Raw genomic sequence first — 57,671 nt, 5'->3', positions numbered from 1 at the left:
TGGGAAGAACTTGAATCTGCGCTGGCTGGCGCGTGGCGAACCCCGGCGACAACGGTGATTGAGCTGGTGGTAAACGATACGGACGGCGCGCAGACGCTGCAGCAACTTTTGGCTCAGGTAAGCCATCTATGATGTTGCACGCGCAGCACATGCCCGGACAGCCTGGGGCGCCCTCGCTGGTTTTCCTGCACGGTTTTTCTGGCGATTGCCGTGAATGGCAGCCGGTTGGCGAACAGTTTCACGGCTGTTCGCGGCTTTATATTGACTTACCGGGACATGGCGGATCTACGGCTATTCCGGTCGACGGATTTGCCGATGTCATCAGATTACTGCGCGCTACGTTAATTAGTTACAACATACTAAAGTTTTGGTTGGTGGGATACTCTCTTGGCGGCCGGGTGGCGATGATGGCAGCCTGCCAGGGAATACCAGGCCTGTGCGGCCTGGTGGTCGAAGGCGGTCATCCGGGGCTGCAAAATGAACAGGCGCGCGCTGAAAGACGGTTGTCCGACGGGCGCTGGGCAGAGCGTTTTCGTCGTGAACCCCTGACTGAGGTTTTTCACGACTGGTATCAGCAGCCGGTGTTCGCCTCGCTGACGGCGCAGCAAAGGCAGGCGCTGACGGCGCTGCGTAGCCAGAATAACGGCGAAACGCTGGCTGCGATGCTGGAGGCGACATCGCTTGCCGCCCAGCCGGATTTACGCGAGGCGCTCAACGCGCTGGCATTTCCGTTTTATTATTTATGTGGCGAACGCGACAGCAAATTCCGCGCCCTGGCGCAGGAAGTGGCGGCGACATGCCATGTTATTCGTAACGCCGGACACAACGCGCATCGGGAAAACCCCGCTGGCGTGGTAGACAGTCTGGCTCAGATTCTGCGTCTCTGACTAAAGGACACACTATGATCTATCCTGATGAAACAATGCTTTACGCACCGGTAGAATGGCACGACTGCTCGGAGGGTTACACCGACATTCGTTATGAAAAATCCACCGACGGTATTGCAAAAATCACCATTAATCGTCCGCAGGTGCGCAATGCATTTCGTCCGTTGACCGTCAAAGAGATGATTCAGGCGCTGGCGGATGCCCGTTACGACGACAGCGTGGGCGTGATTATTCTGACCGGCGAAGGCGATAAAGCGTTTTGCGCGGGCGGCGACCAGAAGGTGCGCGGCGATTACGGCGGTTATCAGGATGACTCCGGCGTGCATCACCTGAACGTGCTGGATTTCCAGCGCCAGATTCGCACCTGTCCAAAACCGGTTGTCGCGATGGTCGCGGGATATTCCATCGGCGGTGGTCATGTGCTGCACATGATGTGTGACCTGACCATCGCGGCGGAAAACGCCATCTTCGGCCAGACTGGTCCGAAAGTTGGCTCCTTTGACGGCGGCTGGGGCGCTTCGTATATGGCGCGTATCGTTGGTCAGAAGAAAGCGCGTGAAATCTGGTTCCTGTGCCGCCAGTACGATGCGCAACAGGCGCTGGATATGGGGCTGGTTAACACCGTCGTTCCGCTGGCGGATCTGGAAAAAGAGACCGTGCGCTGGTGCCGCGAAATGTTGCAAAACAGTCCGATGGCGCTGCGTTGCCTGAAAGCGGCGCTGAATGCCGATTGTGACGGTCAGGCCGGGCTGCAGGAGCTGGCGGGCAACGCTACCATGCTGTTCTACATGACCGAAGAAGGGCAGGAAGGCCGTAACGCCTTTAACCAGAAGCGTCAGCCTGACTTCAGCAAATTCAAACGGAACCCATAATGCGTAGCGCGCAGGTATACCGCTGGCAGATCCCCATGGACGCGGGGGTGGTTCTGCGCGACAGGCGGTTAAAAACTCGCGACGGGCTGTATGTTTGTCTGCGTGACGGCGAGCGTGAGGGATGGGGAGAGATCTCTCCGCTGCCGGGCTTCAGTCAGGAAACGTGGGAGGAGGCGCAGACGGCGTTACTAACATGGGTGAACGACTGGCTTCAGGGGAGCGAGGGATTACCCGAGATGCCTTCGGTCGCGTTTGGCGCAAGCTGCGCGCTGGCGGAACTGACAGGCGTATTGCCGGAGGCGGCGGACTATCGCGCCGCGCCGTTATGCACTGGCGATCCTGACGATTTGGTGCTGCGGCTTGCCGATATGCCCGGCGAGAAAATCGCTAAGGTCAAAGTGGGTCTCTATGAAGCGGTACGCGACGGCATGGTGGTTAATTTGCTGCTGGAGGCGATCCCGGATCTGCATCTGCGTCTGGATGCGAATCGCGCCTGGACGCCGCTAAAAGCCCAACAGTTCGCAAAGTATGTTAATCCAGACTACCGCGCTCGTATCGCCTTTCTCGAAGAACCATGTAAGACGCGGGATGATTCCCGCGCCTTTGCCCGTGAAACCGGCATCGCGATTGCCTGGGACGAAAGTCTGCGCGAAGCGGATTTCACCTTTGAAGCCGAAGAGGGCGTCAAGGCTGTGGTTATCAAACCTACGCTGACCGGATCGCTTGATAAAGTGCATGAGCAAGTCGCTGCCGCCCATGCGTTGGGACTGACGGCGGTCATCAGCTCTTCAATCGAGTCCAGCCTCGGCCTGACGCAACTGGCGCGGATTGCCGCCTGGTTGACGCCGGGAACGCTGCCCGGACTGGATACCTTGCATCTGATGCAGGCGCAACAGATTCGTCCCTGGCCCGGTAGCGCGTTGCCTTGTCTGAAGCGTGATGAGCTGGAACGACTGTTATGACATTCACGGACTGGCCGTGGCGCCACTGGCGTCAGGTTCGCAGCCAGGCGCCCGCTCTGCGCCTGAACGATGAAGTGCTAAGCTGGCACGCCCTCTGTGAGCGTATTGATGCGCTGGCGGGCGGGTTTGCCGCGCAGGGCGTACGCGAGGGCGACGGTGTCCTGCTGCGCGCCGGGAATCAGCCGCGCACTCTGTTGGCATGGCTTGCGCTGATGCAGTGCGGCGCGCGGGTTCTGCCCGTCAATCCGCAGTTGCCCCAGACGTTGCTGGAGGCGCTGGTGCCGAAGTTAACGCTGCGTTTTGCGCTGACACTGGAAGGCGAAAACGTATTTTCCGGGTTAACCGCGTTGCAGATACAAAAGAGCACAGCGGCGTATGCCGTGGCCTGGCAACCGCAGCGTCTGGTTTCCATGACGCTGACATCGGGTTCCACAGGATTGCCAAAAGCGGCCGTACATACGTGCCAGGCGCATCTTGCCAGCGCGCAGGGGGTGCTTTCGCTAATGCCGTTTGGCTCGCAGGATGACTGGCTGCTATCGCTGCCGCTGTTTCATGTATCCGGGCAGGGTATTATGTGGCGTTGGCTCTTCGCCGGGGCGCGCATGACGGTACGCGATAAGCAACCGCTGGAGCAGATGCTGGCAGGGTGTACTCATGCTTCGCTGGTGCCGACGCAGCTATGGCGGCTGCTGGCGAATCGGGCGGCGGTGACGCTGAAAGCCGTTTTGCTCGGCGGCGCGGTGATTCCGGTTGAACTCACCGACCAGGCCAGCAAACAAGGAATTCGCTGCTGGTGCGGGTATGGGCTCACGGAGTTCGCGTCTACGGTATGCGCCAAAGAGGCCGATGGTTCGGATGATGTGGGCGCGCCGCTTCCCGGCAGAGAGATCAGAATCGTCGATAATGAAGTCTGGCTGCGCGCCGCCAGTATGGCGGAAGGTTACTGGCGTGATGGCAAACTGATCCCGCTGGTTAATGACGAGGGTTGGTTTGCCACGCGCGATCGCGGCGAGCTGAACCACGGCAGGCTAACCATCGCCGGGCGGCTGGACAACCTGTTCTTTAGCGGCGGCGAAGGCATTCAGCCGGAGGAAGTCGAACGCGTTATTAACGCGCATCCGCTGGTGCAACAAGCCTTCGTCGTGCCGGTAGAAGATAAAGAGTTTGGCCATCGTCCCGTTGCGGTTGTGGAGTATGCATCGCAGGCCGGAGACGTGAACCTCGCTGAATGGGTCCGCGATAAGTTGGCGCGTTTTCAGCAGCCGGTTCGCTGGTTGACGCTGCCGTCAGAACTGAAAAACGGAGGGATTAAAATATCTCGCCGTGCGCTCCAGCAGTGGGTGTGTGAGAACTGTAAAAATTAATGTTAGGTTAATATACAACCATTCCATCGCTATTGCCGTTTTGTTTATCCGTTGATGTGTAACGTGTTATGAACAATAAGCGTGAAACGGGGGCGCTATGGAATGGTTGGTTAAGAAATCGCATTATGTCAAAAAGAGGGCGTGCCATGTTCTGGTGCTGTGCGATAGCGGCGGTTCGCTAAAAATGATCGCCGAGGCGAATTCCATGATATTACTGAGTCCTGGCGATATCCTGTCGCCTTTACAGGATGCGCAGTATTGTATTAATCGGGAAAAACACCAGACCTTAAAAATCGTTGATGCACGCTGTTATTCCTGCGACGAATGGCAGAGGTTGACGCGCAAGCCTTCATGATCTGGCGGGCAGAAAAATCAGCATTACCCCCGCCATAATACACAATACGCCGAGCATCGCTTTTAGGCTGAAAGCGCCTTGCAAACCGGGTAACAGCATTGAGGCTACCCAGACAAGCACATAGCTGAGACTCAGCAGCGCATAGGCTTTGCTGAGCGCGAGCGTGTGTAATGTTTTATGCCAGCAGAAGACGGAAACCAGATACCCCGCCAAACCGGCGAATAGCGCCAGGGTCGCGGCATTAAATGCGCCCAGTCCGGAAATAAACGCCAGCGGATGCGCTATCGATGGCAGCCGCATCATGGCGAATCCTAAACTCAACTGGGCGAGGGAGGCAATCGCAACGCTTATCAGTCCCCACATTACGCCCATTATGCCGCACTCCCCAGAATGATAATGCCGCTGATAATCAATGCGACGCCCAACCAGTGGCGGGGCGGAACCTGTTCATGCCAGATTTTCCATGCCGCCAACGTGACCCAGACAAAATTCAGACTCAACATCGGGTAAGCAATTCCCACCGGCAGGGTTTGTAGCACCAGCAGCCACAGCACCATCGCTGCGCCCATGCATATTAGTGCCAGGCCCAGCCACAGCATCAGGTGACGGCGGCGTCCGCCCGCCGTCAATGGCCGTGTCGCTTGCTTCTGGCAGAGCTGACCGCCAACGCTGAGCAGACTGGCAAGCACCAGAACGACGCCGATCATTTAGGCCGATACTGAATTAACACCAGACGCCCCTGATAATCAATATTGTCCGCAGGGGGAAGGGAAAGAGCGCTGATGTCTTCATCTTTGGCTATTGAAAGTACTAGCGTAATAATGCCCTCCTGACGATGCTGGTTGAGCCAGGCGTTAAAATCGTCGGCTTTAACGAATTTATCCTGTACATCAGGATAGCTAAGACCATACCTGAGTTCGCCCGCGTGCCCGTAGAGCATAATATCGTCTCGTTTCAGACTCCAGGCCAGACCGGCGGCGACGCCCACGCTGTCGGCAAGAATATAGCGGCTTGATGCCAAAGGCGCCTGGGTCATTTCGACAAAAAACTGTGGCTGTTTGGACTCCATCACCCTGTCGGGGACGGAAAAGCCGAACAGCAGCGCCAGTCCCAGCGGACAAAACGCGGGTAATAGGTATTTTGGGCTATGACAGAGGCTATACCAGCCCACAAACGCCCAAACAGTAAAGACGCCCCAGACGCAAAACACTTTATAGGTTTCGATATGCGTCCACACCGGCGATTTCAGCGGGCCCCATGAGGAGACGACAAACGCCGCGACGATCCCGACTAACCCGAACACCAGGTTGATCCCGCCGTTGACACGTAGCGCGGCGACGCCTTCTTTTACGTTATGCAGGACGAAGCGCGCCATGAGTATCGCTATCGGTGCGAAACAGGAAAGAACATAGGTGGGCAGTTTCCCTTTCGCAATACTGAAAAAGAGAAGCGGCATGATCGTCCATCCGAGCAAATAGAATGCGCCGTTTCGCTCGCGCCAGCCCAGTTTAAGCGCGCCAGGCAGTAACCCCAGCCACGGTAAACTTCCCGCGAGCAGTACCGGCAGATAGTACCAGAAAGGGGCTTTATGCTGGGCATCGCTCATGGCGAATCGCTGGATATGCTCCACCCAGAAAAAGTAATGCCAGAAATCGGCTTCGCGTCGCGCAATGGCGATCGCCCAGGGAAGGACAACCACAAAGCAGCTCAAGACCGCCAGCCAGCCGTAAAGCAAAAAGTCCTTCCAGCGTTTCTGGACAATAACCCACGGCAGCACGCTCACCACCGGTACGGCCAGGGCGAGGAAGCCTTTAGTTAATACACCCAGACCGCAGGTTGCGCCCAGTAGCAAAAACATCCCAATCTTGCCCGTTCGGGTCGTGGCCTGCATCCCCTGCCAGAAACAACACATCCCGGCCGTAAGCCAAAGGGCGATCATCGGGTCGAGTACCGCATACGTCCCGATACTGTAAACGGCAAAGAGGGAGAGAAAGATAACGGAGGCGAGCAACGCGGTACGTTTATCCCGCCATAAGCGGAACGTCAGCCATGCTACCAGCGCTGCGGCCAGCAATGTCGTTAAAATAGCGCCAGCCCGCACGCCAAAATTGGTAGCGCCAAAAAGCCACTGACCCAGACTGTTTATCCAGTAACCGGCTATCGGTTTTTCAAAATAACGTAATCCCAGAAAATGCGGCACGATCCAGTCGCCAGACGCCAGCATCTCCCGACTTATTTCGGCATAGCGCGTTTCATCCGGCTGCCAGAGCAGGCGGCTATTGACAGGAATAACATAGTAGAGCGCGATAAATGCGGCGAAAGCCAGATAATAGCGTATCGATTTCATCATGAGGCGCTCGCGGCCTGTTGGCACCCCAGCCAACCTTCACGGCCAGGGATGTGTCCACGTACAATTTGCCCCAACGGCAGAGACTCAGGCGATGCCGGCAGCAGTTCGCCCAGAGGGCAAAAGGTGATCCCCGCGTCGCGTGCACGAACGAGCAAATCTTCAAACAGCGGCTGATGGACAATACCTTCGACTTCCGCATGGATGGTATATACCGGCGTGCCTTTGTCCTGCAACATACGGGAGATAATCCAGGTATTGAACGACTGCGCCTGAACGGCGGGGCCGATAACCTCATCCCACGTGGGTAAGGTGACCGGGATTTGTGGCGTCCCGGTCTGGCCCGGCATCAGTAGCGGACGGAATAAGGTGGTTCCACGGCAATCGCTGTTATACCGCAGGTTGAACGACTCTTTCGCACGAACAACGCGCCCATCCGCTCGCCAGCCGGCCGCGGCTGAGCAGGTGACGGGTTTTCCGATAATGGCCTCAAGCGCCGTTATGCCGCGCGCGATACCTTCTTCAAGCTGGCGGATACTCCAGTGGCCGCTGTGAGTCTGCCACGCATGGTGATCCCAGGCATGTAGTCCCGTCTCATGGTATGTTGCCGTTTCACGAATAATCCCGGCATTGGCGTTGCCGATATTTTTTCCCGGCCAGGCGGTACCGGCCAGCAGGATATCCCAGCCGTAGAGCGAGGCGGCGTTTGAACGTAGCATTTTCCATAAAAATCGCGGTTTTATCAGACGCCAAAGATGACGTCCCATATTGTCCGGCCCGACGCTGAAGAAAAAGCTGGCCTGAACGCCGTGGCGATGCAATGACGCCAGCAGCCGGGGAACACCTTCACGCGTTCCTCGCAAGGTATCAACATCAATGCGTAAACCGACTTTCGTCATGATGCGCGTTCCGCGACATCTACGCTGCGCAGGAAGAAGTCCAGCGTTTCTTCAACCGTATCACGCATCGCAATAGACGGTTCCCAGCCCAGACAGCGCCTGGCATTGTCGATACTGGGTTTCCGGTGTGCGACATCCTGATAACCCTTGCCGTAATAACTACGGCTTTCGACGACCTGGAAACCGGCAAACGGTGGGAAATGGCAGCGCAGCGGATGCTTATCAAAACTGTCGAGCAACAGCGTCGCCAGTTCCTGAATACTGGCTTCGTTGTCAGGATTGCCGATATTAATGATTTTGCCATCGCATCGATCGCCATCATTCACAATAATGCGGAATAATGCTTCGATCCCGTCACGAATATCGGTGAAACAGCGCTTCTGCTGACCACCGTCGATAAGCTTGATCGGCGTCCCTTCTACCAGGTTCAGAATCAACTGCGTTATCGCGCGTGAACTGCCGATACGCGCCGCGTTCAGGCTATCCAGCCGCGGCCCCATCCAGTTAAAGGGACGGAAAAGCGTGAAGCGCAATCCCTCTTTTTCGCCATAAGCCCAAATCACCCGGTCGAGAAGCTGTTTGGAAACGGAGTAAATCCAGCGCGGCTTATTCACCGGCCCGACGATCAGATTCGATTTGTCTTCGTCAAAAGAGGCGTCCGTACACATGCCGTACACTTCAGAGGTAGACGGGAAAACCACGCGTTTACGGTATTTCACGCAATAACGGATAATCCGCAGATTTTCTTCAAAATCAAGTTCAAAGACGCGCAGCGGGTTGCGGGTGTATTCAATCGGGGTAGCAATTGCTACCAGCGGCAGTACGACATCGCATTTTTTGACATGATATTCGATCCATTCTGAGTGGATGCTGATATCTCCCTCCACGAAATGAAATCGAGGGTGGAGCAGGAATCGGCTAATGGCGTTGCTGCCGATATCCATACCGTAGACCTCGTAATTCTCTTCATTCAGTAACCGTTCGGTCAAATGATTGCCGATAAAACCGTTGACGCCGAGGATGAGAACGCGAATGCGACGTTTACCGCTGGTCGCTGGTGGACGGTTCAAACGCGCGCCCGCCACCAGACCAAGCGTCTGTGCAAGCTGCGAGCCTTGTACAGTAATACCGTCTCCGGCCTGGCCGGTAATAATCTCCAGCGCGCCATCGGCGCAGGCGATCCGCAGCGGAGAGACCGAAATTACCGAGCCGGGAAGCGCGCCCTGCGCATCCGGACAAATTCGGGAAGACCAGATAGTGAATTTTTGCGAGCCGTTATAGCTGAACGCGCCGGGCCAGGGGGCGGCTACCGCCCGCACCAGGTTATGCACCGTGGAAACCGGTTTGTGCCAGTCGATAAGGCCATCTTCCGGCCTGCGGCGACCATAATATGTAGCGTCAGACTCACGCTGGGGAACAGAAGGTATATCGCCGCATTTCATGGTGGGCAGGATGCTATTAAGCAACTGGCGCGCGGCCTGACATAGCTTATGATGCAGGGTAAGCGCAACATCGTCCTGCGCAATAGCAACGCGTTGACTGGCGACAATCTCTCCGGCGTCGGCACGTTTGACCATACGATGCAGCGTTACGCCCGTTTCGCTTTCGCCGTTAACCAGAACCCAGTTTAGCGGCGCACGGCCACGATAGGCAGGCAATAGAGAACCGTGCAGATTGAACGCGCCAGCCGGGGCGAGGTGCAGAATTTCTTCGCTTAACAGGTTGCGGTAATAGAACGAAAAAATAATATCCGGCGCAAGCTCAGCGATGCGGTCGACCCAGATAGGATGGTTTACGTTATCCGGCGCATAAACCGGAATCCCTAATTCTGCCGCCAGCCGGGAGACGGAGCCAAAAAAGGTGTTTTCCGCAGGATTGTCGGCATGAGTAAAAATCGCGGCAATCTCATACCCGGCATCCAGTACGGCCTGCACGCCCTGACATCCCATATCGTGATAGGCAAAAATAACGGCTTTCATTGGTGACTTTCCTCAGTAAACGGCGTGCTTTCCGGGTAGATAACTTGTTGAACAAAATAGCGGGGGCGGGCGCGGACATCGTTATAAATGCGACCGATGTATTCGCCCAGCAGTCCCATACCGATGAATTGCGCGCCGATGAAGGTAAACAGGACGGCAAAGAGCATAAATACGCCTTCCGCCGCCCACTGCGGCCCCAGCGCCAGGCGAAGTACAATAAGCAATACCGACAGGCTAAACCCGCCGATGGCGATAACGCTGCCCAGCAGACTCAACAGGCGCAGCGGCGTCGTCGTCAGGCAGGTCACCAGGTCATACATCAGGTTAATGAGACGCATAAAACTGTATTTAGAGTCGCCAAATTCACGTTCAGCGTGATGCACCGGGATCTCGGTAGCCCGACGAGCGAAAATGTTGGCCAGAATAGGGATAAAGGTGCTGCGTTCATGGCAGCGCAACATAGTATCGATAATAGGGCGGCGATAGGCGCGTAACATGCAGCCGTAATCGCCCATCGCTTTGCCCGTTGTGCGCTGGATCAGCAGATTAATGATTTTTGACGCCGATTTGCGAAACAGGCTGTCCTGTCGGTTCTGGCGCACGGTGCCTACCACATCGAACCCTTCATCGGCTTTCGCCACCAGGCGCGGGATCTCTTCCGGCGGGTTTTGCAGATCGGCATCCAGCGTAATGATAAGATCGCCGCTTACATGGCTAAACCCCGCCATAATCGCTGCATGTTGACCGTAGTTACGGTTGAGTAAAATAGAGATGATATGGCTATCGGCCTCCTGGGACGCCTTAACCATCAGCTCCGCCGAGCTATCGCTGCTACCATCATCTATCAATAAAATCTCCCACGCTTTGCCCAGGCTCTCGCAGGCGGTGGTGGTGCGTCTTATCAATTCCGGCAGGCTTTCCTGTTCGTTATAGACAGGAATAACCACCGAGACTTTTTTTATGGGGGCGGCGTCAAACATGCTTATTGTCCTGCTATCTGATGAAGGGCGGTAATGACTCGATCAAAGTCACTCTCGGTCATGTCCGGGAAGAGCGGCAGTGAGCAGATCCGCTCGCTGTTCCACTCGGTGTCAGGCAGCGTGAGCGTTGGGAAACGTTCGCGATAATATTTTTGCGTATGCGCGGCGCGGAAATGCAGTCCTGTGCCGATGCCTTTCGTTTTCAGCGATGCCATCAGAGCATCCCGGGTAATACCGCAGCGGGCTTCATCGACCCGGATAATGAATAAATGCCAGGCGTGAATATGTTCCCACGACGGAAGGCTCAGAGGCTGAAAAGGCAGGTCTGCCATTGCCTGGTGGTACTGCGCTGCGATGGCGGCGCGGCGAGCGTTAAGCGCATCCAGTTTCTGTAACTGAGCAAGCGCGATAGCGGCGTTGAGGTCGGGCAAATTATATTTGTAGCCCGGCGCCAGGACTTCCGCTTGTGGCGCGCGTCCTCCGCTCTGTCGATCCCAGGCATCAACGCCAAGCCCGTGAAACTTGAGACTGCGCAGTTTATCGGCGAATTGCGGGTTATCCGTGACGACGATACCGCCTTCAGCGCAGGTAATGTTCTTAATGGCGTGGAAGGAGAAAATCGCGGTGCCCCGGGCGCCAATGTGGCGACCTTTGTAGCTGGTTCCTGTCGCGTGCGCCGCGTCTTCAATCACTGGAATGCCATAACGCTCGCCAAGAGCGTAAATAGCGTCCAGATCGGCGGGCGCGCCAGCGTAGTGGACGGGAATAATTGCTTTGGTTTGTGGCGTAATCGCGGCTTCGATATGTTCAGGCGTGACCATCAGCGTATCGCGATCGACATCGACCATGACGGGGTTCGCGCCGAGTAAAACGATCATATTTAGCGTAGAAACCCACGTCATTGACGGTGTAATGACCTCGTCGCCTTCACCAATGCCCAGCGCCATCAACGCGATGTGCATACCGGCAGTGGCTGAACTGACGGCAACGGCATATTGATTGCCTGTTAGCCGACAAAACGCCGCTTCCAGTTCCTGATTTTTCGGGCCAGTTGTTATCCAACCTGAGTCCAGTACGGTCTTAACGGCAGCAAGCTCTTCCGCGCCCATCGCCGGACGGGAGAAAGGCAAAAAGTCCGACATCATTTTTCCTTCAGCCATTGAAAGCCGCTTTTCAAATATTTCGGCAATAGAAAAGGGCTTATTTTTTAACGCATTTAGCTGAACCCTACTGGATGAATATTAAATTAACATTAAGAAATTAAGGTGAAGTAAAAAGATAATTTTTAACGGGATTATGCTTTGCTTTCGCCGAAAGTTTAAGGCATTTTATGCATGCCCAAAAGCTGTTTTTATGTTTCTGGCCTGGTCTTCCGTTGCGGAATTTCATTTTAATCGTATTGCTATTAAGTTAGCTGCACTGTCTGCCTGAGAGGTTAATGTGCTGGCATTTACCCTACGCTTTATTAAAAACAAACGCTATCTCGCGACTCTGGCGGGGGCGTTGGTTATTATCGCCGGGTTGACCTCACAACATGCCTGGAGTGGTAACGGTCTACCGCAGATTAACGGTAAAGCGCTGGCGGCGCTGGCGAAGCAGCATCCGGTAGTCGTGTTATTCCGCCATGCCGAGCGGTGCGATCGTTCCGATAATACCTGCCTGTCAGACAGCACGGGGATTACGGTCAACGGTGCGCAAGATGCCAGAGCGCTGGGTAAAGCCTTCAGTGCCGATATACAAAATTACAATCTCTATTCCAGTAATACGGTGCGCACCATCCAGTCGGCAACCTGGTTTTCTGCGGGCAGGTCGCTTACGGTGGATAAAAAAATGATGGATTGCGGCAGCGGTATTTATGCTTCAATCAATACGTTACTGAAAAAGTCGCAGAATAAAAATATAGTCATTTTTACCCATAATCATTGTTTGACGTATATTGCAAAAAATAAGCGCGGCGTAAAGTTTGATCCGGACTATCTTAATGCGCTCGTTATGCATGCGGAAAACGGAAAACTCTTTTTAGATGGTGAATTTGTTCCCGGCTAGCCGCATGTTAAAAGCGTAAAGACAGCCTGAAGCGGCTGTCGTCATTATAATAACCCTTTCAATGCTAATGTGTGGCGTGTCGCTACATTCAAATCATACAGCGCCAGTTCTTCTGGCTTGACCCAGGCGTAGTCCTGAAATTCGTCGTTAATACATATATCGCGATTAGCGGAAACACAGTCGAAGATGAGATAAATCATATAAATCTCTTTTTGTCTGCCATCAGCGTAGGTTTTAACGCGGATATCGTCGCGGAAGGTCCACGGCGTAATATCGCTCAGAATTAGTTGTTCGCCGAGTTCCTCCCGAATCTCCCGACGCAGCGCCTCTTCAATGCGTTCGCCCGGCTCGACCCCGCCGCCCGACAGCGCCCACTGACCGGGAAAGACGCCGCGGTTGTCGGCCATTTTGCACAGCAGATAACAGCCATCATTTTGAATTAATGGGCAAACTATAGTTCGTTGACGCATAAGTCGCTTCCTTAAACCACCAGGTCGTCAGCTTAACAAATCATTCTGCGAAATTCTTTGTGAAAAATGGAAGCGATAACGCAGACTGCGTTTTTTGTTAATTTTGTTGATGCAGGCGTCGCCATGTGATGGCGCAATGATGCGGCATGGCGAAAGTAGTATTTCGTTACAATATGTTTTTGGAATGGTTTTTTAGTGCATTGATTCCTCAGCGTCTGGCAGTACAATTCTGCCGTTTTGGGGAGTTTTTCTTTATGTGCTTGCTGGAAAGGGTAAAAATGAAAAAAAGCATATTATTAGGTTTTGCCGGAATGCTGTTCGTTTCTGCATCGGCGCAGGCCATCAGTATTAGCGGCCAGGCGGGCGAAGATTACACCAACATTGGCGTGGGTTTTGGTACGGAATCGACGGGACTGGCGCTAAGCGGCAACTGGATGCACAACGATGATGATGGCGACGCTGCGGGCGTGGGTCTGGGGCTGAACATTCCGGTGGGACCGCTGCTGGCGACGGTCGGCGGTAAAGGTATTTATACCAATCCGAAAGACAGCGATGAAGGCTATGCGGCGGCTGTCGGCGGTGGGCTACAATGGAAAATCGGCAACAGCTTCCGTCTGTTCGGCGAGTATTATTATTCACCAGATTCGCTGTCCAGCGGTATCGACAGTTATGAAGAAGCGAATGCAGGCGCGCGTTTCACCATTATGCGCCCGCTGAGCATTGAAGCCGGTTATCGTTACCTGAACCTGGCGGGTAAAGACGGCAACCGCGATAATGCGATTGCTGACGGCCCTTATGTTGGCGTAAACGCCAGCTTTTGATGCTAACGGCGCGGCAATCGTCGCGCCATATTCCCCCTTTTCCCGTCATTCTTCTTTCCACGTCCTATTCCTCTTTGCGTTATAGTGTTTTCATCATAAGAGCAGGAGAACACAATGCTAAATGTGGAAATGCTATCCACCGGGGATGAGGTGTTGCACGGACAAATCGTTGACACCAATGCCGCCTGGCTGGCTGATTTTTTCTTTCATCAGGGCGTTCCGTTATCACGGCGAAATACGGTAGGCGATAATCTGGACAGTCTGGTCGCTATCTTGCGTGAACGCAGTCAACATGCTGATGTTTTGATTGTTAATGGCGGGTTAGGGCCGACCAGCGATGATTTAAGCGCGCTCGCCGCGGCAACGGCAAAAGGCGAAGGATTAGTACTGCACCAGGCGTGGCTGACCGAAATGGAACGTTACTTTCAGCAGCGTGGTCGCGTGATGGCGCCGAGCAACCGTAAACAGGCGGAACTGCCTGCCAGCGCGGAGTTTATTAATAATCCGGTCGGCACTGCCTGTGGATTTGCGCTCCAGCTCAACCGCTGCCTGATGTTTTTCACCCCCGGCGTACCGTCGGAATTTAAGGTTATGGTGGAGAAGGAAATCTTACCGCGGTTACGCGCGCGTTTTTCGCTGCCGGAGCCGCCGCTTTGCCTGCGGTTAACGACTTTTGGACGTTCAGAAAGTGACCTCGCGCAGCGTCTCGATTCACTGCTGTTGCCGCCCGGCGTGACGATGGGGTATCGCTCATCAATGCCGATCATTGAACTGAAATTGACCGGCCCGGCGACGCAACGGGAGGCGATGCTGGCGTTATGGCCAGAGGTCAAACGGGTCGCCGGACAGAACCTGATTTTTGAAGGTACGGAAAACCTGCCGGCGCAAATAGCCCGCCGCCTGCAGGAAAGGCAGTTGAGTCTGACGTTGAGCGAGCAATACACCAGCGGCTTACTGGCGCTACAGCTTTCCCGCGCCGGGGCGCCTGTTCTTGCCAGCGAAGTCGTTCCTTCTCAGGAAGAGACGCTGGCGCAAACGGCACACTGGACGACAGAACGGCGCAGCAATCATTATGCCGGTCTGGCGCTGGCCGTGTCGGGGCTGGAAAACGAACATCTTAATTTCGCGCTGGCGACGCCGGATGGCACGTATGCCTTACGTGTGCGTTTTAGCGCCAATCGGTATAGTCTGGCAATACGTCAGGAGGTCTGCGCGATGATGGCGCTAAATATGCTGCGCCGCTGGCTTAATGGCGAGGACATTACCAGCGAGCATGGCTGGATAGACGTGGTTGAATCATTGACGGCATAGAACTTTTAGTGGGAAGGTCTGGCCTTCCCACCCTTATATACTTATAAATTCTTCGCAGAGCATCATTTCAGGATAAGAGCCTAATGGGATAGGCTCTAAGTACTCACCATTACTGGAGACTGTATTCATATATTTGTCGCCGGGTTTGGGTGTTAAATAGTGTTTTTTCCTCTACTGGAAGCGTTAAGAAATTTTCCGCAAATTCTCGTAGTGTGGTAACAGGATCGTTTTGTCCGGCATTCGATAAGAGTTGAATTGCATGGTAACAAAATAGACCACAGCCGTTGGGTACATCATTTTGTAAATTAGTTTCAATAAAATCAATATTTTCGTTTTCTGATATGCCTGCAATTTTTGCTGCTTCTATAATCTCTTGCTTAGTATTTTCATTTAAATCATGATAACTGTTAAATATGAGACATTTTATTTTTTCTGCAAGTTTATAAAATAAACAGAGAAGCCAGTGATCTCCTGTATTTATCAGAAAGATTTCATTTTCACATAATCCTGATTGAGCAATCTTTTCAAGTAGCTGAGTGCTTAATATATTTTCTTTGGTGGTAGGATGAATAAGCCCAATGGGATAGTTTACCGAGAGAAAAGGTGATTCTTGAACCAGACCTTGCGTTGCAGCTGCCAGCTCATCTGACGACATCATTCGCACACCACACCAAAGATTTTCAACTCCAACCTGTTCTTTATCTGTCTGAGCGAACTGGTCGCCCATAATTTTATGTGCTATTTCTATTTTTTTAGAAAGGTCGGTTGTCGCGGAACCGGCCATATAAAGTAATCTGGAAGGGGCATGTAGCTTTTTCCACTCAGTATTATTTTTTGTTATATCGTTATTGGCGATTTGATGTAATACAAGGCAAGCCTGATTGATTTTTTTATCTATATCTGGTGAGCCCGATACTTTTCCGCTAAAGAGATCAAAAAGAAATTTCTCAACTCTATGTCCCAGCTCATCGTTGCGTAACGCAAGATTGCATAACAGATCAATACAATTCTGATCACCGTTCTCTACTGCGCTAAACAACAACGCAAGCGTCTCATCGCTCACCTCTTCTGCATATAAGCTGTAAAATTGCGGTATGCTCAATCGGTAAAGTGAATTTACACATATATTCATTTTGCTCTGTTTCCTGGTAGGTGAAAGTAGCGAATATGATGTAATGTATAATTATTTGTAAAAATATTATTATTAGTGAAGGATATATTAAATCAGGCATAGACCTGATTTTCTTATTATTCACATAACTCTCAATTATTATTGGGGATATTCAGTTATCCCCCTCTTTAAAGGGGGCTGGTAACGCGTCGATACAAGAGATATTGCTCTATAAACAGTAACGTCGTTATCTGTCATGACCCCGTGGGTTAGCGGTCATGGTTGACCAAATAGGGCAGGTTATTGCAAAGAGACATCCGCGTTTATACCCAAAATAATCCGTAGCCAACACATAAGCAACTTGAAGTATGAAGGGTATATGTCTGATGGAAAATCGGCCCTGGTGAGTAGGGTAATGGCGCCGGAGGGGCTCCGGCGCTTTTTACTTAGCCGAGCGCCTGGGCGAGTAGCGTAATGGGGTGTTCGCAGCGTTTGCTTGTAGACATCTCAATTTGCCACTTACAGGTTTCACAATCGGTGACGACAATGTCGGCGCCGCTCTCTTCAATCTGGCGGAACAGCGGCGCGCCGATGGACTGTGATGTCGGATAGTTTTCCTTTTTAAATCCATACGTACCGGCAATGCCGCAGCACTGTGAATCAAGTACCGTCAATTCAAGCCCCGGAATTTGCCGCAACAGTTCAAGCGTGTAAAGCGTCCAGCCCATTTTTTCCATATGACACGGCGTATGGTAGACCACTTTCAGCGGCAAAGGATTAAGCGGCAGCGTTTTCCCGGCATCCAGTTTGCGCCATAGCCAGCGGGTGGCCAGCTCGATATGTTCGCGCAGCCCGGCGTTGTCCACGTCCAGCACTTCAGGATATTCATCGCGCAACGCAAACGTACAGGTGGATGACGTGGCGATGACCGGAATACCTTTGACGGCAATCGCCTCGCGTAGCGACTCCACATTGCTGATAGCCTGTTTGCGAGCTTTATCCGTAAAACCGTTAGCGATCAGCGGTACGCCGCAACACTTCTCTTTACTCAGTAACTGTACGCCGGTACCCATTGCGTTCAGCACCTTAATCAGATCTTTTCCGAGCTGCGGATGGTTGTAATTCACAAAACAGCCATGGAAAAAGGCGACCTGATCTTTGTATTTAGCCTGCTGCGCCGCCACGCTACGATACCAGCGGCGGAAGGTGCCGAAAGAGTATTTTGGTAAGGTGCGGCGATGATCGATTTTGAGCGCGTAATCAAGCAACTGGCGCACTGGCTTTAATGCGGTGGCGGTATTGACCACCGGCGCGAACGGCGTTGAAACGCTGCCCATCAGATCGGTATGGCTGAGAATAAAGTTACGCAATGACGGGCGCGTCGTATCGTATTTCGCGCGGGCGCGCTGGATGATATCGCCAATCTTCACGTCCGACGGACAGGCGACCTCACACCGTTTGCAGTTAATGCAATATTTCAGCGCCTCATCATACAGCGCGCCGTCTTTCAGACGCAGGCGTTCGCCATCCGGTCCGGCCTGTTTAGGGCCAGGGTAGCCTGGATTAACGCGGCTGACCGGGCACGCGGTGGTGCACACCGTACATTTAATACAACTTTCAAAACGTGTGTCGCTCATTGCTGTTCTCCTGCACGCTCAGCGATATGGTGCGCGGCCTGGAGGGCGCTGACTGCGCAGACGCCGCCGCCGCATCCCTCAGCTATAGGATCGAATCCCGCCAGCACAGAACCTATTGCATACAGATTTTCTACCGTGTTGCCCGCAAGGGAGGGGCGGAAAGCGTCATCCGTCACGACGCCAAACTGCTGCCAGGGCTGTGGGTCGAAGAAATGTTGTTGATACCATTCGGCGCGGGTGGCCGTTTGCTGTACGTCGAGCCCTAAAATAGGTTCGCGGATCCCTTCGCGCTCGGCAACCAGACCGCTACTAAAGAAGCTACCGCTGGCAAGTACGGCAAAACGTGGGCGCAGTGGGATATCGGCATGGTTGCGGGTCCATATTTCGCTCACGGTACCGCGACGGCAGGTGACTTTCTTCACTTCATCGCCCGGCATCCAGATGCCGCCCTGACGGACAAACTGGCGCTGGAGCTGATTGTGCAGACGAATACCGAGCACCGATGGCGGCAGCGTCGGCAGCAGCGTAAGCGCGCAGGGCAGACGTTCGTTAAGCCAGCGCCACAGCGTATCGTTCGCCAGCCCGAAACAGGCGGGCATGATGATCATGTCGCAGTTTGTCGCTATTGGCGACAGCGCGTCGTACAGCAGTGGCCATTTTTCTTCGTTATCAAGTAGACGCGCAATATTGACCGCGCGAAATTCCGTCGGGTTATCACGCAGTACGTCCAGTTCCGGAAGGTCGATTTCTGCGGTTTCCACGTTGAGGTCGCGTTGGCGCAGCGACGCTGCCGCAAGGTGCGCCTGGAAATCCAGTAATCCGCTAACGCCGACGACGCAAATTCGCTGTGCGGATAACGGCCAGACCGGTACTTCCGGCGAGCTAAGCCAGGTTGAACGCAATGTGCCAAGCGGCGTGATACGCTGGTGCGCCTGCTGTACGTCGCCGTATAACTGCGCGCCGCTGGCGTTAAGTAGCGTTTGTGCCTGTTGCGCCAGCGTAAGGACTTTTTGCGCGCCTAAACGCGAATAAGGATGTTCAGGCGCCTGGCGGCGCAGCGCATCAAGCCCGGCGGTAATGTCGGTCACCGGTTGGCCGTCGGGCAGGGCGCTGAGTAGATCCAGCGAGCCGGAGGAAAAATGCAGCGCGCTTTGTCCGCGGGTGACGATGGCGCAGCGTAATCCATGCTGCTGGAGTTGCAGTCCGCACAGCAAACCGGCGAGACCGCCGCCCATAATAACCGTATCAAATTTCATCCTGGTGCTCCTTCTCCAGACCGCATAATCCCTGATAAACCCAGCGCGTGAATTCGCTTTCGCGCAGCGCGTCTCCCCAGGCGACAGGTTGTACGCCTTTCCAGCGCTCATTCAGAAATTCAGAGAGTTGCGTAATAGATTGCGCCGCGGTCGTCACATTAAAACGCTGCAATAGCCCGGCCGCGCGGCAGGCGCACAGCTCGCCCTGGCAAGTGCCCATCCCTACGCGGGTGCGACGGCGCAGATCCAGCAGGCTATTCACGGTTAAGTTTTCGACGGCATACTGCACTTCCCCCGCCGTGACGGCCTCGCATTCACAGACCAGGCTACGGTGTTGGCGGCCTTCGCTCAGCCACCCCGGCGTGCGATCGCCATGCCGATAAACCGCCGATCCGCGTAGCGGCGCGGGAAGCGAGATAATGCGTTTCAGCGTATGTTCCGTAGACTCTTTTGAGCCAGGCAACGGCGTATCCGCCGTGATGCAGGGGCGAGTATTACCCAACTTGCGGCACACGGCATCGGTCGCCCATTCCGCCATCAGGCGGTAAGTCATTAGCTTCCCGCCGGTAATGGTAATAAAGCCTTCAAGCCCGTCGCGTTCGGCGTGGTCGAACAACACAATACCGCGGCTGACGTTACGACCGCTGGGATCGTCATCGCTGGCCACCAGCGGGCGGACGCCGGAATACGCGCGCAGAATACGCGTCTTCGCCATGACAGGGGCCAGTTTTTCCCCTTCACGCAGCAGGATATCGACTTCATCTGCGGTGACGCGGTTGCTGTCTATCTCATTGTAATCAATATGGGTAGAGGTGGTGCCGATCAGTGAAATCGTATCGCCAGGTACCAGAATGTCGGCATCCGATGGTTTCCGGCAGCGGTTAATGACATGCTGGTTGATCCGATGGTCCATGATCAACAGCGAGCCTTTCGCCGGGAACATGCGAATACTCAGGTCGGCGTATTCGGCGATCCGTTGCCCCCAGATACCTGCCGCATTGACTACCACCGGCGCGTGAAGCGTCTGGGTTTCGCCAGTGAGATGGTTGCGCACATGGACGCCGCAGACCGTTGCGCCTTCACGAATGAGCCCGGTCACTTCATGCGCCGTTAACACGATTGCGCCATGTTCTCTGGCATCCAGCATATTGGCGGCGGTAAGGCGGAAAGGGTCCACGGTGCCATCCGGCACTTTTACCGCACCGATGAGCGCAGGGTTAACGGAAGGTTCGATGATGCGAGCCTGCTGCGGATCGATGGCTTCAGCGCGAATGCCCGCCGCTTCACAGGCGCGAATAAAGGTGGCCTGAAACGCAAGATCATCTTCCGGCAACGTAATAAACAGACCATCCGTCGGTTCGACGCAATGGCGGGCGATCCGTTTTAAAATCTGGTTTTCACTAATGCACTCGCGCGCGGATTCCGCGTCGGTAACCGCATAACGAGCGCCGCTGTGCAGCAGCCCGTGGTTACGCCCGGTCGCGCCGGTCGCTATATCATGCCGCTCCACCAGAATGACACGTAAACCGCGCAGCGCGCAGTCGCGGGCGATCCCTGCGCCTGTTGCTCCACCGCCAATGATAATCACGTCACTTGCTTGCGAGTCGCGAGTTTTCATTGTTTTTCCTCACAGTTCGTTTTTTATCATTTAGCCATACAAATCATATGGAATGTTTGATTTCGCGCATAATCGCTCACTATTCGAAAATGAAACGTGATTTCGTGCGCCTTTCTGAACATTAGTCATAAATCTGTAACAATATGTGCTGTAATTCACATTAACGTGACGTATCTTTACTTAACATCGCGGCCACACTGGGAGCAGCGGGGTTGTTTGAACGAACTGCGGTGTTTACCTCTAAATAAAATACGGGCCACGGAGGCTACAATATGTTGAGTATTTTTAAACCAGCGCCGCATAAAGCGCGCTTGCCAGCGGCGGAGATTGATCCGACCTATCGCCGATTACGCTGGCAGATTTTCCTGGGGATATTCTTTGGCTATGCCGCGTATTATCTGGTGCGCAAGAACTTTGCCCTCGCGATGCCCTACCTGGTAGAACAGGGTTTTTCACGCGGCGATCTGGGCTTTGCGCTGTCCGGGATTTCCATCGCTTATGGTTTTTCGAAATTTATAATGGGTTCGGTGTCCGATCGCTCGAATCCGCGCGTTTTCCTGCCGGCAGGGTTGATTCTGGCCGCAGCAGTCATGTTGTTTATGGGCTTTGTACCGTGGGCGACATCCAGCATCGCCGTGATGTTTGTACTGTTGTTCCTTTGCGGCTGGTTCCAGGGGATGGGGTGGCCGCCGTGCGGACGTACGATGGTTCACTGGTGGTCGCAGAAAGAGCGCGGCGGCATTGTGTCGGTCTGGAACTGTGCGCATAACGTCGGCGGCGGAATCCCGCCACTGCTGTTCCTGCTGGGGATGGCGTGGTTTAACGACTGGAAAGCGGCGCTCTATATGCCAGCCTTTGGCGCGATTGTGGTGGCGCTGTTCGCTTTCGCAATGATGCGCGATACGCCGCAATCCTGCGGTCTGCCGCCTATCGAAGAGTATAAAAACGACTATCCGGACGACTACAACGAAAAAGCGGAAGAAGAGCTGACTGCGAAGCAGATCTTCATGCAGTACGTACTGCCAAACAAACTGTTGTGGTACATCGCTATCGCCAACGTGTTTGTTTATCTGCTGCGCTACGGCATCCTCGACTGGTCGCCGACCTACCTGAAAGAAGTGAAGCATTTCGCACTGGATAAATCCTCCTGGGCCTACTTCCTGTATGAATACGCGGGTATTCCGGGCACGCTGCTGTGTGGCTGGATGTCGGATAAAGTCTTCCGCGGCAACCGTGGCGCGACCGGCGTGTTCTTTATGACCCTGGTGACTATCGCGACCATCGTTTACTGGATGAACCCGGCAGGAAACCCGAACGTTGATATGGCTTGTATGATTATCATCGGCTTCCTGATCTACGGCCCGGTAATGTTGATCGGTCTGCACGCGCTGGAACTGGCGCCGAAAAAAGCGGCGGGTACGGCGGCGGGCTTTACCGGTCTGTTTGGTTACCTGGGCGGTTCTGTCGCTGCAAGCGCCATTGTGGGTTATACCGTTGACTTCTTCGGTTGGGATGGCGGCTTTATGGTGATGATTGGCGGCAGCATTCTGGCGGTAATCCTGCTGGTGGTCGTGATGATTGGTGAAAAACGCCATCATGATGAGCTGCAGTTAAAACGCAACGGAGGCTAATAACATGAAAACCACACTGAAAAACCTTAGCGTGGCGTTAATGTTGGCAGGAATGACCATCGGAAGCGGCGCCGTGGCGGCTGAAAAAGTCGTTATCGCCCACCGTGGCGCCAGCGGTTATCTGCCGGAGCATACGCTACCGGCGAAAGCGATGGCGTATGCGCAAGGGGCAGATTATCTGGAACAGGATTTAGTGATGACAAAGGACGACCATCTGGTCGTCCTCCATGACCACTACCTTGACCGGGTGACTGACGTCGCTGACCGTTTTCCGGACCGGGCGCGTAAAGATGGGCGCTATTACGCTATCGATTTTACGCTGGATGAAATTAAATCCCTGAAGTTTACCGAAGGGTTTGATATTGAAAACGGCAAAAAAGTACAAACTTATCCGGGCCGTTTCCCGATGGGAAAATCTGATTTCCGCATTCATACCTTTGAAGAGGAAATTGAATTCGTTCAGGGATTAAATCACTCTACCGGTAAAAATATCGGTATTTATCCGGAAATTAAAGCGCCGTGGTTCCATCATCAGGAAGGGAAAGATATTGCCGCGAAAACGCTGGAAGTGCTGAAGAAGTATGGTTACACCGGCAAGCAGGACAATGTCTATTTGCAGTGTTTTGATGTCGCTGAGCTGAAACGTATTAAGAACGAACTGGAACCCAAAATGGGGATGGATCTCAATCTGGTTCAACTTATTGCGTATACCGACTGGAATGAAACACAGCAGAAACAGCCGGACGGTCGTTGGGTAAATTACAACTACGACTGGATGTTTAAGCCGGGCGCTATGAAGCAGGTGGCGGAATATGCGGACGGTATTGGTCCGGATTACCATATGCTGGTCGCGGAAGGCTCAACGAAAGGGAATATCAAACTGACTGGAATGGTGCAAGACGCGCATCAGAATAAGATGGTAGTGCATCCTTACACTGTGCGTGCCGATCAATTGCCGGACTATGCCACAGACGTCAATCAGTTGTACGACATCCTGTATAACAAGGCGGGCGTCGACGGGCTGTTCACTGACTTCCCGGATAAGGCGGTCATGTTCCTGCAAAAAAATGACTAAAGGTTTGCCATAGTCGAAGTGACGCGCCGGATGATGGCATAAACGCCTCGTCCGGCCTGGCGCAACGTTTGCCAGCGTAAGTCTGGTAAACGCAATGCCATCAGGCGGGGTTGTTTTATAGCAACCCCTCATCGGTCAGTGTTTCCATACATTTTTGTAATAAAAATAGCGGACTTCCTTCTACCGGCGGTTCTTTTGCTAACAGGGAAATTTGTCGATAAAAGGTGGGTTCCAGCGCCACGGAGCATAATTTTCCTGTCGTGGCTTTTAAGGTTAATTCTGGCAATAAGGCGATACCTAATCCCTGGCGAATAAAATTCAGCGCAGTATCGGGATGGTTAAATTCATATTTAAATATCGGCTCAATACCCTTTTCTTTAAACAACGCCATAATGCTTAATTCATAACGACCTTTACTGACAATAAGTGGTTCGTCCATCAGTTCTTCGACCGTTACTGTACTATTGGCCGCCAGGGGATGATTTTCAGGCACCACTACGGTGAATTTATCCCGGTAAATGGGGACGCAATACATACCGTTGACCGGAAAAGGAACGAAACCGGCATCAATACTTCCGTCCTGCAGCGAATCAATAATAGCCGTACTGTTCTCTTCATAAGGGATAATTTTTACATTTGGATGATGGCTTTCAAAATAGCGAATGACGCCGGGTAAAATGCAGGCGCAGGCGCTGGGAAAACAGCCAATCCGTAGCGTACGGGCCGGGTTCTTTTTTTCTTGTTCGGCAATCTCTTTTACCGCGTTGACGTCGCGCTGGATCGCGCGTAAGTGCCTGACGATGCGGCTACCGGCGGCGGTAAGCTCAATCTCTTTACGACGCTCACGAATCAATATGTCAATGCCGAGCTCCTCCTCAAGCGCGGAGATGGCCTGGCTGACGGCGGATTGCGTCATGTATAGCCGTTTGCTGGCTTCGGTAAATCCGCCGTACTCCAGTACGGCAAGCAGGGCGTGGATTTGGGTTAGCGTCATTAGTAAAACCTAATCAATATAATTAAAACGATTAATTTTTCTAATAGAGTGCACTTGTTTATACTGCGATTCTATCGAATACATCACATTTTGACGCACCTGATAGGTGTTCAGTTGAGCTGAGCGTTGCCTGCGTGCGCCATCTGAGCGGGTCGTTAAGAATGAAAGAAAAATTATGGACGAAGGATTTTTGGGCAATCACCATAGTCAGTTTTATTATCTTTTTTGTTTTTTATGTACTGCTAACTTTATTACCCATTTATATTGCTGATCGCCTGCATGCTTCTGCAGATAAGGCCGGGCTGTTAGTGACATGTTTCCTGGCCGCGGCAATTGTTATTCGGCCATTTGCCGGACAGTGGGTGGGAAAATATTCGAATAAAAAGATTCTGGTGCTCTCTTCTCTGGCTTTTTTGGTGATTACCGCGCTGTATCCGGTTTGCCATTCTATCGAGTCGCTGCTCTTTATCCGCGTACTTCATGGGATTACGTTTGGTGTTATTACCACGGTAAAAGGAACTATTTCAGCGCGGTTAATTCCGGCCTCCCGACGTGGAGAGGGCATCAGCTTTTTCTCTTTAGCGATGGGCCTTGCGATGGTCGTAGGACCGTGGATCGGTTTGAATATGGCCCGCTGGAACGCGTTCACTGCCGCATTCTGGCTTTGTTCCGCTGTAGCGGCGTTAGGGATTGTACTTTCCCTGATTGTGACGGTCCCTCCGGTAATTCGTCATGCCGATGGTTCGAAACCGAATCTGGGTTTTGCCGCGATGTTTGACCGCGCCGCCTTGCCTTTTGCGCTGGTCACCTTTTTTATGACTTTTTCCTATGCCGGCGTGTCGGCTTTCCTGGCGCTGTATGCGCGTGAGCTGGATTTAATGGCGGCGGCCAGTAATTTCCTGCTGTGCTACGCGATTTTCCTGATGATATGCCGTACCTTCACCGGGAATATTTGTGATAAAAAAGGGCCGAAATACGTTGTTTTCCCATGTCTGTTGGCTTTTACCATCGGTCTGGTGGCGCTGGGCTACACCAATGGCAGCATCATGATGATTATTTCCGGCGGTCTCATCGGTATCGGCTACGGTTCGGTCACGCCGGTTTTCCAGACGCAAATTATCAGCTCGGTTGAACCGCATAAAATCGGCGTGGCGAATTCACTGTTCTTTAACGCGATGGACGCCGGAATGGCGATTGGCGCCTTTATCATGGGAATGATGGTTGAGTCGGTTGGCTATCGTATGATTTATGTCGCTGGCGCGGTGCTGGTGGTACTCGCTGGCGCACTGTATGCCGTGCAGATGAAAAAACGTGGCGTGATGCCTTTGGTTTCCACCAGCGAGTTGCACTGAGTTACATCTCGATTTCGATATCGCCTTTTGCCCTGCAGCAGCAGGGCAAAATCTCTCCCGGCTGGATAAACGCTAAAGGTTCCGTAATCCAGTCAACCTGACCGGCAACCAGCCGGGTACGACAGGAGCCGCAATAACCTTCGCGGCACTGATACTCCACCTCAACGTTATGCGATTCCAGCGCGGCCAGCAGAGAAGGGTGTTCATCCTGGCACAGCAGCTGTGTGCCAGTGATACGCAGCGTGACGCGTCCCATCAGAGCTGGAAATTACTCAGATCGTCGGTATCGACTTCCGAATCGATTTGTCCGACCAGATAAGAACTAACTTCCACTTCCTGTGGTGCAACCTGAACGTTATCGGACACCAGCCAGGTATTGATCCACGGGATTGGGTTGGAGCGGGTCTGGAACGGCAGATCCAGCCCCACCGCCTGCATACGAATATTCGTAATATATTCAACGTATTGACACAGAATGTCTTTATTCAGGCCGATCATCGAACCGTCGCGGAACAGATAGTCCGCCCACTCTTTTTCCTGCTGCGCCGCCTGCACGAACAGGTCATAACATTCCTGTTTACACTCTTCGGCGATTTCCGCCATCTCCGGGTCGTCCACGCCGCTACGCAACAGGTTCAGCATATGTTGCGTGCCGGTCAGATGCAGAGCTTCGTCACGGGCGATCAGACGGATAATTTTGGCGTTGCCTTCCATCAGTTCACGCTCGGCAAATGCGAAAGAGCAGGCGAAGCTGACGTAGAAGCGAATGGCTTCCAGCGCGTTCACGCTCATCAGGCACAGATACAGTTTTTTCTTCAGATCACGCAGATTCACGACAACCGTTTTGCCATTAACGGTATGGGTGCCTTCACCGAGCAGATGCCAGTAGCTGGTCATCTCAATAAGTTCGTCGTAGTAGGCGGAGATCCCTTCGGCGCGCTTCTGAATTTGCTCATTGGTCACGATATCGTCAAACACGACCGCCGGATCGTTGACGATGTTACGAATAATATGGGTGTAGGATCGTGAGTGAATCGTCTCAGAAAACGCCCAGGTCTCTACCCACGTCTCCAGCTCCGGGATGGAAATGAGCGGCAGCAGGGCGACGTTCGGGCTACGTCCCTGAATGGAATCCAGCAGCGTCTGGTATTTGAGGTTGCTGATGAAGATATGTTTTTCGTGCTCCGGCAACGCCTGATAATCGATACGATCGCGGGAGACGTCGACCTCTTCCGGACGCCAGAAGAAAGAGAGCTGTTTTTCGATCAGTTTTTCGAAGATGTCATATTTCTGCTGGTCATAGCGTGCAACGTTGACCGGCTGGCCAAAGAACATGGGTTCCTTGAGCTGATCGTTTTTCGTCTGTGAAAAAGTGGTGTATGCCATTGAAGTGAATCCTTTATGGGATGAGCGCCGGATGGCGGCGCAAGCGCCTTATCCGGCCTACAAACCGTACAATCGTAGGCCGGGTAAGCATAGCGCTACCCGGCACTATTCATCAGATCTTACAAGCGCCGCTTTCGCAGCCATCGTCCTGAATAGAAGGCGCCAAATCGTCCTGCGCATCTTCCGCGCCGTCGCGGGTATTTTGATAGTACAGAGTTTTCACGCCAAACTTATACGCGGTGAGCAAATCTTTCAGCAGTTGCTGCATCGGCACTTTTCCTGACGGGAAACGTGACGGATCGTAGTTGGTATTGGCGGAAATCGACTGATCGATAAACTTCTGCATGATACCCACCAGTTGCAGATAACCGTCGTTGTTCGGCATCTCCCACAACAGTTCGTAAGCGTCTTTCAGATGCTCATAATCCGGCACGACCTGACGCAAAATACCGTCTTTCGAGGCCTTGATGCTGACGTAGCCGCGCGGCGGCTCAATGCCGTTGGTGGCGTTGGAGATCTGGGACGACGTTTCCGACGGCATTAGCGCCGATAGCGTGGAGTTACGCAGACCGTGGGTTTTGATCGACTCACGCAGCTGTTGCCAGTCGTAGTGCAGCGGTTCGTTGACGATCGCATCCAGATCTTTTTTGTAGGTGTCGATCGGCAAAATGCCTTTTGCATAGGTGGTTTCGTTGAACCATGGGCAGGCGCCTTGCTCTTTCGCCAGTTCGTTGGACGCTTTAAGCAGATAGTACTGAATGGCTTCGAAGGTTTTATGCGTCAGATTATTGGCGCTGCCGTCGGAATAACGTTTACCGTTTTTCGCCAGCCAGTAGGCGAAGTTAATCACGCCAATGCCCAGCGTACGACGGCCCATTGCGCCGCGTTTGGCAGCCGGAATCGGGTAATCCTGATAATCGAGCAGAGCATCCAAAGCGCGTACTGCCAGAATAGCCAGTTCTTCCAGCTCGTCCAGAGTTTTAATGGCGCCCAGGTTGAACGCAGACAACGTACACAACGCAATTTCGCCGTTTTCATCGTTGACATCGTTCAGCGGTTTGGTCGGCAGGGCAATCTCCAGACACAGGTTAGACTGGCGTACCGGGGCGACAACCGGATCGAACGGACTGTGAGTATTGCAGTGGTCAACGTTCTGGATATAGATACGACCGGTAGAGGCGCGTTCCTGCATCATCAGCGAGAACAGTTCGACCGCTTTCACACGCTGTTTGCGGATGCTGTCGTCGTTTTCATATTTCACGTACAGGCGTTCGAATTCGTCCTGGTCGGCGAAGAACGCATCGTATAGCCCGGGTACATCGGACGGACTGAACAGCGTAATGTCGCCGCCCTTCAGCAGGCGGGTATACATCAGTTTGTTGATCTGTACGCCGTAATCCATGTGACGTACGCGGTTGCCTTCCACGCCGCGGTTGTTTTTCAGCACCAGCAGGCTTTCCACTTCCAGGTGCCACATCGGATAGAACAGTGTCGCCGCGCCGCCGCGCACGCCGCCCTGCGAGCAGGATTTCACCGCCGTCTGGAAGTGCTTGTAGAACGGGATGCAGCCGGTGTGGAAGGCTTCGCCGCCACGAATCGGGCTGCCCAGCGCACGAATGCGGCCAGCGTTGATACCGATACCGGCGCGCTGAGAAACGTATTTCACAATCGCGCTGGAGGTGGCGTTGATGGAATCCAGACTGTCGCCACACTCGATCAGTACGCAGGAGCTGAACTGACGGGTTGGGGTACGCACACCGGACATGATGGGCGTCGGCAGCGAGATTTTGAACGTAGAGACCGCATCGTAAAAACGTTTTACATAGTCAAGACGCGTTTCACGCGGGTAGTTCGAGAACAGGCAGGCCGCTACCAGAATGTAGAGGAACTGTGCGCTTTCATAGATTTCGCCGGTCACGCGGTTTTGCACCAGATATTTCCCTTCCAGCTGCTTAACGGCAGCGTAGGAGAAGGTCATATCGCGATCGTGAACGATAAACGAATCCATCTGCTTGAACTCTTCTTCCGTGTAGTCTTCCAGCAGATGATTGTCGTATTTGCCAAGCTCAACCATTTTTACCACATGGTGGTAAAGTGCGGGCGGCTCAAACTGGCCGAAGGCTTTCTTACGCAGGTGGAAAATCGCCAGACGCGCAGCCAGGTATTGATAATCCGGCGCATCGCGAGAGATCAGGTCTGCGGCGGCCTTAATGATAGTTTCATGGATATCGGAGGTCTTAATCCCATCATAAAACTGAATATGCGAGCGTAGCTCGACCTGAGAAACCGATACGTTATTCAGTCCTTCTGCCGCCCAATCAAGCACGCGATGAATTTTGTCGAGATTGATGCGCTCAGTACGGCCGTCACGCTTTGTCACCAGCAGACTCTGATTCATGTGGTTTTCTACCTGTTTACCTGTCCGTGAAAGAAAAATATCCCCCCGCTTATCCACAACGCCACGTTGTGACTAACTCTGTGGATAAATACTATATATAGGGGGTAATCGATAAGTGAAACGCTATATGGTGAGTATTCTAGTAGGGATTCTTTTGAGTACAAGAGTTGATTTTGGCGTTAAATTGCGGTTGCAAAAGCGTAAGAATCGCTAAATGCGCGTCTGATAAGGCCTGGAGAGGATGTCAACAATTCATAAAAAAAAATCAAAATTTGATCGAATGCTGATTTCTTCATCGAAGAGAAAGGTTGCGCCCGATGATCTAACGCAACCCTTATAGGAAAATTCTTTGATGTCAGGCTTTTTTAGCGCGGGTATGCAACATGTAGTTAACGTCTACTCCGGGACCGAGTTTGAAAGTATTGGTTATCGGGTTGTAGTGCAGCCCGGTGATATGTTGCTCTTTCAGGACGGTTTCATCTACCCAGCTTAACAGTTCAGCAGGCTTAATGAATTTCTTCACGTCGTGCGTGCCTTTTGGCACCATGCGCAGAATATACTCAGCGCCGACGACCGCCATCAGCCAGGATTTTCCATTGCGGTTCAACGTTGAGAAGAACACCTCGCCGCCGGGTTTAACCAGTTGGGCGCAGGCGTGGACGACCGATTGCGGATCGGGAACATGCTCCAGCATTTCCATACAGGTGACGACGTCGTATTGCTGGGCGTGTTTTGCCGCATGTTCCTCAACCGTCTCCTGCACGTACTCTACCTCGATGCCGCTTTCCAGCGCATGCAGTTTGGCGACCTGCAAAGGCTCAAAGCCCATATCCAGCCCGGTGACGGTTGCGCCTTCGCGTGCCATACTTTCCGCCAGAATGCCGCCGCCACAGCCGACGTCGAGTACCTTTTTACCAAACAGGCCGCCTGAGCGCTCAGTAATGTAGCCAAGGCGTAGAGGGTTGATGCGATGCAATGGCTTGAATTCGCCCTCCAGATCCCACCAGCGCGACGCGACGGCTTCGAATTTGGCGATTTCATTATGGTCAACGTTGTGAGCTACCGACGGTTTTTCAGTGTTCATGAGTACATGAGATTCCGCTATTGATCTATCGGGGCAGTATAGCAGGTGCAAAGTCGCTGCGTTATATCTACTGCCGTCTTTATTACGCTTTCAGCGCAAGAAGTTTTCTTGCGCGTTCTGTAAAACCGCTACCGATGTGGTGCGTGATAAAATTACAGACGCCCTCGACGTTGTTGTTTTTTAACATATCCAAAATAGTGGCATGTCCACGGTTAGAGCTGGTGATATATTCAGCGGTAAAATCCAGTCTGTAGCGAATTGCCAATAAACGTGCTGAGATCAACAGGTGTGCTTGTGAAATGTATTTATTATCGGCATATTTCACAAAAACATAATGAAAATCATGATCCAGTTTGAGGTAAGCTTGCGTATCTCGCTCTGCATTAATTTTTGCTGACTTCGATAAAATATTGCTTAATTCGACTATGACATTGTTAGCATTTTTCTCCATCGCTTCACGAATTGCACCCTGTTCAAGGATAACCCTCATTTTGATGAGATCATTGATATCCTCGTCGGTGACAGAAAAAACAAATGTCCCACTGCGGGGAATGATGTTGACTAAGTTTTCATTATAGCTCAGCCAAATAAAAGCTTCACGAATTGGTGTTTTACTTACCATCAGAATATTTGATAGTTCATTTTCACTGATCGCTTGCCCAAGATCGAAATCGCCATGGATAATCATCTCCCTTATTTTCTCTTTAATCACCTGGGTGATAGATTTGGGTATTTCAATTGATATGTGACTAAAATCACGCTTTAATCTATTTTTCATTTTCTTCTCCTCCATGGTTAAACCCGGCTCCATTGTAATTAATTTATTCAAAATTAACGGATCTAATATATCAGATATAAGAAAATTTACATACTTTATTGTTATTATTGTATATTTCATTAAGTTTGCTTGCTGATATATCAGATATGACACATTAGCTTTTGAATTGTATTGTTTTTTACGTAACATCGATTCCGGTCAATACCCTTATTCATTGAATCATAAAAGGTGATGCAAAATGAGTAGTCCACAAGAAAATTTATACGATGCAATTCGTATTGTAAAAAGGAAAATCATTCCTTTGGCTTTTATTCTTTACTTTTTTAACTATATGGATCGTGTCAATATTGGGTTTGCTGCATTACGCATGAATGAATCTCTCGGTATTACGCCTGAGGATTTCGCTAATATTTCTTCTATATTCTTCATATCATATTTAATCTTTCAAATTCCGAGTAGCATTGGCTTGCAAAAGCTTGGTGCAAGAAAATGGATTAGTTCCATTATTATCGGCTGGGGAGCGGTAACAGGGCTGATTTTTTTTGCTAAAGATACTCAACATATTTTGCTGGCTCGCATTTTTTTGGGGGTATTTGAAGCTGGCTTTTTCCCGGGCATGGTTTATTATCTTGCATGCTGGTTCCCGGCTCGTGAACGCGGAAAAGTCAATAGTTTCTTCATGTTATCTATTGCTGTTGCATCGGTATTGGCTGCGCCGATGTCTGGTTGGATCATCGAGCATTTGAATACCCCGGATTATGAAGGCTGGCGCTGGCTTTTTGCTATTGAAGGTATCCCTACCGTATTCCTTGGCATCCTGACATTTTATTTACTGCCTGACAGTCCAGAAAAGGCTAAATGGCTTACGCCACAGCAGATATCGGCCTTAGTTAATAAATTACGCACTGACAATGAAACCGCAGCTGCATTAAATAAAAATACCAACTCATCCTTTCTTTCCGTAATCAAAAATCCAGTTTTGCTTCAGCTTTCTTTCGCCTACATGTTGATTCAGGCGGCTGCTCTGGCGGCAAACTACTGGTTGCCGGGGTTGGTGAAGGGATTTTCAGCTGATTTTACGGATACTGACGTTGGTTTAATCATGAGTATTCCGTTTATTTTCGCTATGTTCAGCATGCCCTGGTGGGGCTGGCATTCCGATAAAAAGAATGAACGAAAATGGCATGCTGCATTACCCATGTTTCTGGCAGGCTGTGGTTTTCTGATGATTGCTCTTGTCCCCTCAATGTCGTTGAGAATGCTGGGGCTAACGTTCTATGGTGTTGGGATCCTCAGCTATTACGGACCTTACTGGGCGCTGCCTTCTGCATTATTGTCGCCGTCAGGGTTGGCTATCAGCATTGCGTTTATTAACTCATGTTCAAGTCTTGGTGGATTCCTGATTAATAAATCACTGGGATTCGTTTCTACTCATTATGGTGCGACAGGAATATTTATTGTAGAGGCAATACTTTGCTTCGCTGCGGTAGCCGTTCTGGCGTTAATGAAAATTGATGTGAAAAAAGAAAAAAGCCAACAAACAAATGTTGTATCACGAACCTGATAAATGGAGAAATTATGAAAATTACGTCTATTGAAGTTTTTGACTGTGAATTAAAAAAAAGAGATCAAACGATGTCCTCCTATAATCCAGTACTTATCCGGGTGAATACCGACTCAGGATTAAGTGGTATTGGCGAAGTAGGACTGGCCTATGGCGCAGGCGCTAAAGCTGGCGTAGGGATCATCAGAGATCTGGCGCCATTGATTGTGGGTGAAGATCCACTAAATATCGAAAAAATTTGGGAGTTCTTTTTCAGAAAGACTTTTTGGGGGATGGGGGGCGGGAACGTTTTTTATGCCGGAATGAGCGCTATTGATATTGCTCTTTGGGATATCAAAGGTAAATATTTAGGTGTACCTGTTTATCAGCTCCTTGGCGGGAAAACTAATGAAAAATTAAGAACCTATGCTAGTCAGTTACAATTTGGTTGGGGGGATAAACGCCAGATATTAGTGACACCTGAGGAATATGCTGAGGCGGCGCGTGCGGCTCTTGACGATGGATATGATGCGATTAAAGTGGATCCACTCGAAATCGATCGTAATGGCGATGACTGTGTTTTTCAGAATAAAAATCGTAACTATTCAGGATTGTTACTGGCCGATCAATTAAAAATGGGGGAAGCGCGAATTGCCGCTATGCGTGAAGCAATGGGGGATGATGCTGATATTATCGTGGAAATCCATTCTCTTCTCGGTACAAACTCAGCTATTCAATTTGCGAAGGCGATAGAAAAGTATCGTATCTTTCTTTATGAAGAACCGATTCATCCATTAAATTCTGATAATATGCAGAAAGTTTCCCGTTCAACAACGATTCCAATCGCCACTGGCGAGCGTTCCTACACAAGATGGGGATACAGGGAATTACTGGAGAAGCAGTCTATTGCCGTAGCGCAACCTGATTTGTGTCTCTGCGGCGGAATTACCGAAGGAAAGAAAATCTGTGACTATGCTAATATTTATGACACCACTGTACAGGTGCATGTTTGCGGCGGTCCTGTTTCCACGGTAGCCGCGCTGCATATGGAAACAGCAATTCCCAACTTTATTATTCATGAGCATCATACCAATGCGATGAAAGCATCTATTCGGGAACTTTGTACCCACGATTATCAGCCGGAAAATGGCTATTATGTCGCGCCGGAACAGCCCGGATTGGGTCAGGAATTAAACGATGAGGTAGTGAAAGAATACCTGGCCTATGTGATTAAATAGCATCTGGTGATACTGATTATGGTTTATGCCTCCCGGCATATCCCCTAAATAATTCGAGTTGCAGGATAAAATGGTTAACCGTCTTGAACAGCGCTTGCGCTAACCCCGACGGGGCGAGGCCCAGGGATGGGCCGAGTAACTTGCCGCCAACGCACATGAAACTTGAAGTATGACGGGTATACACGGGAGGTATTGATTTTCCAGCCTCTTCCTGGCCAGGCCCCGATCTCCCCTGTGTCGCCTCTGAAGCCGATCGCCGATAAACGCCGAGACCACGCTTATAAATGAAGAGAGCATGCGGCACCCGAATAAAGCATTGTCTGGCTGCATTCCGTTTACCAGTACGTGGGCGAATGTGTTATAATTTGCGACCTTTGAATCCGGGATACAGTAGAGGGATAGCGGTTAGATGAGCGACCTTGCGAGAGAAATTACACCGGTCAACATTGAGGAAGAGCTGAAGAGCTCCTATCTGGATTATGCGATGTCGGTCATTGTTGGCCGTGCGCTGCCGGATGTCCGAGATGGCCTGAAGCCGGTACACCGTCGCGTACTTTACGCCATGAACGTATTGGGCAATGACTGGAACAAAGCCTATAAAAAATCTGCCCGTGTCGTTGGTGACGTAATCGGTAAATACCATCCCCACGGCGATTCCGCAGTGTATGACACCATCGTTCGTATGGCGCAGCCATTCTCGCTGCGTTACATGCTGGTGGATGGTCAGGGTAACTTCGGTTCTATTGACGGCGACTCCGCGGCGGCAATGCGTTATACGGAGATCCGTCTGGCGAAAATCGCCCACGAACTGATGGCCGATCTCGAAAAAGAGACGGTGGATTTCGTGGATAACTATGACGGTACGGAAAAAATTCCGGACGTCATGCCGACCAAAATTCCGAATCTGCTGGTGAACGGTTCTTCCGGTATCGCAGTAGGTATGGCGACGAATATCCCGCCGCACAACCTGACGGAAGTGATTAACGGCTGCCTGGCGTATATCGACAACGAAGACATCAGCATTGAAGGGCTGATGGAACATATTCCGGGTCCGGACTTCCCGACCGCCGCGATCATCAACGGTCGTCGTGGTATCGAAGAAGCCTACCGTACTGGTCGTGGCAAAGTGTACATTCGCGCCCGCGCGGAAGTTGAAGCTGACGCCAAAACGGGCCGTGAAACCATCATCGTCCATGAAATTCCCTATCAGGTGAACAAAGCGCGCCTGATCGAGAAAATCGCCGAGCTGGTGAAAGATAAACGCGTGGAAGGCATCAGCGCGCTGCGTGACGAATCCGATAAAGACGGGATGCGCATCGTGATTGAAGTGAAACGCGATGCGGTGGGCGAGGTGGTGCTTAATAATCTCTACTCCCAGACCCAGCTACAGGTTTCCTTCGGTATTAACATGGTGGCGCTGCATCACGGCCAGCCGAAGATCATGAACCTGAAAGACATCATTTCAGCGTTCGTGCGCCACCGCCGTGAAGTGGTGACGCGTCGTACTATTTTTGAACTGCGTAAAGCCCGTGACCGCGCGCATATCCTTGAAGCTCTGGCGATTGCGCTGGCCAACATCGACCCGATTATCGAACTGATTCGCCGCGCGCCAACGCCGGCGGAAGCAAAAGCGGCGCTGATTTCGCGTCCGTGGGATCTGGGCAACGTTGCTGCGATGCTGGAGCGCGCTGGTGATGACGCTGCGCGTCCGGAATGGCTGGAGCCAGAATTTGGCGTGCGTGACGGTCAGTATTACCTGACTGAGCAGCAGGCGCAGGCGATTCTGGATCTGCGGTTGCAGAAACTGACCGGCCTGGAGCATGAAAAACTGCTCGACGAATACAAAGAGTTGCTGGAGCAGATTGCTGAACTGCTGCACATTCTGGGCAGCGCCGATCGCCTGATGGAAGTGATCCGTGAAGAGATGGAGTTAATTCGCGATCAGTTCGGCGATGAGCGTCGTACCGAAATCACCGCCAACAGCGCCGATATTAATATCGAAGATCTGATTAGCCAGGAAGATGTTGTCGTGACGCTGTCTCACCAGGGTTACGTCAAGTATCAACCGCTGACGGATTACGAAGCGCAACGTCGTGGTGGGAAAGGTAAATCTGCCGCGCGTATTAAAGAAGAAGACTTTATCGACCGCCTGCTGGTGGCCAACACCCATGACACCATCCTCTGCTTCTCCAGCCGGGGCCGTCTGTACTGGATGAAGGTCTATCAGTTGCCGGAAGCCAGTCGTGGCGCGCGCGGTCGTCCGATCGTCAATCTACTGCCGCTGGAAGCCAACGAACGTATCACCGCGATTCTGCCGGTTCGTGAGTACGAAGAAGGCGTCAACGTCTTTATGGCGACCGCCAGCGGTACCGTGAAGAAAACGGCGCTGACCGAATTCAGCCGTCCGCGTTCCGCCGGTATTATCGCGGTGAACCTCAACGACGGCGACGAGCTGATTGGCGTTGACCTGACTTCTGGCTCTGACGAAGTCATGCTGTTCTCGGCCGCGGGTAAAGTGGTGCGCTTCAAAGAAGACGCCGTCCGTGCGATGGGGCGTACCGCGACCGGTGTGCGCGGTATTAAGCTGGCGGGAGACGATAAAGTCGTCTCTCTGATCATCCCACGCGGCGAAGGCGCTATTCTGACCGTAACGCAAAACGGCTACGGGAAGCGTACCGCAGCGGACGAGTACCCGACCAAGTCTCGTGCGACGCAGGGCGTTATCTCTATCAAAGTGACCGAGCGCAACGGTTCCGTTGTCGGTGCGGTACAGGTAGACGATTGCGACCAGATCATGATGATCACGGATGCCGGTACTCTGGTGCGTACCCGTGTGTCCGAGATCAGCGTAGTGGGACGTAATACCCAGGGCGTTATCCTTATCCGCACGGCGGAAGATGAAAACGTGGTGGGTCTGCAACGCGTTGCTGAACCGGTAGATGACGAAGAACTCGACGCTATCGACGGCAGCGTGGCGGAAGGGGATGAGGATATCGCCCCGGAAGCGGAAAGCGATGACGACGTTGCGGATGACGCTGACGAGTAATGTTATTGCTGTGCGAGGGCCGGATATCCGGCCCTTTTTCTTTGCCGTTGCGGGCTACGTCATTTACCGCTACCTTAGTCACACTCTATTTACATCCTGAGGCGGAGCTTCGCCCCTTTGAAATACCTTGCTTCCTTTCGAACTACGCTGAAAGTCTCGCGCTACTTATTCAGAGCGTTAGCGTTACTCATTTGGCTCTTAATCGCCTTTGTTTCGGTGTTTTACATCGTCAATGCCCTGCACCAGCGGGAGTCTGAAATTCGTCAGGAGTTCAACCTTAGCTCCGATCAGGCGCAGCGTTTTATCCAGCGCACATCGGACGTGATGAAAGAGCTCAAATATATCGCCGAGAACCGTTTAACGGCGGAAAACGGCGTCATGTCGTCGCGTGCGCGTGATGACAAAATGGTGGTGCCGGACTTTGAACCGCTATTCGCCGACTCAGACTGTGCGGCGATGGGCTCCGCCTGGCGCGGTTCGCTGGAGTCGCTGGCATGGTTTATGCGTTACTGGCGCGACAACTTTTCAGCGGCGTATGATCTTAACCGCGTTTTCCTGATTGGCAGCGATAACCTCTGTATGGCGAATTTCGGCCTGCGTGAAATGCCCGTGGAGCGCGATGATGCGTTAAAAGCGTTACATGAGCGGATTATGAAATACCGCAACGCGCCGCAGGAAGAAAGTGGGAATAACCTTTTCTGGATAAGCCAGGGCGCGCGTCAGGGCGTGGGCTACTTTTATGCGCTGACGCCGGTGTATCTGGCCAATCGTCTGCAGGCGCTGCTGGGCGTCGAGCAGTCCATCCGTATGGAAAATTTTTTCACGCCCGGCAGTTTGCCGATGGGCGTCACTATTATTGATGAGAACGGCCATTCGCTGATTTCGTTGACCGGTCCTGACGGCAATATTAAAGCGGAGCCGCGCTGGATGCAGGAGCGCTCCTGGTTTGGTTATACGCCAGGTTTTCGCGAACTGGTACTCAAAAAAAGCCTGCCGCCATCCTCGCTCAGTATTGTCTATTCTGTGCCTGTAGATTTAGTCCTGGAGCGTATTCGTATTCTTATCCTGAATGCTATCCTGCTAAACGTGCTGGTGGGCGCAGGGCTGTTTACGCTTGCGCGGATGTATGAGCGGCGAATTTTCATTCCGGCGGAGAGCGATGCTCAGCGCCTGGAAGAACATGAACAGTTCAACCGTAAAATCGTCGCCTCCGCGCCGGTGGGGATCTGTATTCTGCGCACTATTGATGGTGTCAATATTCTGAGTAACGAACTGGCGCACACCTACCTGAACATGCTCACGCATGAAGACAGACAGCGCCTGACGCAAATCATTTGCGGCCAGCAGGTCAACTTTGTTGATGTATTGACCAGCAATAATACCAATTTGCAAATTAGCTTCGTCCATTCCCGCTATCGCAATGAAAACGTCGCGATTTGCGTGTTGGTAGATGTGAGTACGCGCGTCAAAATGGAAGAGTCGCTGCAGGAGATGGCGCAGGCGGCGGAGCAGGCAAGCCAGTCTAAATCCATGTTCCTTGCAACGGTCAGCCATGAATTGCGCACACCGCTGTACGGTATCATTGGCAATCTCGATCTGCTGCAAACCAAAGAGCTGCCAAAAGGCGTGGATCGTCTGGTCACGGCGATGAATAACTCCTCCAGTCTGTTGCTGAAAATTATCAGCGACATTCTCGACTTCTCGAAAATTGAGTCGGAACAGCTAAAGATTGAGCCGCGCGAATTTTCACCGCGAGAGGTGATGAACCATATCACCGCCAATTATCTGCCGCTGGTGGTGCGTAAGCAGCTCGGCCTGTATTGTTTTATTGAGCCTGACGTGCCGGTATCGCTGAACGGCGACCCGATGCGTTTACAGCAGGTCATTTCAAACCTGTTGAGCAACGCCATTAAGTTTACCGATATTGGCTGCATCGTGCTGCATGTGCGCTGTGATGGGGATTATCTCAGCATTCGCGTGCGGGATACCGGCGTCGGTATTCCGGCAAAAGAGGTGGTTCGCCTGTTCGATCCCTTCTTCCAGGTGGGAACCGGCGTACAGCGTAACTTTCAGGGGACCGGTCTGGGGCTGGCGATTTGCGAAAAATTGATCAGCATGATGGACGGCGATATTTCCGTCGATTCGGAGCCGGGCATGGGAAGCCAGTTTACGCTGCGCATCCCGCTTTATGGCGCGCAATACCCTGTGAAAAAGAGCGTGGAAGGACTCGCCGGAACCTGCTGTTGGCTGGCGGTGCGCAATACTTCTTTGTGCCAGTTTATTGAGACCAGTCTGGCGCGTAGCGGCGTTCATACGCAGCGTTATGAAGGGCAAGAACCCGCCGCAGACGATATTTTGATTGTCGATGACGCGCTGGAGCATACCTGGCAGGGGAGGGCGGCGGTCGTCTTTTGCCGCCGTCATATCGGGATTCCGTTGGAAAGAGCGCCTGGCGAGTGGGTGCATAGTGTGGCGTCGGTACATGAGTTGCCCGCACTGTTGGCGCGTATCTATAGTATTGAGCTGGATAGTGAAGCGCTTTCCAGCGCATTGCCGACGACGGATAAAACCGCAGATTCAAATGACGATATGATGATTCTGGTCGTTGACGATCATCCGATCAATCGCCGTCTGCTGGCCGATCAATTGGGATCGCTGGGATATCAGTGTAAGACAGCCAATGATGGCGTGGACGCTCTGAATGTGCTGAGTAAAAATGCTATCGATATTGTTCTGAGCGATGTGAACATGCCGAACATGGACGGCTATCGCCTGACGCAGCGTATCCGTCAGCTTGGGCTGACGCTGCCGGTCGTCGGCGTGACGGCGAACGCGCTGGCGGAAGAGAAACAACGTTGCCTGGAGTCCGGTATGGACAGCTGTTTGTCGAAACCTGTGACGCTGGATGTGTTGAAACAGACGCTGGCGGTGTATGCCGAGCGGGTACGTAAAACGCGGGCATAAAAAATGCCGGATGGCGGCGTCGCCTGATCCGGCCTGTAAAAGATGAGTCGACTGGTAGGCCTGATAAGCGTAGCGCCATCAGGCTGGGTAACATAAAAGTGATTTATTCTTTGTCTGTCGGACTCAGGGTGACGGAAGAGAGATAGTTGAGCAGCGCGATATCATTCTCTACGCCCAGTTTCATCATCGCCGATTTCTTCTGGCTGCTGATGGTCTTAATGCTGCGGTTGAGCTTCTTGGCGATTTCGGTGACCAGGAAACCCTCGGCGAACAGGCGTAATACTTCGCTCTCTTTTGGCGACAGGCGCTTATCGCCGTAACCGCCTGCGCTGATTTTCTCCAGCAGACGAGAAACGCTTTCCGGGGTGAATTTTTTGCCTTTTTGCAGCGCGGCCAGCGCCTTAGGCAGATCGGTTGGCGCACCCTGCTTGAGTACGATCCCTTCAATATCAAGATCCAACACGGCGCTCAGGATCGCCGGATTGTTGTTCATGGTCAGAACGATAATAGACAGGCTCGGAAAATGACGCTTGATGTACTTGATCAAGGTGATCCCATCGCCGTATTTATCTCCCGGCATGGAGAGGTCAGTGATCAACACATGCGCATCTAATTTCGGCAGGTTGTTGATCAATGCTGTGGAATCTTCAAATTCGCCGACAACATTCACCCACTCGATTTGTTCAAGTGATTTGCGAATACCGAACAGTACAATCGGGTGGTCATCGGCAATAATTACGTTCATATTGTTCATGTATTGGGCTACCTTGCTACAGCAAGCTTTTGACGTAGGCGTCAATGTCGCTGATATATTTTTCTATACCTGGAGCATCTTTCTCACGAATCAGATGTTCCAGCGTTTCACATAACTGCTTGCCGGGTACCAGATTAAGCATGGCAAACACCCCTTTCAGGCGGTGAGCCGTTTGGGCCAGCGCAGCGAAATCGCTGGTTGCCGCCTCAGTATACAACCTCTTAACATCATCCGGTACTGTGTCTACAAATAGCGCATAATAGCCGCTGGCATGAAGCTCGGCATTTTCATCTCCGCCGAGCGGGGAGGCGGGAATCTCTTCCTGCGCCAGCTGCTCTTCGATAAGTTGTAGTACAGCTTCCTGCATAGCATTGCTCATATTAAAGTTGACGCGCAACTGACCCGGGCCAATTTTCCGCACGCCTGACTCATCATCGCTTAAAAGCAAGCCCGAGGCAGTAAGATTAGACGGATTATCCGTTAAAAAGAGATCATATTCTTGACTTATCTGCCTTTCATCCGGCGTGATGCAGGTGGCGCCCCAGTTTTCTAACTGACGCAGCACAATCGCGCGAACCTCGTTGGACGTCACATCGACCATCACGCTCACGTCGTCCAGCAGGCGCTCTTCGACCTGAGTATGCTGATCGTGGGGAAGCATTTTGACATGAACGGTATAGCGCGTGCCCAGCGTTTCTCGCGCTTTAATGTTGAGATGACCGCCCAGTTTGCGCGCCAGTTGATTGCACAGCCAGAAGGTGAGCGGATTCGCTTTGCCGTAACGATCGCCCTGCGTTTCATTCATATACGGGAAATGCAGATTATCAATCTCGTTTAACGTTACACCTTCGCCCGTATCCAGAATACGGAAAGTCAGACGTTCCGCGATAGATTCATCCTGCTCGACTTCAAGCGTAATTTTACCTATAGCGGTCGTTGTGACGGCATACTGAATCAACAGCAGCAAAATCCGGCGCAGGGCGTCGCGATCGCCCCAGCGTTCATCGTTGCCGCTAAGATGGTTATTAATCAGCAGTTGCAGCCCTTTACGCTTAATGGCGGGCAGCACTTCCGGCACGACTTCGTCAATAAGATCCTGCAGGGAGAACAGTGTTGCTTCGCTTTTCCATGCGTCATTTTCCAGCATATTCGCCAGTTGGATTTCATCGATCATACGTACCAATACATCCGCCTGATCCGCCAGTTTCAGGCTTTCCGGCGTGGTGACTGCCGCGGCGTTAACCGCCAGTTGGCGTACGGGCTCTTTAAGCGTGTTGCTGATATTTTGCATAAAGGCGGCGCGGCCCTGCTGATTCTTCTCATACAAACGCTGCGCCTGTTTAAGCTTCTTATTCACCAGCACTTCCCGGTCCTGATCGCGAATAATAAAGATCTGCGTGCGGGGAGCGATCTGGCTGCGAAACAGACGGATCTCATACAGTTCGTTATTAATTGTCGCCTGAATCACGCCCTGATGCTGTTCCGCCATGCTGGTAATATTTTGCAGGTTAAGATGCGGCAACAGATGATCGGCGATTTTATTGCTGATCACGGTGCGGTTGCCTTCCTGATCGTAGACCAGCAGACCCAGCGGCAGCAGAGAAACGATCTCTTCATTAATGGCGCGTAAGACGCGAAGCTCGTTATTCGCCGCGTTGCCGGATGTCGATTCCGTCGTCCGTCCCGGCTGATGACGGAACGTGGCGTAGCCAAATAACGCCAACGCCAGCAGCCCGATGTTCAGCAGTAAAGGCAGCAAAATATTTTGCAGCGTATCAAGCAAAAGCGTACCGAACGGTACCTGCCAGATCAGGCGCATTCCGGTAGAGTTAAGCGCTGAGGAGATCTCAATTTTTGAACCGTTAAAGCTAATCGTGACGCTATCAGGCGCTTCCTTTTCACTGCTTCGCCCCGTCGCCTGGGTTGCGTCAGGCTCTATCCGAAAACTGTCCAGCGGCATTCCCGGCGGGATTAAATCATTAATGGGCAGATCAAACGCCACCACGGTTGCCAGATGTCCTGGCTGATTGAAGGTCGTGCGCAGCGTAAAATAGTGACCGTTTTGCCAGGCCAGTTTTCGCAATGAGGAGAAACTTTCGCGCTCATCCAGCGCATTCGCCTGCTGCAACATCTCTGCCCGGCGGGAATCGACGATATTGCCAATAGTGGACTCTTTAAAGCCGGAAGAGAGATCTTTCAACGGTAGGGTAGAGATAAGAATCAGGCTGTTATCCTGTCCGTTGAGGTAATACATTGACCACGGCACGTTTTCCGCGCCCCACAGCGTATCCAGATAAGTTGACATACGCTGCGTCATTTCCAGCGTGGCGCTGTCATGGGAACCGAAAATCAGCGCTTCAGTTTTACGTCGCGGCTTTTCAAGATAATACACATCCTGCTTCAGACGCGTTTCCTGAAGTCCTTCACCTGTCGATGGCGTAGTGGTCGCGGCGATGTTGTCATAAATTTGCCAGGTAACATACCGCCAGGTATCCACGCGTTTATGAATAGCGTGGGTGATATCGACAATTTGATAGCTTTTGTCTTTCAACCAGGCGTTGACGGCGCTCTGTACCATAACGCCCATCGTTACCAGCAGCACAATGATCAGCAATAAGAAGAAACGGGTAATGCTTCCCGGTAGAAGGGAGAATCGGGTAGAGACCGTTGTGTCAGACTGACTCATTTATGTTTACGACCTGTAAAAGCAACGCTGAAGGTGAAGGGCAGTATAAAGGGTAATGAATGAATTTCCAGACTCTTACGTCATGCCGGGCAACTTAACACGCGCTCCGTCGGCGGGACGGGAAAAGCGTACAACCTTCGCAAAACGGTACAAATATAAAGACTACTTATAAATGTTTAGCACTAAATATCAAGAAATTATTTGCTAATGTCTTACGAACGGTCGAGCAGGGGAGTGTAGTGAATAACCGTGATAGTTTTAGGCAGGTAGCATAAATCAGCCGGGTGTGTCTGAAAAAGGCTAAAAAAAACCGAATGCGAAGCATCCGGTTGAAATAGGGGTAAACAGACATTCAGAAGTGAATGACGGTAATAAATAAAGTTAATGATGATAGCGGTCACTATTTTAGTTGCGAATGAAGATTCTGTTTTATCATTCAGTGCTATGAATTTCATCAATTTAACCCGTTGATTTTAAAAGTTTCGTGAATATATTTTGTCTATTTGTGCTTATTTTTACTTGATTTTTGCTTTAAAAAAGTTCCGTAAAATTCATATTTTGAAACATCTATGTAGATAACTGTAACATCTTAAAAGTTTTAGTATCATATTCGTGTTGGATTATTCTGTATTTTTGCGGAGAATGGACTTGCCGACTGGTTAATGAGGGTTAACCAGTAAGCAGTGGCATAAAAAAGCAATAAAGGCATATAACAGAGGGTTAATAACATGAAAGTTAAAGTACTGTCCCTCCTGGTACCAGCTCTGCTGGTGGCGGGCGCAGCGAATGCGGCTGAAATTTATAATAAAGACGGCAACAAATTAGACCTGTTTGGTAAAGTTGATGGCCTGCACTACTTCTCTGACGACAAAGGCAGCGACGGCGACCAGACCTACATGCGTATCGGCTTCAAAGGCGAAACGCAGGTTAACGATCAGCTGACCGGTTATGGCCAGTGGGAATATCAGATTCAGGGCAACCAGACTGAAGGCAGCAACGACTCCTGGACGCGTGTGGCGTTTGCGGGTCTGAAATTCGCTGACGCAGGTTCCTTCGATTATGGTCGTAACTACGGCGTAACCTATGATGTGACCTCCTGGACCGATGTTCTGCCGGAGTTCGGCGGCGACACCTACGGCGCTGACAACTTTATGCAGCAGCGTGGTAACGGCTATGCCACTTACCGTAACACCGACTTCTTCGGCCTGGTGGATGGCCTGGACTTCGCGTTGCAGTATCAGGGCAAAAACGGCAGCGTGAGCGGTGAAAACACCAACGGTCGCAGCCTGCTGAACCAGAACGGTGACGGTTACGGCGGATCGCTGACTTATGCAATCGGCGAAGGCTTCTCTGTCGGTGGCGCTATCACCACGTCTAAACGTACTGCCGATCAGAACAACACCGCTGACGAACACCTGTATGGTAACGGCGATCGCGCTACGGTCTACACCGGCGGCCTGAAATACGATGCGAACAACATCTATCTGGCAGCGCAGTATTCTCAGACCTATAACGCAACCCGTTTTGGTACCTCTAACGGCAACAATAAGTCCACCTCTTACGGTTTTGCCAACAAAGCGCAGAACTTTGAAGTGGTTGCTCAGTACCAGTTCGACTTTGGTCTGCGTCCGTCTGTGGCTTACCTGCAGTCTAAAGGTAAGGACATCAGCAACGGCTACGGCGCCAGCTATGGCGACCAGGACATCGTAAAATATGTTGATGTCGGCGCGACTTACTACTTCAACAAAAACATGTCCACCTATGTTGATTACAAAATCAACCTGCTGGATAAAAACGACTTTACCCGCGATGCGGGCATCAACACCGACGACATCGTAGCGCTGGGTCTGGTTTACCAGTTCTAATCAGCAAAAGATGTTGCTAAAGGGCCTGCGGGCCCTTTTTTCATGCCTTATTCCGGCGTACAAATACGACGTTTTGATATACGCTTGCGTCCATTCGAATGAGGATAAACAGCGATGAAAATGACTTTTTGCCGGGCCGTGTGTCTGGCGGCGGCTTTTTTACTTATGGGCTGCGATGAGGCTCCCGAAACGACAACAGCGTCACCTGCCGCTCAGGTGCTGGAAGGTAAAACGATGGGGACCCTCTGGCGGGTGAGCGTGGTTGGTATCGATGCGAAACGCGCCGCAGAGTTACAGACTAAAATCCAGACTCAGCTTGATGCTGATGATTGGTTGCTTTCTACCTATAAAAATGACTCCGCGTTGATGCGTTTTAACCATTCACGCAGCCTTGCGCCCTGGCCGGTCAGCGAAGCCATGGCGGATATCGTGACCTCGGCGCTGCGTATTGGCGCGAAGACGGATGGCGCGATGGATATCACCGTGGGCCCGCTGGTCAATCTGTGGGGGTTTGGGCCGGATCGGCAGCCGCTGCATATCCCAACACCAGCACAAATCGATGCGGCAAAAGCGAAAACAGGCCTGCAACATTTGCAGGTTATCGACAGGGCTGGACATCAGTTTTTGCAAAAAGATCTGCCGGATCTTTATGTTGATCTCTCCACGGTCGGGGAGGGCTATGCGGCGGATCATCTGGCGCGTCTGATGGAGCAGGAGGGCATTGCGCGTTATCTGGTCTCGGTGGGCGGCGCATTAAGCAGTCGCGGGATGAATGCGCAAGGGCTGCCGTGGCGCGTCGCGATTCAGAAGCCGACCGACCGGGAAAACGCGGTGCAGGCGATTGTGGATATCAACGGGCATGGCATCAGCACCTCCGGCAGCTACCGTAACTATTATGAGCTGGATGGCAAGCGTGTCTCGCACGTTATCGATCCGCAAACGGGGCGCCCCATTGAACACAACCTGGTATCGGTTACGGTTATCGCGCCAACTGCGCTGGAAGCGGACGGCTGGGACACCGGCCTGATGGTGCTCGGTACACAAAAGGCGCAAGAGGTCGTGCGGCGGGAAGGGCTGGCGGTATTTATGATCATGAAAGAAGGTGAAGGCTTTAAAACCTGGATGTCGCCGCAGTTCAAAACGTTCCTGGTGAGCGATAAGAATTAAAACGCAAGATTACGGGTTTTTGTGGGCGGATTTACGGACACACTGCATGTAAGCAAGCACTATGCTTAATGAAGGAGTCTATGATGAAAAAAGCGTTACTTACCGATGATGAATGCTGGCTGCGGGTGCAGGCGCGCGATGCCAGCGCGGATGGGCGTTTCGTTTTTGCGGTGCGAACCACCGGCGTTTTTTGCCGCCCTTCTTGTCGCTCGAAGCGGGCGTTACGTAAAAATGTTCGCTTTTTTGCCAACGCGCAGCAGGCGCTGGACGCCGGTTTTCGCCCCTGCAAGCGCTGTCAGCCGGATAATGCGCGCGCGCAGCAACGGCGGTTGGATAAGATTGCCTGCGCCTGCCGTTTGCTTGAGCAGGAGACGCCGGTAACGCTGGCGTCTCTGGCGCAGGCGGTGGCGATGAGTCCGTTTCATCTGCACCGTTTGTTTAAAGCGAGCACCGGTATGACGCCGAAAGGGTGGCAGCAGGCGTGGCGCGCCCGGCGGCTGCGTGAGGCGTTGGCGAAAGGAGAGCCGATCACGGCGGCTATTTATCGCGCCGGCTTCCCGGATAGCAGTAGCTACTACCGTCATGCCGACCAGACGCTGGGCATGACGGCAAAACAGTTTCGCAAAGGCGGCGATAATGTCTCCGTTCGCTATGCGCTGACGGACTGGGTTTACGGACGGTGCCTGGTGGCGGAGAGCGAGCGGGGGATTTGCGCGATTCTCCCCGGTGATAGCGACGACGCGCTACTGGCTGAATTACACACCCTGTTCCCGGCGGCCCGCCACGAACCTGCTGACGCGCTTTTTCAGCAACGGGTGCGGCAGGTTGTCGCGGCTATCAACACACGCGATGTGCTGCTCTCGTTGCCGCTGGATATCCAGGGAACCGCGTTTCAACAGCAGGTCTGGCAGGCGTTATGCGCAATTCCCTGCGGCGAAACCGTAAGCTATCAACAGCTTGCCGCGACTATCGGCAAACCCACGGCGGTACGCGCGGTCGCCAGCGCGTGCGGCGCGAATAAACTGGCGATGGTGATCCCGTGTCATCGGGTCGTGCGTCGCGATGGCGCGCTCTCCGGTTATCGTTGGGGCGTGCGTCGAAAAGCGCAGCTATTAAAGCGAGAAGCGCAAAAAGAGGAGTAGCAATGCTGGATCTATTTGCTGATGAAGCGCCCTGGCAAGAGCCCCTGGCGCCTGGCGCGGTGGTGTTGCGCCGCTTTGCGTTTCGCGCGGCGCAGTCGCTATTAGACGATATCGGGTTTGTCGCCAGTCAGTCTCCGTTTCGTCAGATGGTGACGCCGGGCGGCTACACCATGTCGGTGGCGATGACCAACTGCGGCGCGTTAGGGTGGACCACCGATCGTCACGGTTATTGTTATGCCGTGTGCGATCCGTTGACCGATAAACCCTGGCCTGCGCTGCCGTTATCGTTTGCCAGCGTATGTCGTCAGGCGGCAATCGCGGCAGGGTATGCGAGCTTCCAACCGGACGCCTGCCTGATCAATCGCTACGCGCCCGGCGCAAAACTGTCGCTGCATCAGGATAAAGACGAGCCGGATCTGCGCGCGCCTATCGTCTCAGTTTCGTTGGGGGTGCCGGCGGTTTTTCAGTTTGGCGGCCTGCGTCGCAGCGATCCGCTCCAGCGGATCTTACTGGAGCATGGCGATATCGTGGTCTGGGGCGGCGAGTCCCGTCTGTTTTATCATGGTATCCAGCCGCTTAAAGCGGGCTTTCATCCCATGACCGGTGAATTTCGTTACAATCTCACCTTCCGTCAGGCGGCTGAAAAAGAATAAAAATAAGAATTATTATTGCTGTGCAGGTGGAGTTAGTTAAACTGCGGGCTGTTATTATCGGTCCGGGTTGTATGCATGGAACTTCTTATTCTTGTCTGGCGGCAGTACCGCTGGCCATTTATTAGCGTGATGGCGCTGAGCCTCGCCAGCGCGGCGCTGGGGATTGGCCTGATCGCGTTTATCAATCAGCGCCTGATTGAAACGGTGGACACCACCGTCATGGTGCTGCCGGAATTTCTCGGTCTGCTCCTGTTGCTAATGGTCGTCACATTAGGTTCCCAACTGGCGCTCACCACTCTGGGACACCATTTCGTTTACCGCCTGCGCAGCGAATTTATCAAGCGCATTCTGGATACGCACGTTGAACGCATTGAGCAACTGGGCAGCGCCTCTTTACTGGCCGGTCTGACCAGCGATATTCGCAATATTACTATCGCCTTTGTGCGTCTGCCTGAGCTGGTGCAGGGCATTATCCTCACCGTCGGCTCGGCGGCGTATCTGGCGATGCTATCGACAAAAATGCTGCTGGTTACGGCTATCTGGATGGCGGTCACTATCTGGGGCGGATTTGTGCTGGTGGCGCGGGTTTACCAGCATATGGCGACCCTGCGCGAGACCGAAGATAAGCTGTACAACGACTATCAGACGGTGCTGGAAGGACGCAAAGAGCTGACGCTAAACCGCGAGCGTGCGGAGCAGATTTTTCAGCAATGCTATATCCCGGACGCCAAAGAGTACCGTCATCACATTATCCGTGCCGATACTTTTCATCTGAGCGCCGTCAACTGGTCGAATATCATGATGCTGGGGGCGATAGGCCTGGTCTTCTGGATGGCGAATAGTCTCGGCTGGGCGGATACCAACGTCGCGGCGACCTATTCACTGACGTTGCTGTTCCTGCGCACGCCGCTGCTGTCTGCGGTGGGGGCGTTGCCAACGCTACTGACCGCCCAGGTGGCGTTTAATAAACTGAATAAATTCGCGCTCGCCCCGTATAAGCCTGATTTTCCACAGCCGAAAGCCTTTCCCGACTGGAAGACGCTGGAGCTGCGCAACGTGGTTTTTCACTATCAGGATAACGCGTTTTCCGTGGGGCCCATCAACCTGACGATTCACCGCGGCGAACTGCTGTTTTTAATTGGCGGCAACGGTAGCGGGAAATCGACGCTGGCCATGTTATTGACCGGATTATACCAGCCGCAATCGGGAACGATTTTACTTGATGGTCAACCTATTGCCGCCGGACAGCCGGAAGATTATCGCAAACTGTTTTCTGCGGTGTTCACCGATGTGTGGTTATTCGACCGCCTGCTGGGGCCGCAGGGGAAACCCGCCAATCCCGCTCTGGTCGAAAAGTGGCTTGAGCACCTGAAAATGACGCACAAGCTGGAGCTAAACGACGGGCGCATTTTGAATCTTAAACTGTCGAAAGGGCAAAAAAAGCGCATTGCGCTGCTGCTGGCGCTGGCGGAAGAGCGCGATATTATTTTGCTGGATGAGTGGGCCGCCGATCAGGACCCGCATTTCCGCCGGGAATTTTATCAGGTACTGTTGCCGTTAATGCAGGAAATGGGCAAAACCATTTTCGCCATCAGCCATGATGATCACTATTTTATTCACGCCGATCGTCTGCTTGAAATGCGTAACGGACAGCTAACCGAACTCACCGGCGACGAACGTGATGCCGCCTCGCGTGATGCGGTTGCGCGTACTGCGTAATGGCCGGATGAACCGCCTGATGGCAGCCCTACGTCCGCACGCGGGTAGGCCTGATAAGATGCCACGCGTCGCCACCAGGCATCGGGTTATTTCTTGCGGCGGGCGAGCGGATTTCCAGACGTGTTTTGAAAAGAACCCCGGAGCGCTGCGTGAGCCGGCGTGTTCAGATGCCCGGTAAGTGTGACCGGGCAGCGTAACGTTATCGCGTGACGGCGTTCTGTACGTTAGCGTCCGCTTTCCAGATGCGGTATTTCACGTCCACATTCGCCGGGGTATACACCACGATCGGCAGCTTGCTGTTGTAGCGCAGCATCCCGTCTTCACCCAGCCAGGCGGTGACGAATTTTTGCTCTTTCTTACCTTCAGGGCAGGCCATCATGGTTGATACCGGAGAGGTGACGTTATCAAAGACATAATAGTCATAGCCCCAGCCTTCCAGCGTTTTTGTTTCCAGCGTGCCGCCGAGGCGATGCTGGTTACAATCCACATTCAGCGTTTGGCCAATCAACAGTTCCACTTTGAGGGTAGATTCATCCTGCTGAGGGGTAAGGGTTATCACTTGCCGCTTCATTCCTTTTTCCGCCTGCGGATAGGGGGCGATTTTCTCCAGCGGCTGGGCGGTATCGCTATTGTTAGCCCAGGCAGAGGCGCTGGCGAGGGCGGCGAAGACGACGGCAGGGACAAACATCTTCATTTGATTGTTCACAGTATTTCCTTTCTGCTGTTTTCGGTATGCACGGACAACAGATTAACACATTCATATTATCTATTAATCTGTATTTACTCATATTTTCAAGATTATTAATAAAATAGCGTCTTTTTATATAGTGGAATATTCCGATATTGATAATGTAAATGAAATTATCAGCTATTAGTGGTTTTCGTTATATAGATGGCTATATAACTCATTGAAATGTGAGAAAAAGCACGTTTACGGGTCTTTACCCGGCACTCTTTTGATCCGGCAACAGCATTTACCTCTATCGGGGTATGCATCTCTTACACATCCTGAAATATCTTATTTACAAAAACAACTACTCATAAATTGTACGGTTTTTATTGGTATTCACTCCCTATGGAAGCGTGTCGTTATGGAAGGGCGATATCATGGTTGATTTATCCCGTCGAAGCATGTTGACCGGCAGTTGGCGCAACGCCAGCAATGGGATTCTTCCGCCGTGGGCCAGAGAAACAACCTATTTTCTCGCACATTGTCTGCGTTGCGACGCCTGCATCCAGGCGTGTGAGGCCGACATCCTGCAGCGAGGGACGGGGGGATATCCGAGCGTAGATTTCAAACGGGGCGAGTGCAGCTTTTGTTATGCCTGCGCGCAGGCCTGTACTGAATCGCTTTTTCTTCCGCGCCACACCAGGGCCTGGGATCTGATTTTTACGCTCACGGAAAACTGCCTCGCCAGGCAATCGGTTGAGTGCCATCGCTGCCAGGACAGTTGTGAACCTATGGCCATTACCTTTCGTCCCACGCTATCCGGCATTTACCAGCCGCAGCTTGACTCGCAGGCCTGTAACGGATGCGGGGCGTGTGTGGCTATCTGTCCCGTGTCAGCCATCAAAGCGGAGAACCACCATGCGCACTAACTGGCAGGTCTGTAGCCTGGTCGTGCAGGCCAAAAGTCAGAACATCGCCGCCATTGGCACACAGTTGAACACGTTGCCGGGTTGCGAAGTCGCGTTAAGCGACGTTGAAAGCGGGCAACTGATCGTGGTGGCGGAAGCAGATCAGAGTGAAACGCTGATGCAAACAATTGAGTCAGTACGCAATGTCGAGGGCGTACTGGCGGTGTCGCTGGTTTATCACCAGCAGGATGAGCAAGGTGAGGAAACACCATGAAACTCAGTCGTCGTAGCTTTATGAAAGCTAACGCCGTTGCGGCCGCTGCGGCGGCTGCCGGTCTGAGCGTGCCGGGCGTCGCCCGCGCCGTTGTCGGGCAGCAGGAAGCCATCAAATGGGATAAAGCGCCGTGCCGTTTTTGCGGAACGGGTTGCGGTGTGTTGGTGGGAACGCAGCAGGGCCGTGTGGTCGCCTGCCAGGGCGACCCCGACGCGCCGGTCAACCGTGGTCTGAACTGCATTAAAGGCTACTTCCTGCCCAAAATCATGTACGGTAAAGATCGTCTGACGCAGCCGATGCTGCGCATGAAAGACGGCAGCTATCACAAAGACGGCGAGTTTACGCCGGTGAGCTGGGAACAGGCCTTCGATGTGATGGAAGAGAAGTTTAAAACCTCCCTGAAAGAGAAAGGACCAGAAGCGATCGGCATGTTTGGGTCGGGTCAATGGACCATCTGGGAAGGCTATGCCGCCGCGAAACTGTTCAAGGCTGGTTTCCGCTCTAACAACATTGACCCGAACGCGCGTCACTGCATGGCCTCGGCGGTGGTGGGCTTTATGCGTACCTTTGGCATGGATGAACCGATGGGCTGCTACGACGATATTGAGCAGGCCGATGCGTTTGTGCTGTGGGGTTCCAACATGGCGGAGATGCACCCGATTTTATGGTCGCGCATCACTAACCGCCGTTTGTCCGACCCGAATGTGAAAGTCGCTGTCCTCTCCACCTTCCAGCACCGTAGCTTTGAGCTGGCGGACAACGGTATTGTCTTTACCCCGCAAAGCGATCTGGTGATCCTTAACTATATCGCGAATTACATTATTCAGAACAACGCGGTAAATCAGGATTTCTTCACAAAGCATGTGAATCTGCGTAAAGGGGCGACGGATATCGGCTACGGCTTACGCCCGACGCACCCGCTGGAAAAAGCGGCGAAGAATCCGGGCTCCGATGCTTCCGAGCCGATGAGCTTCGACGAGTATAAAGCCTTCGTGGCGGAATATACGTTGGACAAGACTGCTGAAATGACCGGCGTGCCGAAAGATCAACTGGAACAGTTGGCGCAGCTCTACGCCGATCCGAATAAGCGCGTGATCTCTTACTGGACGATGGGTTTTAACCAGCATACCCGCGGCGTGTGGGCGAATAACCTGGTTTACAACCTCCATCTGCTGACCGGAAAAATCTCCCAGCCTGGCTGCGGTCCTTTCTCGCTGACCGGCCAGCCTTCCGCCTGCGGTACGGCGCGTGAAGTGGGAACCTTCTCACACCGTCTACCCGCCGACATGGTCGTGACGAACGAAAAACACCGTGATATCTGCGAAAAACACTGGCAGATCCCCGCTGGCACTATTCCGGCAAAAGTGGGTTTACACGCGGTGGCGCAGGATCGCGCGTTGAAAGACGGCAAGCTGAACGTCTACTGGGTAATGTGTAATAACAATATGCAGGCCGGGCCGAACATCAATGAAGATCGGATGCCGGGCTGGCGCGATCCGCGTAACTTTATCATTGTCTCCGATCCTTACCCGACGGTGAGCGCGCTGTCTGCGGATCTGATCCTGCCGACCGCCATGTGGGTTGAGAAAGAAGGCGCTTACGGCAACGCCGAACGCCGCACGCAGTTCTGGCGTCAGCAAATTAAAGCGCCGGGCGAAGCTAAATCCGACCTCTGGCAACTGGTGCAGTTCTCCCGTCGTTTTAAAACCGAGGAGGTCTGGCCGGAGGCGTTGCTGGCCCAGAAGCCGGAGCTGCGCGGTAAAACGCTGTATGACGTTCTGTTCGCCACGCCGGCGGTCAGCAAATTCCCGCTGAGCGAGCTGAAAGAGGATCAGTTAAACGATGAGTCTCGTGAGCTGGGCTTCTATCTGCAAAAAGGACTGTTTGAAGAATACGCCTGGTTTGGACGTGGCCACGGGCACGATCTGGCGCCGTTCGACGATTACCACAACGCGCGCGGTCTGCGCTGGCCGGTCGTCGAAGGCAAAGAGACGCAATGGCGTTACAGCGAAGGCAACGACCCGTATGTAAAAGCGGGGGAAGGGTACAAATTCTACGGTAAACCGGATGGCAAAGCGGTGATCTTCGCGCTGCCATTTGAACCTGCGGCGGAGTCGCCGGACAACGAGTACGATCTGTGGCTTTCCACCGGTCGCGTGCTGGAACACTGGCATACCGGCAGTATGACGCGCCGCGTGCCTGAATTGCATCGCGCCTTCCCGGAAGCGGTGGTCTTTATTCACCCGCTGGATGCGAAAGCGCGCGATCTGCGTCGTGGGGATAAGGTTAAAGTGTCGTCCCGCCGCGGCGAAGTGATTTCGATTGTCGAAACGCGTGGACGTAACCGTCCGCCGCAGGGACTGGTGTATATGCCGTTCTTCGATGCCGCTCAGCTAGTGAACAACCTGACGCTGGATGCGACGGACCCGCTCTCTAAAGAGACGGACTTCAAGAAGTGCGCCGTTAAGCTGGCGAAGGTGTAACGCGTTATGTCCCGTACAGCGAAACCCCAAAATGGCCGCCGCCGCTTCCTGCGTGATGTTGTGCGCACTGCGGGCGGGCTGGCGGCGGTTGGCGTGGCGCTGGGCTTGCAACAGCAAACCGCGCGCGCATCGGGCGTGCGGCTGCGTCCGCCTGGCGCGCTGAATGAAAATGTCTTCGCCAGCGCCTGTGTGCGCTGCGGGCAGTGCGTTCAGGCGTGTCCATACGACACGCTAAAACTGGCGACGCTGGCCTCCGGGCTATCGGCAGGCACGCCCTATTTCGTCGCTCGCGACATCCCCTGCGAAATGTGTGAAGACATTCCGTGCGCCAAAGTCTGCCCCAGCGGGGCGCTGAATAAAGATATCGCCTCCATTGATGACTCGCGCATGGGGCTGGCGGTGCTGCTGGATCAGGAAAACTGCCTCAACTTTCAGGGGCTGCGCTGCGACGTTTGTTACCGCGAATGCCCGAAAATCGATGAGGCCATCACGCTGGAGCTGGATCGCAACATGCGCACCGGCAAACATGCGCGCTTTCTGCCCACCGTACACAGCGACGCCTGTACCGGCTGCGGCAAATGCGAAAAAGTCTGCGTACTGGAGCAACCAGCGATAAAAGTGTTGCCGTTGTCATTGGCGAAAGGGGTGTTAGGACACCATTACCGCTTCGGCTGGCTGGAGGGGAAAGATGGCAAATCGTAAACGCGACGCCGGGCGAGAAGCGCGGGCGAAAAAAGGCTGGTGGCGTAGCCACCGCTGGCTGGTGTTACGCCGTATCAGCCAGTTTATGGTGCTGGGGATGTTTCTCAGCGGCCCGTGGCTGGGCTTTTGGGTTTTGCATGGCAACTACAGCAGTAGTTTGCTGTTCGATACCCTCCCGTTGACCGATCCGCTGATTACCCTGGAAAGTCTCGCCAGTGGACATCTTCCCGCTACCGTGGCGCTGACGGGAGCAGTGATTATCGCTGTGCTGTATGCGCTGGCGGGAAAGCGATTATTTTGCAGTTGGGTTTGCCCGCTAAACCCCGTTACCGATTTGGCTAACTGGATGCGCAGGAAATTTGACCTGAACCAGTCTGCGACGATTCCACGCCATATACGGTACGTCCTTCTGGTGGTGGTGTTAATCGGTTCGGCGTTGACCGGCACGCTGCTGTGGGAATGGATTAATCCCGTGTCGCTGTTAGGTCGTAGTCTGATTATGGGATTTAGTAGCGGCGCGTTGCTGATTATTGCTTTGTTTTTATTTGATTTATTAGTCGTTGAGCACGGCTGGTGCGGTCATATTTGCCCGATGGGCGCGCTGTATGGCGTGCTGGGCAGTAAAGGCGTAGTGACCGTGACGGCCAAAAAACGTGAGAAATGTAATCGCTGTATGGATTGTTTTCATGTTTGCCCGGAACCGCATGTGCTACGTGCGCCGGTGCTGGATGAGCAAAGCCCGGCGCAGGTCACTCACCGCGACTGCATGACCTGCGGTCGCTGCGTGGATGTCTGTTCTGAGGATGTTTTTACAATAACGATACACAACATCATTCGGGATGCATCGCGGCGGTAAGCGAGGAAATCCCCGGGAGCATAGATAACGATGTGACTGGGATTTTCGAGCGCAGCCAACAAAGAGGCAGCTCGAAGGATGAAGTGTAAATGCGATGGAGTTCGGGAGCGAAACAATGAAAAGCCATGACCTGATGAAAGCGCTGTGTCAATGGATGGCCACGCTTGCCCTGGTGGTAAGTGGTGCGGTTTGGGCGGCAAACGGAGTGGATCTGAGCCAGTCGCCGGAAGTATCCGGGACGCAGGAAGGGGCGATTCGTATGCCGAAAGAGCAGGAACGTATGCCGCTAAATTACGTCAACCAGCCGCCGATGATCCCGCACAGCGTCGAGGGCTACCAGGTGACGACCAATACCAACCGCTGTCTGCAATGCCACGGCGTGGAAAGTTATCGTACGACGGGCGCGCCGCGTATCAGTCCGACGCACTTTATGGACAGCGACGGTAAAGTGTCGGGCAACGTCGCGCCGCGTCGTTATTTCTGCCTGCAGTGCCACGTACCGCAGTCTGATACCGCGCCGATTATCGACAATACCTTTACCCCCTCGCAAGGTTACGGGAAATAAGAGGTCATTATGGAAAATTCTAACCGTAAACCCGGCTGGATAAAGCGCGTCTGGCGATGGTGGCGCAGCCCCAGCCGCCTGGCGTTGGGGACGCTGCTGTTAATCGGTTTTATCGGCGGCATCATCTTCTGGGGCGGCTTCAATACCGGAATGGAAAAGGCTAACACCGAAGAGTTTTGTATTAGCTGCCATGAAATGCGCAACACGGTGTATGAAGAGTATATGGAAACCGTCCACTACAACAACCGTAGTGGCGTTCGCGCCACCTGTCCTGACTGCCATGTGCCGCATGAGTGGGGGCCGAAGATGATCCGTAAGATCAAAGCCAGTAAAGAGCTGTACGCGAAGGTATTTGGGCTGATAGATACACCGCAGAAATTTGAAGCTCATCGCCTGACAATGGCACAAAATGAGTGGCGGCGCATGAAAAACAACAACTCGCAGGAATGCCGTAACTGCCACAATTTCGACTTTATGGATCTGACCGCGCAAAAAGGCGTCGCGGCGAAAATGCACGATCAGGCGGTAAAAGATGGACAGACCTGTATCGATTGCCACAAAGGGATCGCGCATAAACTGCCGGATATGCGTGATGTTAAACCAGGTTTCTGACAGGACGTTGATGAGTGGGAATGCTTGAAGCCAGAGATCTGTACTGCGAGCGGGACGAGAGGACGCTGTTTCGCGGGCTGTCGTTCACCGTGGAGGCCGGGGAGTGGGTGCAGGTCACCGGCGGCAACGGCGCGGGAAAAACCACCCTGCTGCGCCTGCTGACCGGGCTGGCGCGCCCGGACGGCGGCGAGGTGTACTGGCAGGGCGAGCC

50 protein-coding genes (1 of these 50 running past the window's edge) are annotated in these 57,671 nt (G+C 52.8%); 29 read left to right on the top strand and 21 right to left on the bottom strand.

From position 1 onward, the window contains the following. From menD to pmrD, 6 genes are all read left to right on the top strand, one after another. Positions 1-132, top strand: the 3' end of a protein-coding gene (menD, locus tag NA986_RS15050) for a 2-succinyl-5-enolpyruvyl-6-hydroxy-3-cyclohexene-1-carboxylic-acid synthase (RefSeq protein ID WP_000116384.1). Its footprint begins 1,539 nt before the window's first position; the window shows 132 of its 1,671 coding nt (coding positions 1,540-1,671); the start codon falls outside the window, past its left edge; it ends in the stop codon at positions 130-132. Beyond that, on the top strand, positions 129-887 hold the full coding sequence (gene menH, locus NA986_RS15045; RefSeq protein ID WP_023181244.1) for a 2-succinyl-6-hydroxy-2,4-cyclohexadiene-1-carboxylate synthase: 759 nt from the start codon (positions 129-131) through the stop codon (positions 885-887). Before menD ends, menH begins: the two co-directional genes overlap by 4 nt. A gap of 14 nt (positions 888-901) precedes the next feature. After that, positions 902-1,759 (top strand): 1,4-dihydroxy-2-naphthoyl-CoA synthase, encoded by an 858-nt coding sequence (gene menB / locus NA986_RS15040; RefSeq protein ID WP_000640014.1) that lies wholly within the window; start codon positions 902-904, stop codon positions 1,757-1,759. Then, the gene (menC, locus tag NA986_RS15035; protein ID WP_023216193.1) at positions 1,759-2,721 is read left to right on the top strand and encodes an o-succinylbenzoate synthase; all 963 of its coding nucleotides are present in this window, start codon (positions 1,759-1,761) and stop codon (positions 2,719-2,721) included. Before menB ends, menC begins: the two co-directional genes overlap by 1 nt. After that, positions 2,718-4,085, top strand: coding sequence for an o-succinylbenzoate--CoA ligase (gene menE, locus NA986_RS15030; protein ID WP_023216192.1), 1,368 nt, complete (start codon positions 2,718-2,720; stop codon positions 4,083-4,085). Before menC ends, menE begins: the two co-directional genes overlap by 4 nt. Positions 4,086-4,182: 97 nt before the next feature. After that, complete coding sequence (gene pmrD / locus NA986_RS15025; protein WP_000455132.1) at positions 4,183-4,440, top strand: signal transduction protein PmrD; 258 nt, start codon at positions 4,183-4,185, stop codon at positions 4,438-4,440. On the opposite strand, the gene arnF is transcribed toward pmrD, so the two are convergent. The 7 genes from arnF to arnB are packed head-to-tail and all read right to left on the bottom strand — an operon-like array spanning position 4,435 to position 11,787. Then, a complete protein-coding gene (arnF, locus tag NA986_RS15020; RefSeq protein WP_000538692.1) occupies positions 4,435-4,812 on the bottom strand; it encodes a 4-amino-4-deoxy-L-arabinose-phosphoundecaprenol flippase subunit ArnF in 378 nt (125 codons plus the stop codon). The genes pmrD and arnF overlap by 6 nt on opposite strands. Next, positions 4,812-5,147, bottom strand: coding sequence for a 4-amino-4-deoxy-L-arabinose-phosphoundecaprenol flippase subunit ArnE (gene arnE, locus NA986_RS15015; RefSeq protein WP_000580685.1), 336 nt, complete (start codon positions 5,145-5,147; stop codon positions 4,812-4,814). The genes arnF and arnE overlap by 1 nt, the downstream gene beginning before the upstream one ends. Beyond that, complete coding sequence (arnT, locus tag NA986_RS15010) at positions 5,144-6,790, bottom strand: lipid IV(A) 4-amino-4-deoxy-L-arabinosyltransferase (RefSeq protein WP_023216191.1); 1,647 nt, start codon at positions 6,788-6,790, stop codon at positions 5,144-5,146. The genes arnE and arnT overlap by 4 nt, the downstream gene beginning before the upstream one ends. Next, a complete protein-coding gene (gene arnD / locus NA986_RS15005; protein ID WP_198889145.1) occupies positions 6,787-7,686 on the bottom strand; it encodes a 4-deoxy-4-formamido-L-arabinose-phosphoundecaprenol deformylase in 900 nt (299 codons plus the stop codon). Before arnD ends, arnT begins: the two co-directional genes overlap by 4 nt. Then, positions 7,683-9,665, bottom strand: coding sequence for a bifunctional UDP-4-amino-4-deoxy-L-arabinose formyltransferase/UDP-glucuronic acid oxidase ArnA (gene arnA, locus NA986_RS15000; protein WP_023216189.1), 1,983 nt, complete (start codon positions 9,663-9,665; stop codon positions 7,683-7,685). The genes arnD and arnA overlap by 4 nt, the downstream gene beginning before the upstream one ends. Further along, complete coding sequence (gene arnC, locus NA986_RS14995) at positions 9,662-10,645, bottom strand: undecaprenyl-phosphate 4-deoxy-4-formamido-L-arabinose transferase (protein ID WP_000458893.1); 984 nt, start codon at positions 10,643-10,645, stop codon at positions 9,662-9,664. Before arnC ends, arnA begins: the two co-directional genes overlap by 4 nt. 2 nt (positions 10,646-10,647) lie before the next feature. Continuing rightward, complete coding sequence (gene arnB, locus NA986_RS14990) at positions 10,648-11,787, bottom strand: UDP-4-amino-4-deoxy-L-arabinose aminotransferase (RefSeq protein ID WP_001279284.1); 1,140 nt, start codon at positions 11,785-11,787, stop codon at positions 10,648-10,650. 298 nt (positions 11,788-12,085) lie between these two features. Between arnB and pmrG the strand changes: the two genes are divergently transcribed. Then, the gene (pmrG, locus tag NA986_RS14985; protein WP_000879258.1) at positions 12,086-12,691 is read left to right on the top strand and encodes a lipopolysaccharide core heptose(II)-phosphate phosphatase PmrG; all 606 of its coding nucleotides are present in this window, start codon (positions 12,086-12,088) and stop codon (positions 12,689-12,691) included. Positions 12,692-12,735: 44 nt separating this feature from the next. Here pmrG and nudI read toward each other — a convergent pair whose 3' ends face one another. After that, on the bottom strand, positions 12,736-13,161 hold the full coding sequence (nudI, locus tag NA986_RS14980; RefSeq protein WP_023216188.1) for a nucleoside triphosphatase NudI: 426 nt from the start codon (positions 13,159-13,161) through the stop codon (positions 12,736-12,738). A 278-nt stretch (positions 13,162-13,439) separates the two neighbouring features. Here nudI and NA986_RS14975 point away from each other — a divergent pair, with 278 nt between their 5' ends. Next, entirely contained in the window at positions 13,440-13,982 is a 543-nt protein-coding gene (locus NA986_RS14975) for a YfaZ family protein (protein ID WP_001670658.1), read from the top strand. 114 nt (positions 13,983-14,096) lie between these two features. Beyond that, positions 14,097-15,293, top strand: coding sequence for a nicotinamide mononucleotide deamidase-related protein YfaY (locus NA986_RS14970; protein WP_023216187.1), 1,197 nt, complete (start codon positions 14,097-14,099; stop codon positions 15,291-15,293). Between the two features lie 109 nt (positions 15,294-15,402). On the opposite strand, the gene sseL is transcribed toward NA986_RS14970, so the two are convergent. The 4 genes from sseL to glpA all read right to left on the bottom strand — a co-directional run bounded on the left by sseL (position 15,403) and on the right by glpA (position 20,915). Further along, the gene (gene sseL / locus NA986_RS14965) at positions 15,403-16,425 is read right to left on the bottom strand and encodes an SPI-2 type III secretion system effector deubiquitinase SseL (RefSeq protein WP_023216186.1); all 1,023 of its coding nucleotides are present in this window, start codon (positions 16,423-16,425) and stop codon (positions 15,403-15,405) included. A gap of 425 nt (positions 16,426-16,850) precedes the next feature. Continuing rightward, complete coding sequence (glpC, locus tag NA986_RS14960) at positions 16,851-18,041, bottom strand: anaerobic glycerol-3-phosphate dehydrogenase subunit GlpC (RefSeq protein WP_001285726.1); 1,191 nt, start codon at positions 18,039-18,041, stop codon at positions 16,851-16,853. Beyond that, positions 18,038-19,297, bottom strand: a complete 1,260-nt coding sequence (gene glpB / locus NA986_RS14955) for a glycerol-3-phosphate dehydrogenase subunit GlpB (protein ID WP_023206198.1) — start codon at positions 19,295-19,297, stop codon at positions 18,038-18,040. Before glpB ends, glpC begins: the two co-directional genes overlap by 4 nt. Continuing rightward, positions 19,287-20,915, bottom strand: a complete 1,629-nt coding sequence (glpA, locus tag NA986_RS14950; RefSeq protein WP_000857207.1) for an anaerobic glycerol-3-phosphate dehydrogenase subunit A — start codon at positions 20,913-20,915, stop codon at positions 19,287-19,289. The genes glpB and glpA overlap by 11 nt, the downstream gene beginning before the upstream one ends. Before the next feature lie 272 nt (positions 20,916-21,187). Between glpA and glpT the strand changes: the two genes are divergently transcribed. Both glpT and glpQ read left to right on the top strand, forming a co-directional pair. After that, complete coding sequence (gene glpT / locus NA986_RS14945) at positions 21,188-22,546, top strand: glycerol-3-phosphate transporter (RefSeq protein WP_000948739.1); 1,359 nt, start codon at positions 21,188-21,190, stop codon at positions 22,544-22,546. Between the two features lie 4 nt (positions 22,547-22,550). Next, complete coding sequence (glpQ, locus tag NA986_RS14940; protein WP_000858952.1) at positions 22,551-23,621, top strand: glycerophosphodiester phosphodiesterase; 1,071 nt, start codon at positions 22,551-22,553, stop codon at positions 23,619-23,621. A gap of 115 nt (positions 23,622-23,736) precedes the next feature. Here glpQ and NA986_RS14935 read toward each other — a convergent pair whose 3' ends face one another. Continuing rightward, positions 23,737-24,615, bottom strand: a complete 879-nt coding sequence (locus tag NA986_RS14935) for a LysR family transcriptional regulator (protein WP_023216183.1) — start codon at positions 24,613-24,615, stop codon at positions 23,737-23,739. A gap of 161 nt (positions 24,616-24,776) precedes the next feature. Between NA986_RS14935 and NA986_RS14930 the strand changes: the two genes are divergently transcribed. Next, a complete protein-coding gene (locus NA986_RS14930; RefSeq protein WP_000660247.1) occupies positions 24,777-25,967 on the top strand; it encodes an MFS transporter in 1,191 nt (396 codons plus the stop codon). Between the two features lies 1 nt (position 25,968). Here NA986_RS14930 and yfaE read toward each other — a convergent pair whose 3' ends face one another. From yfaE to NA986_RS14905, 5 genes are all read right to left on the bottom strand, one after another. Next, entirely contained in the window at positions 25,969-26,223 is a 255-nt protein-coding gene (yfaE, locus tag NA986_RS14925; RefSeq protein WP_000533921.1) for a ferredoxin-like diferric-tyrosyl radical cofactor maintenance protein YfaE, read from the bottom strand. Next, on the bottom strand, positions 26,223-27,353 hold the full coding sequence (gene nrdB, locus NA986_RS14920) for a class Ia ribonucleoside-diphosphate reductase subunit beta (RefSeq protein WP_000332024.1): 1,131 nt from the start codon (positions 27,351-27,353) through the stop codon (positions 26,223-26,225). The genes yfaE and nrdB overlap by 1 nt, the downstream gene beginning before the upstream one ends. A 112-nt stretch (positions 27,354-27,465) precedes the next feature. Then, complete coding sequence (gene nrdA / locus NA986_RS14915) at positions 27,466-29,751, bottom strand: class 1a ribonucleoside-diphosphate reductase subunit alpha (protein ID WP_001076495.1); 2,286 nt, start codon at positions 29,749-29,751, stop codon at positions 27,466-27,468. Positions 29,752-30,106: 355 nt separating this feature from the next. After that, entirely contained in the window at positions 30,107-30,835 is a 729-nt protein-coding gene (gene ubiG / locus NA986_RS14910) for a bifunctional 2-polyprenyl-6-hydroxyphenol methylase/3-demethylubiquinol 3-O-methyltransferase UbiG (protein ID WP_001091009.1), read from the bottom strand. Between the two features lie 82 nt (positions 30,836-30,917). After that, positions 30,918-31,802, bottom strand: coding sequence for a GntR family transcriptional regulator (locus tag NA986_RS14905; protein ID WP_077910701.1), 885 nt, complete (start codon positions 31,800-31,802; stop codon positions 30,918-30,920). A 49-nt stretch (positions 31,803-31,851) separates the two neighbouring features. On the opposite strand from NA986_RS14905, the gene NA986_RS14900 reads away from it, so the two are divergent. The 4 genes from NA986_RS14900 to rcsC all read left to right on the top strand — a co-directional run bounded on the left by NA986_RS14900 (position 31,852) and on the right by rcsC (position 40,404). Next, on the top strand, positions 31,852-33,177 hold the full coding sequence (locus NA986_RS14900; protein ID WP_000098078.1) for an MFS transporter: 1,326 nt from the start codon (positions 31,852-31,854) through the stop codon (positions 33,175-33,177). Between the two features lie 14 nt (positions 33,178-33,191). Then, the gene (locus tag NA986_RS14895) at positions 33,192-34,394 is read left to right on the top strand and encodes a mandelate racemase/muconate lactonizing enzyme family protein (RefSeq protein ID WP_000705586.1); all 1,203 of its coding nucleotides are present in this window, start codon (positions 33,192-33,194) and stop codon (positions 34,392-34,394) included. Positions 34,395-34,803: 409 nt separating this feature from the next. After that, a complete protein-coding gene (gene gyrA, locus NA986_RS14890; protein WP_001281271.1) occupies positions 34,804-37,440 on the top strand; it encodes a DNA topoisomerase (ATP-hydrolyzing) subunit A in 2,637 nt (878 codons plus the stop codon). A gap of 117 nt (positions 37,441-37,557) precedes the next feature. Beyond that, complete coding sequence (gene rcsC / locus NA986_RS14885; protein ID WP_000876084.1) at positions 37,558-40,404, top strand: two-component system sensor histidine kinase RcsC; 2,847 nt, start codon at positions 37,558-37,560, stop codon at positions 40,402-40,404. Positions 40,405-40,507: 103 nt separating this feature from the next. Here rcsC and rcsB read toward each other — a convergent pair whose 3' ends face one another. Together rcsB and rcsD are read right to left on the bottom strand one after the other, a co-directional pair. Beyond that, entirely contained in the window at positions 40,508-41,158 is a 651-nt protein-coding gene (gene rcsB / locus NA986_RS14880; RefSeq protein WP_001061919.1) for a response regulator transcription factor RcsB, read from the bottom strand. 16 nt (positions 41,159-41,174) lie between these two features. Further along, positions 41,175-43,844, bottom strand: a complete 2,670-nt coding sequence (rcsD, locus tag NA986_RS14875; protein ID WP_000083204.1) for a phosphotransferase RcsD — start codon at positions 43,842-43,844, stop codon at positions 41,175-41,177. A 728-nt stretch (positions 43,845-44,572) separates the two neighbouring features. Here rcsD and NA986_RS14870 point away from each other — a divergent pair. From NA986_RS14870 to NA986_RS14850, 5 genes are all read left to right on the top strand, one after another. Then, a complete protein-coding gene (locus tag NA986_RS14870) occupies positions 44,573-45,709 on the top strand; it encodes a porin OmpC (protein WP_000865521.1) in 1,137 nt (378 codons plus the stop codon). A 114-nt stretch (positions 45,710-45,823) separates the two neighbouring features. Then, a complete protein-coding gene (apbE, locus tag NA986_RS14865) occupies positions 45,824-46,876 on the top strand; it encodes an FAD:protein FMN transferase ApbE (RefSeq protein WP_000784304.1) in 1,053 nt (350 codons plus the stop codon). Between the two features lie 80 nt (positions 46,877-46,956). Continuing rightward, the gene (gene ada / locus NA986_RS14860; RefSeq protein ID WP_000975968.1) at positions 46,957-48,018 is read left to right on the top strand and encodes a bifunctional DNA-binding transcriptional regulator/O6-methylguanine-DNA methyltransferase Ada; all 1,062 of its coding nucleotides are present in this window, start codon (positions 46,957-46,959) and stop codon (positions 48,016-48,018) included. Positions 48,019-48,020: 2 nt separating this feature from the next. Continuing rightward, complete coding sequence (gene alkB, locus NA986_RS14855) at positions 48,021-48,671, top strand: DNA oxidative demethylase AlkB (RefSeq protein ID WP_023216178.1); 651 nt, start codon at positions 48,021-48,023, stop codon at positions 48,669-48,671. A 75-nt stretch (positions 48,672-48,746) separates the two neighbouring features. After that, positions 48,747-50,390: a multidrug ABC transporter permease/ATP-binding protein gene (locus NA986_RS14850; protein ID WP_000421584.1), complete on the top strand. Its 1,644-nt coding sequence runs from the start codon at positions 48,747-48,749 to the stop codon at positions 50,388-50,390. 199 nt (positions 50,391-50,589) lie between these two features. Here the strand turns inward: NA986_RS14850 and eco are convergent, their stop codons facing one another. Then, positions 50,590-51,084 carry a serine protease inhibitor ecotin gene (eco, locus tag NA986_RS14845; RefSeq protein ID WP_023165762.1) on the bottom strand — a complete coding sequence of 165 codons (495 nt, stop codon included), beginning with the start codon at positions 51,082-51,084 and terminating at the stop codon, positions 50,590-50,592. A gap of 413 nt (positions 51,085-51,497) precedes the next feature. On the opposite strand from eco, the gene napF reads away from it, so the two are divergent. The 8 genes from napF to NA986_RS14805 form a co-directional block, all read left to right on the top strand. Further along, complete coding sequence (napF, locus tag NA986_RS14840; RefSeq protein ID WP_000228072.1) at positions 51,498-51,989, top strand: ferredoxin-type protein NapF; 492 nt, start codon at positions 51,498-51,500, stop codon at positions 51,987-51,989. Further along, a complete protein-coding gene (gene napD, locus NA986_RS14835; protein ID WP_001260058.1) occupies positions 51,979-52,242 on the top strand; it encodes a chaperone NapD in 264 nt (87 codons plus the stop codon). The genes napF and napD overlap by 11 nt, the downstream gene beginning before the upstream one ends. Next, positions 52,239-54,725 carry a nitrate reductase catalytic subunit NapA gene (napA, locus tag NA986_RS14830; RefSeq protein ID WP_000778097.1) on the top strand — a complete coding sequence of 829 codons (2,487 nt, stop codon included), beginning with the start codon at positions 52,239-52,241 and terminating at the stop codon, positions 54,723-54,725. Before napD ends, napA begins: the two co-directional genes overlap by 4 nt. 6 nt (positions 54,726-54,731) lie before the next feature. Next, entirely contained in the window at positions 54,732-55,427 is a 696-nt protein-coding gene (gene napG, locus NA986_RS14825; protein WP_023215890.1) for a ferredoxin-type protein NapG, read from the top strand. Beyond that, positions 55,414-56,283: a quinol dehydrogenase ferredoxin subunit NapH gene (gene napH, locus NA986_RS14820; RefSeq protein ID WP_000013528.1), complete on the top strand. Its 870-nt coding sequence runs from the start codon at positions 55,414-55,416 to the stop codon at positions 56,281-56,283. The genes napG and napH overlap by 14 nt, the downstream gene beginning before the upstream one ends. Positions 56,284-56,398: 115 nt before the next feature. Then, positions 56,399-56,848: a nitrate reductase cytochrome c-type subunit gene (gene napB / locus NA986_RS14815; protein ID WP_000835182.1), complete on the top strand. Its 450-nt coding sequence runs from the start codon at positions 56,399-56,401 to the stop codon at positions 56,846-56,848. 9 nt (positions 56,849-56,857) lie between these two features. After that, positions 56,858-57,460 (top strand): cytochrome c-type protein NapC, encoded by a 603-nt coding sequence (napC, locus tag NA986_RS14810; RefSeq protein ID WP_023215889.1) that lies wholly within the window; start codon positions 56,858-56,860, stop codon positions 57,458-57,460. 20 nt (positions 57,461-57,480) lie between these two features. Next, the coding region (locus tag NA986_RS14805; protein ID WP_117381492.1) for an ATP-binding cassette domain-containing protein at positions 57,481-57,671 on the top strand (191 nt) is incomplete at its 3' end.

This window comes from Salmonella sp. NW177 (assembly GCF_051811585.1).
Classification (GTDB): Bacteria; Pseudomonadota; Gammaproteobacteria; order Enterobacterales; family Enterobacteriaceae; genus Salmonella; species Salmonella enterica.
This window is presented reverse-complemented; position numbering and strand designations above follow the sequence as displayed.

Bases quoted from the DNA above. Each gene is read 5' to 3' on its own strand.
- sseL (WP_023216186.1), bottom strand. From the start codon at position 16,425: ATGAATATATGTGTAAATTCACTTTACCGATTGAGCATACCGCAATTT.
- nudI (WP_023216188.1), bottom strand. From the start codon at position 13,161: ATGCGTCAACGAACTATAGTTTGCCCATTAATTCAAAATGATGGCTGT.
- glpQ (WP_000858952.1), top strand. From the start codon at position 22,551: ATGAAAACCACACTGAAAAACCTTAGCGTGGCGTTAATGTTGGCAGGA.
- NA986_RS14870 (WP_000865521.1), top strand. From the start codon at position 44,573: ATGAAAGTTAAAGTACTGTCCCTCCTGGTACCAGCTCTGCTGGTGGCG.
- arnA (WP_023216189.1), bottom strand. From the start codon at position 9,665: ATGAAAGCCGTTATTTTTGCCTATCACGATATGGGATGTCAGGGCGTG.
- napB (WP_000835182.1), top strand. From the start codon at position 56,399: ATGAAAAGCCATGACCTGATGAAAGCGCTGTGTCAATGGATGGCCACG.
- eco (WP_023165762.1), bottom strand. From the start codon at position 51,084: ATGAAGATGTTTGTCCCTGCCGTCGTCTTCGCCGCCCTCGCCAGCGCC.
- napF (WP_000228072.1), top strand. From the start codon at position 51,498: ATGGTTGATTTATCCCGTCGAAGCATGTTGACCGGCAGTTGGCGCAAC.
- glpB (WP_023206198.1), bottom strand. From the start codon at position 19,297: ATGAAATTTGATACGGTTATTATGGGCGGCGGTCTCGCCGGTTTGCTG.
- rcsB (WP_001061919.1), bottom strand. From the start codon at position 41,158: ATGAACAATATGAACGTAATTATTGCCGATGACCACCCGATTGTACTG.
- NA986_RS14900 (WP_000098078.1), top strand. From the start codon at position 31,852: ATGAGTAGTCCACAAGAAAATTTATACGATGCAATTCGTATTGTAAAA.
- yfaE (WP_000533921.1), bottom strand. From the start codon at position 26,223: ATGGGACGCGTCACGCTGCGTATCACTGGCACACAGCTGCTGTGCCAG.
- glpA (WP_000857207.1), bottom strand. From the start codon at position 20,915: ATGAAAACTCGCGACTCGCAAGCAAGTGACGTGATTATCATTGGCGGT.
- menE (WP_023216192.1), top strand. From the start codon at position 2,718: ATGACATTCACGGACTGGCCGTGGCGCCACTGGCGTCAGGTTCGCAGC.
- arnB (WP_001279284.1), bottom strand. From the start codon at position 11,787: ATGTCGGACTTTTTGCCTTTCTCCCGTCCGGCGATGGGCGCGGAAGAG.
- apbE (WP_000784304.1), top strand. From the start codon at position 45,824: ATGAAAATGACTTTTTGCCGGGCCGTGTGTCTGGCGGCGGCTTTTTTA.
- gyrA (WP_001281271.1), top strand. From the start codon at position 34,804: ATGAGCGACCTTGCGAGAGAAATTACACCGGTCAACATTGAGGAAGAG.
- ada (WP_000975968.1), top strand. From the start codon at position 46,957: ATGATGAAAAAAGCGTTACTTACCGATGATGAATGCTGGCTGCGGGTG.
- arnD (WP_198889145.1), bottom strand. From the start codon at position 7,686: ATGACGAAAGTCGGTTTACGCATTGATGTTGATACCTTGCGAGGAACG.
- NA986_RS14895 (WP_000705586.1), top strand. From the start codon at position 33,192: ATGAAAATTACGTCTATTGAAGTTTTTGACTGTGAATTAAAAAAAAGA.
- menB (WP_000640014.1), top strand. From the start codon at position 902: ATGATCTATCCTGATGAAACAATGCTTTACGCACCGGTAGAATGGCAC.
- rcsD (WP_000083204.1), bottom strand. From the start codon at position 43,844: ATGAGTCAGTCTGACACAACGGTCTCTACCCGATTCTCCCTTCTACCG.
- alkB (WP_023216178.1), top strand. From the start codon at position 48,021: ATGCTGGATCTATTTGCTGATGAAGCGCCCTGGCAAGAGCCCCTGGCG.
- ubiG (WP_001091009.1), bottom strand. From the start codon at position 30,835: ATGAACACTGAAAAACCGTCGGTAGCTCACAACGTTGACCATAATGAA.
- napD (WP_001260058.1), top strand. From the start codon at position 51,979: ATGCGCACTAACTGGCAGGTCTGTAGCCTGGTCGTGCAGGCCAAAAGT.
- NA986_RS14970 (WP_023216187.1), top strand. From the start codon at position 14,097: ATGCTAAATGTGGAAATGCTATCCACCGGGGATGAGGTGTTGCACGGA.
- napH (WP_000013528.1), top strand. From the start codon at position 55,414: ATGGCAAATCGTAAACGCGACGCCGGGCGAGAAGCGCGGGCGAAAAAA.
- NA986_RS14935 (WP_023216183.1), bottom strand. From the start codon at position 24,615: ATGACGCTAACCCAAATCCACGCCCTGCTTGCCGTACTGGAGTACGGC.
- nrdB (WP_000332024.1), bottom strand. From the start codon at position 27,353: ATGGCATACACCACTTTTTCACAGACGAAAAACGATCAGCTCAAGGAA.
- pmrD (WP_000455132.1), top strand. From the start codon at position 4,183: ATGGAATGGTTGGTTAAGAAATCGCATTATGTCAAAAAGAGGGCGTGC.
- arnF (WP_000538692.1), bottom strand. From the start codon at position 4,812: ATGGGCGTAATGTGGGGACTGATAAGCGTTGCGATTGCCTCCCTCGCC.
- napG (WP_023215890.1), top strand. From the start codon at position 54,732: ATGTCCCGTACAGCGAAACCCCAAAATGGCCGCCGCCGCTTCCTGCGT.
- NA986_RS14905 (WP_077910701.1), bottom strand. From the start codon at position 31,802: ATGTTACGTAAAAAACAATACAATTCAAAAGCTAATGTGTCATATCTG.
- nrdA (WP_001076495.1), bottom strand. From the start codon at position 29,751: ATGAATCAGAGTCTGCTGGTGACAAAGCGTGACGGCCGTACTGAGCGC.
- NA986_RS14975 (WP_001670658.1), top strand. From the start codon at position 13,440: ATGAAAAAAAGCATATTATTAGGTTTTGCCGGAATGCTGTTCGTTTCT.
- menC (WP_023216193.1), top strand. From the start codon at position 1,759: ATGCGTAGCGCGCAGGTATACCGCTGGCAGATCCCCATGGACGCGGGG.
- NA986_RS14930 (WP_000660247.1), top strand. From the start codon at position 24,777: ATGAAAGAAAAATTATGGACGAAGGATTTTTGGGCAATCACCATAGTC.
- arnT (WP_023216191.1), bottom strand. From the start codon at position 6,790: ATGATGAAATCGATACGCTATTATCTGGCTTTCGCCGCATTTATCGCG.
- NA986_RS14850 (WP_000421584.1), top strand. From the start codon at position 48,747: ATGGAACTTCTTATTCTTGTCTGGCGGCAGTACCGCTGGCCATTTATT.
- menH (WP_023181244.1), top strand. From the start codon at position 129: ATGATGTTGCACGCGCAGCACATGCCCGGACAGCCTGGGGCGCCCTCG.
- napA (WP_000778097.1), top strand. From the start codon at position 52,239: ATGAAACTCAGTCGTCGTAGCTTTATGAAAGCTAACGCCGTTGCGGCC.
- arnC (WP_000458893.1), bottom strand. From the start codon at position 10,645: ATGTTTGACGCCGCCCCCATAAAAAAAGTCTCGGTGGTTATTCCTGTC.
- glpT (WP_000948739.1), top strand. From the start codon at position 21,188: ATGTTGAGTATTTTTAAACCAGCGCCGCATAAAGCGCGCTTGCCAGCG.
- arnE (WP_000580685.1), bottom strand. From the start codon at position 5,147: ATGATCGGCGTCGTTCTGGTGCTTGCCAGTCTGCTCAGCGTTGGCGGT.
- glpC (WP_001285726.1), bottom strand. From the start codon at position 18,041: ATGAGCGACACACGTTTTGAAAGTTGTATTAAATGTACGGTGTGCACC.
- napC (WP_023215889.1), top strand. From the start codon at position 56,858: ATGGAAAATTCTAACCGTAAACCCGGCTGGATAAAGCGCGTCTGGCGA.